The organism is Paucihalobacter ruber, assembly GCF_006494535.1.
GTDB lineage: Bacteria > Bacteroidota > Bacteroidia > Flavobacteriales > Flavobacteriaceae > Paucihalobacter > Paucihalobacter ruber.
The window spans coordinates 188,736-246,406 of sequence record NZ_VHIQ01000001.1; the positions used below are offsets into that span (position 1 = coordinate 188,736).

53 protein-coding genes and 5 tRNA genes (1 of these 58 only partly in view) are annotated in these 57,671 nt (G+C 35.9%); 11 read left to right on the forward strand and 47 right to left on the reverse strand.

What is annotated here, in order from left to right:
• The 4 genes from FJ651_RS15660 to FJ651_RS00910 all read left to right on the forward strand — a co-directional run.
• A partial coding sequence (locus tag FJ651_RS15660; RefSeq protein ID WP_216746053.1) for a gliding motility-associated C-terminal domain-containing protein occupies positions 1–1,305 on the forward strand: 1,305 nt, incomplete at its 5' end.
• Positions 1,305–2,240, forward strand: a complete 936-nt coding sequence (locus tag FJ651_RS00900; protein WP_140988515.1) for a PorP/SprF family type IX secretion system membrane protein — start codon at positions 1,305–1,307, stop codon at positions 2,238–2,240. The genes FJ651_RS15660 and FJ651_RS00900, both read left to right, overlap by 1 nt.
• An 11-nt stretch (positions 2,241–2,251) precedes the next feature.
• Positions 2,252–4,123 (forward strand): OmpA family protein, encoded by a 1,872-nt coding sequence (locus FJ651_RS00905; protein ID WP_140988516.1) that lies wholly within the window; start codon positions 2,252–2,254, stop codon positions 4,121–4,123.
• 149 nt (positions 4,124–4,272) lie between these two features.
• Positions 4,273–4,503, forward strand: coding sequence for a (4Fe-4S)-binding protein (locus FJ651_RS00910; RefSeq protein ID WP_140988517.1), 231 nt, complete (start codon positions 4,273–4,275; stop codon positions 4,501–4,503).
• A 43-nt stretch (positions 4,504–4,546) separates the two neighbouring features.
• On the opposite strand, the gene FJ651_RS00915 is transcribed toward FJ651_RS00910, so the two are convergent.
• From FJ651_RS00915 to FJ651_RS01045, 27 genes are all read right to left on the reverse strand, one after another.
• A complete protein-coding gene (locus FJ651_RS00915) occupies positions 4,547–4,864 on the reverse strand; it encodes a DUF3467 domain-containing protein (RefSeq protein ID WP_140988518.1) in 318 nt (105 codons plus the stop codon).
• Between the two features lie 72 nt (positions 4,865–4,936).
• Positions 4,937–9,238: a DNA-directed RNA polymerase subunit beta' gene (gene rpoC / locus FJ651_RS00920; protein ID WP_140988519.1), complete on the reverse strand. Its 4,302-nt coding sequence runs from the start codon at positions 9,236–9,238 to the stop codon at positions 4,937–4,939.
• A 55-nt stretch (positions 9,239–9,293) separates the two neighbouring features.
• Positions 9,294–13,106, reverse strand: coding sequence for a DNA-directed RNA polymerase subunit beta (gene rpoB / locus FJ651_RS00925; RefSeq protein WP_140988520.1), 3,813 nt, complete (start codon positions 13,104–13,106; stop codon positions 9,294–9,296).
• 123 nt (positions 13,107–13,229) lie between these two features.
• Complete coding sequence (gene rplL, locus FJ651_RS00930) at positions 13,230–13,604, reverse strand: 50S ribosomal protein L7/L12 (protein WP_140988521.1); 375 nt, start codon at positions 13,602–13,604, stop codon at positions 13,230–13,232.
• A 65-nt stretch (positions 13,605–13,669) separates the two neighbouring features.
• Positions 13,670–14,185 carry a 50S ribosomal protein L10 gene (gene rplJ, locus FJ651_RS00935; protein WP_140988522.1) on the reverse strand — a complete coding sequence of 172 codons (516 nt, stop codon included), beginning with the start codon at positions 14,183–14,185 and terminating at the stop codon, positions 13,670–13,672.
• A 19-nt stretch (positions 14,186–14,204) separates the two neighbouring features.
• The gene (rplA, locus tag FJ651_RS00940) at positions 14,205–14,894 is read right to left on the reverse strand and encodes a 50S ribosomal protein L1 (RefSeq protein ID WP_140988523.1); all 690 of its coding nucleotides are present in this window, start codon (positions 14,892–14,894) and stop codon (positions 14,205–14,207) included.
• Between the two features lie 12 nt (positions 14,895–14,906).
• Complete coding sequence (gene rplK, locus FJ651_RS00945; RefSeq protein WP_140988524.1) at positions 14,907–15,347, reverse strand: 50S ribosomal protein L11; 441 nt, start codon at positions 15,345–15,347, stop codon at positions 14,907–14,909.
• Positions 15,348–15,417: 70 nt separating this feature from the next.
• A complete protein-coding gene (gene nusG / locus FJ651_RS00950; RefSeq protein ID WP_140988525.1) occupies positions 15,418–15,975 on the reverse strand; it encodes a transcription termination/antitermination protein NusG in 558 nt (185 codons plus the stop codon).
• Positions 15,976–15,986: 11 nt separating this feature from the next.
• On the reverse strand, positions 15,987–16,181 hold the full coding sequence (gene secE / locus FJ651_RS00955; protein ID WP_140988526.1) for a preprotein translocase subunit SecE: 195 nt from the start codon (positions 16,179–16,181) through the stop codon (positions 15,987–15,989).
• Positions 16,182–16,282: 101 nt separating this feature from the next.
• Positions 16,283–16,355 (reverse strand) — tRNA-Trp (locus tag FJ651_RS00960).
• 130 nt (positions 16,356–16,485) lie between these two features.
• The gene (gene tuf / locus FJ651_RS00965; RefSeq protein WP_140988527.1) at positions 16,486–17,673 is read right to left on the reverse strand and encodes an elongation factor Tu; all 1,188 of its coding nucleotides are present in this window, start codon (positions 17,671–17,673) and stop codon (positions 16,486–16,488) included.
• A 184-nt stretch (positions 17,674–17,857) separates the two neighbouring features.
• A tRNA-Thr gene (locus FJ651_RS00970) sits at positions 17,858–17,929 on the reverse strand.
• A gap of 62 nt (positions 17,930–17,991) precedes the next feature.
• Positions 17,992–18,064: transfer RNA gene (locus FJ651_RS00975), tRNA-Gly, on the reverse strand.
• 121 nt (positions 18,065–18,185) lie between these two features.
• A tRNA-Tyr gene (locus FJ651_RS00980) sits at positions 18,186–18,271 on the reverse strand.
• Positions 18,272–18,346: 75 nt separating this feature from the next.
• Positions 18,347–18,420, reverse strand: a tRNA-Thr gene (locus FJ651_RS00985).
• Positions 18,421–18,521: 101 nt separating this feature from the next.
• Positions 18,522–18,824 carry a ribosome hibernation-promoting factor, HPF/YfiA family gene (gene hpf, locus FJ651_RS00990; RefSeq protein ID WP_140988528.1) on the reverse strand — a complete coding sequence of 101 codons (303 nt, stop codon included), beginning with the start codon at positions 18,822–18,824 and terminating at the stop codon, positions 18,522–18,524.
• Positions 18,825–18,851: 27 nt separating this feature from the next.
• Positions 18,852–19,739 carry a tyrosine-type recombinase/integrase gene (locus FJ651_RS00995; protein ID WP_140988529.1) on the reverse strand — a complete coding sequence of 296 codons (888 nt, stop codon included), beginning with the start codon at positions 19,737–19,739 and terminating at the stop codon, positions 18,852–18,854.
• Between the two features lie 120 nt (positions 19,740–19,859).
• Positions 19,860–20,054, reverse strand: coding sequence for a 30S ribosomal protein S21 (rpsU, locus tag FJ651_RS01000; protein WP_140988530.1), 195 nt, complete (start codon positions 20,052–20,054; stop codon positions 19,860–19,862).
• Between the two features lie 98 nt (positions 20,055–20,152).
• Positions 20,153–21,325, reverse strand: a complete 1,173-nt coding sequence (locus FJ651_RS01005) for an acyl-CoA dehydrogenase family protein (protein WP_140988531.1) — start codon at positions 21,323–21,325, stop codon at positions 20,153–20,155.
• A 12-nt stretch (positions 21,326–21,337) separates the two neighbouring features.
• On the reverse strand, positions 21,338–22,228 hold the full coding sequence (locus FJ651_RS01010; protein ID WP_140988532.1) for a ComEA family DNA-binding protein: 891 nt from the start codon (positions 22,226–22,228) through the stop codon (positions 21,338–21,340).
• A gap of 6 nt (positions 22,229–22,234) precedes the next feature.
• Positions 22,235–23,860, reverse strand: coding sequence for an alanine/glycine:cation symporter family protein (locus tag FJ651_RS01015; RefSeq protein WP_140988533.1), 1,626 nt, complete (start codon positions 23,858–23,860; stop codon positions 22,235–22,237).
• Between the two features lie 105 nt (positions 23,861–23,965).
• Positions 23,966–24,349, reverse strand: coding sequence for a CBS domain-containing protein (locus FJ651_RS01020; protein WP_140988534.1), 384 nt, complete (start codon positions 24,347–24,349; stop codon positions 23,966–23,968).
• A gap of 9 nt (positions 24,350–24,358) precedes the next feature.
• The gene (locus FJ651_RS01025) at positions 24,359–24,703 is read right to left on the reverse strand and encodes a P-II family nitrogen regulator (protein ID WP_140988535.1); all 345 of its coding nucleotides are present in this window, start codon (positions 24,701–24,703) and stop codon (positions 24,359–24,361) included.
• Complete coding sequence (locus FJ651_RS01030) at positions 24,700–25,476, reverse strand: DUF1538 domain-containing protein (RefSeq protein WP_140988536.1); 777 nt, start codon at positions 25,474–25,476, stop codon at positions 24,700–24,702. The genes FJ651_RS01025 and FJ651_RS01030 overlap by 4 nt, the downstream gene beginning before the upstream one ends.
• On the reverse strand, positions 25,473–26,210 hold the full coding sequence (locus tag FJ651_RS01035; RefSeq protein ID WP_140988537.1) for a DUF1538 domain-containing protein: 738 nt from the start codon (positions 26,208–26,210) through the stop codon (positions 25,473–25,475). Before FJ651_RS01035 ends, FJ651_RS01030 begins: the two co-directional genes overlap by 4 nt.
• 29 nt (positions 26,211–26,239) lie before the next feature.
• The gene (locus FJ651_RS01040; protein ID WP_140988538.1) at positions 26,240–26,467 is read right to left on the reverse strand and encodes a PspC domain-containing protein; all 228 of its coding nucleotides are present in this window, start codon (positions 26,465–26,467) and stop codon (positions 26,240–26,242) included.
• Between the two features lie 16 nt (positions 26,468–26,483).
• The gene (locus FJ651_RS01045; RefSeq protein WP_140988539.1) at positions 26,484–27,755 is read right to left on the reverse strand and encodes a DUF2851 family protein; all 1,272 of its coding nucleotides are present in this window, start codon (positions 27,753–27,755) and stop codon (positions 26,484–26,486) included.
• A gap of 240 nt (positions 27,756–27,995) precedes the next feature.
• Between FJ651_RS01045 and FJ651_RS01050 the strand changes: the two genes are divergently transcribed.
• Positions 27,996–29,756, forward strand: a complete 1,761-nt coding sequence (locus tag FJ651_RS01050; RefSeq protein ID WP_140988540.1) for a hypothetical protein — start codon at positions 27,996–27,998, stop codon at positions 29,754–29,756.
• Positions 29,757–29,793: 37 nt separating this feature from the next.
• Here the strand turns inward: FJ651_RS01050 and FJ651_RS01055 are convergent, their stop codons facing one another.
• Both FJ651_RS01055 and FJ651_RS01060 read right to left on the reverse strand, forming a co-directional pair.
• Positions 29,794–30,774, reverse strand: a complete 981-nt coding sequence (locus FJ651_RS01055; RefSeq protein ID WP_140988541.1) for a PLP-dependent cysteine synthase family protein — start codon at positions 30,772–30,774, stop codon at positions 29,794–29,796.
• 169 nt (positions 30,775–30,943) lie between these two features.
• Positions 30,944–32,176 carry an ABC transporter permease gene (locus tag FJ651_RS01060; RefSeq protein ID WP_140988542.1) on the reverse strand — a complete coding sequence of 411 codons (1,233 nt, stop codon included), beginning with the start codon at positions 32,174–32,176 and terminating at the stop codon, positions 30,944–30,946.
• Positions 32,177–32,210: 34 nt separating this feature from the next.
• On the opposite strand from FJ651_RS01060, the gene FJ651_RS01065 reads away from it, so the two are divergent.
• A complete protein-coding gene (locus tag FJ651_RS01065) occupies positions 32,211–33,461 on the forward strand; it encodes an exo-beta-N-acetylmuramidase NamZ family protein (RefSeq protein ID WP_140988543.1) in 1,251 nt (416 codons plus the stop codon).
• Here the strand turns inward: FJ651_RS01065 and FJ651_RS01070 are convergent.
• The 5 genes from FJ651_RS01070 to FJ651_RS01090 form a co-directional block, all read right to left on the reverse strand.
• On the reverse strand, positions 33,458–33,853 hold the full coding sequence (locus FJ651_RS01070) for a hypothetical protein (protein ID WP_140988544.1): 396 nt from the start codon (positions 33,851–33,853) through the stop codon (positions 33,458–33,460). The genes FJ651_RS01065 and FJ651_RS01070 overlap by 4 nt on opposite strands.
• Positions 33,854–34,019: 166 nt before the next feature.
• On the reverse strand, positions 34,020–34,847 hold the full coding sequence (locus FJ651_RS01075; RefSeq protein WP_140989015.1) for a glycerophosphodiester phosphodiesterase: 828 nt from the start codon (positions 34,845–34,847) through the stop codon (positions 34,020–34,022).
• A gap of 25 nt (positions 34,848–34,872) precedes the next feature.
• Positions 34,873–35,715 (reverse strand): sterol desaturase family protein, encoded by an 843-nt coding sequence (locus tag FJ651_RS01080; RefSeq protein ID WP_140988545.1) that lies wholly within the window; start codon positions 35,713–35,715, stop codon positions 34,873–34,875.
• 1 nt (position 35,716) lies between these two features.
• A complete protein-coding gene (locus tag FJ651_RS01085; RefSeq protein ID WP_140988546.1) occupies positions 35,717–36,550 on the reverse strand; it encodes a hypothetical protein in 834 nt (277 codons plus the stop codon).
• Between the two features lie 74 nt (positions 36,551–36,624).
• Positions 36,625–37,119 carry a YkgJ family cysteine cluster protein gene (locus FJ651_RS01090; protein WP_140988547.1) on the reverse strand — a complete coding sequence of 165 codons (495 nt, stop codon included), beginning with the start codon at positions 37,117–37,119 and terminating at the stop codon, positions 36,625–36,627.
• A 137-nt stretch (positions 37,120–37,256) separates the two neighbouring features.
• Here FJ651_RS01090 and FJ651_RS01095 point away from each other — a divergent pair, with 137 nt between their 5' ends.
• Positions 37,257–37,970, forward strand: a complete 714-nt coding sequence (locus FJ651_RS01095) for a class I SAM-dependent methyltransferase (RefSeq protein WP_140988548.1) — start codon at positions 37,257–37,259, stop codon at positions 37,968–37,970.
• Here FJ651_RS01095 and FJ651_RS01100 read toward each other — a convergent pair.
• Both FJ651_RS01100 and FJ651_RS01105 read right to left on the reverse strand, forming a co-directional pair.
• A complete protein-coding gene (locus FJ651_RS01100) occupies positions 37,967–39,694 on the reverse strand; it encodes a TonB-dependent receptor (RefSeq protein WP_140988549.1) in 1,728 nt (575 codons plus the stop codon). The genes FJ651_RS01095 and FJ651_RS01100 overlap by 4 nt on opposite strands.
• A 21-nt stretch (positions 39,695–39,715) precedes the next feature.
• The gene (locus FJ651_RS01105) at positions 39,716–42,736 is read right to left on the reverse strand and encodes a tetratricopeptide repeat protein (RefSeq protein WP_140988550.1); all 3,021 of its coding nucleotides are present in this window, start codon (positions 42,734–42,736) and stop codon (positions 39,716–39,718) included.
• A 207-nt stretch (positions 42,737–42,943) separates the two neighbouring features.
• On the opposite strand from FJ651_RS01105, the gene FJ651_RS01110 reads away from it, so the two are divergent.
• Positions 42,944–43,633, forward strand: coding sequence for a cell division ATP-binding protein FtsE (locus FJ651_RS01110; RefSeq protein WP_140988551.1), 690 nt, complete (start codon positions 42,944–42,946; stop codon positions 43,631–43,633).
• A 197-nt stretch (positions 43,634–43,830) separates the two neighbouring features.
• On the opposite strand, the gene FJ651_RS01115 is transcribed toward FJ651_RS01110, so the two are convergent.
• Positions 43,831–44,661 (reverse strand): 2OG-Fe(II) oxygenase, encoded by an 831-nt coding sequence (locus FJ651_RS01115; RefSeq protein WP_140988552.1) that lies wholly within the window; start codon positions 44,659–44,661, stop codon positions 43,831–43,833.
• Positions 44,662–44,838: 177 nt separating this feature from the next.
• On the opposite strand from FJ651_RS01115, the gene FJ651_RS01120 reads away from it, so the two are divergent.
• Together FJ651_RS01120 and FJ651_RS01125 are read left to right on the forward strand one after the other, a co-directional pair.
• Positions 44,839–45,723 carry a glycosyltransferase family 2 protein gene (locus FJ651_RS01120; RefSeq protein ID WP_216746054.1) on the forward strand — a complete coding sequence of 295 codons (885 nt, stop codon included), beginning with the start codon at positions 44,839–44,841 and terminating at the stop codon, positions 45,721–45,723.
• Between the two features lie 13 nt (positions 45,724–45,736).
• On the forward strand, positions 45,737–46,681 hold the full coding sequence (locus FJ651_RS01125; RefSeq protein WP_140988554.1) for a glycosyltransferase family 2 protein: 945 nt from the start codon (positions 45,737–45,739) through the stop codon (positions 46,679–46,681).
• Here FJ651_RS01125 and FJ651_RS01130 read toward each other — a convergent pair.
• A complete protein-coding gene (locus FJ651_RS01130) occupies positions 46,664–47,101 on the reverse strand; it encodes a sugar 3,4-ketoisomerase (RefSeq protein WP_140988555.1) in 438 nt (145 codons plus the stop codon). The two genes, FJ651_RS01125 and FJ651_RS01130, sit on opposite strands and share 18 nt — an antisense overlap.
• Positions 47,074–48,156 (reverse strand): glycosyltransferase, encoded by a 1,083-nt coding sequence (locus tag FJ651_RS01135; protein ID WP_140988556.1) that lies wholly within the window; start codon positions 48,154–48,156, stop codon positions 47,074–47,076. Before FJ651_RS01135 ends, FJ651_RS01130 begins: the two co-directional genes overlap by 28 nt.
• A gap of 47 nt (positions 48,157–48,203) precedes the next feature.
• Here FJ651_RS01135 and FJ651_RS01140 point away from each other — a divergent pair, with 47 nt between their 5' ends.
• The gene (locus FJ651_RS01140) at positions 48,204–49,340 is read left to right on the forward strand and encodes a glycosyltransferase (RefSeq protein WP_140988557.1); all 1,137 of its coding nucleotides are present in this window, start codon (positions 48,204–48,206) and stop codon (positions 49,338–49,340) included.
• Here the strand turns inward: FJ651_RS01140 and FJ651_RS01145 are convergent.
• The 8 genes from FJ651_RS01145 to typA form a co-directional block, all read right to left on the reverse strand.
• Positions 49,337–50,620: an O-antigen translocase gene (locus FJ651_RS01145; protein WP_140988558.1), complete on the reverse strand. Its 1,284-nt coding sequence runs from the start codon at positions 50,618–50,620 to the stop codon at positions 49,337–49,339. The two genes, FJ651_RS01140 and FJ651_RS01145, sit on opposite strands and share 4 nt — an antisense overlap.
• A 9-nt stretch (positions 50,621–50,629) precedes the next feature.
• Positions 50,630–51,937, reverse strand: coding sequence for an O-antigen translocase (locus FJ651_RS01150; protein ID WP_140988559.1), 1,308 nt, complete (start codon positions 51,935–51,937; stop codon positions 50,630–50,632).
• On the reverse strand, positions 51,938–53,044 hold the full coding sequence (locus FJ651_RS01155) for a DegT/DnrJ/EryC1/StrS family aminotransferase (protein WP_140988560.1): 1,107 nt from the start codon (positions 53,042–53,044) through the stop codon (positions 51,938–51,940).
• The gene (locus FJ651_RS01160; protein WP_246085282.1) at positions 53,041–53,883 is read right to left on the reverse strand and encodes a FemAB family protein; all 843 of its coding nucleotides are present in this window, start codon (positions 53,881–53,883) and stop codon (positions 53,041–53,043) included. Before FJ651_RS01160 ends, FJ651_RS01155 begins: the two co-directional genes overlap by 4 nt.
• A gap of 119 nt (positions 53,884–54,002) precedes the next feature.
• A complete protein-coding gene (locus tag FJ651_RS01165) occupies positions 54,003–54,911 on the reverse strand; it encodes a hypothetical protein (protein ID WP_140988562.1) in 909 nt (302 codons plus the stop codon).
• Positions 54,912–56,360: an MBOAT family O-acyltransferase gene (locus FJ651_RS01170; RefSeq protein WP_140988563.1), complete on the reverse strand. Its 1,449-nt coding sequence runs from the start codon at positions 56,358–56,360 to the stop codon at positions 54,912–54,914.
• A 70-nt stretch (positions 56,361–56,430) separates the two neighbouring features.
• Positions 56,431–56,661, reverse strand: a complete 231-nt coding sequence (locus FJ651_RS01175; RefSeq protein ID WP_140988564.1) for a uroporphyrinogen decarboxylase — start codon at positions 56,659–56,661, stop codon at positions 56,431–56,433.
• 1 nt (position 56,662) lies between these two features.
• A protein-coding gene (typA, locus tag FJ651_RS01180) for a translational GTPase TypA (protein WP_140988565.1) crosses the window boundary here: on the reverse strand, positions 56,663–57,671 show its 3' portion. The gene runs 791 nt beyond the window's last position; only the last 1,009 of its 1,800 coding nucleotides appear in the window; its start codon lies off the right edge, out of view — the gene reads right to left on this strand; its stop codon occupies positions 56,663–56,665.

Here is a 57,671-nt window from a genome sequence, read left to right on the forward strand (position 1 = left end):
ATTTGTGCTGATGATACTTCTACTGTAGATCTTTTTAATAGCCTTGGCGGAACACCCGATACCAATGGCACCTGGTCGCCTGCGCTGAGTAGCGGCACCGGAGTTTTTGACCCCAGTGTTGATCCCGAAGGTACTTATACCTATACGGTGGTTAGCCCAAACAGTGCTTGTGCTGATGCTACTGCAACCGTTACGGTTAGCTTTGAAGTTCCTCCATCGGCAGGTACAGATGCCGGTTTATCAATTTGTGCTGATGATACTTCTACTTTCGATCTTTTTAATAGCCTTGGCGGAACACCAGACACCAATGGTACCTGGTCGCCTGCGCTGAGTAGCGGTACCGGAGTTTTTGACCCCAGTGTTGATCCCGAAGGTACTTATACCTATACAGTAGCTGCATCTGACTGTGGACCCCAAGATTTTGCAGAAGTCACAGTGTCTTTTTTGCCTAATCCGGATATATCAAATTTAGTTATTCTTATAGATGATATCTGTGAAGGTGAAGATGTTACTGTTTCTATATCAGGCATGACAAATTTAGAAAACGGTAATTATTCCATTAGTTATGAAATCTTAGGAAGTAATAATTTTAACAATTCGGTAACAGAGACCGCTACAAATGGTGAAATCAACTTTGTATTAAACTCAGAGCTATTTCCTTCAACAGGTTTACATACCTTTAACATCTTGAGCTTTATTTCTGAAAATAATGGCTGCCCTTCAAGTTTTGATATTGAATTATCAGAAGTATTTGAAATCTTTGAGAGTACACTCCCGGAATTAAATATGGAAGGAAGTACTTTTTGTACAGATGAAACGCCTACAATTGAAGATTTAACCAATCGCCTAATTGATAGTAATGGAGTTGAATGGTTTGAATCTGAAATAGCTACTAATCCGTTACCAAGTAGCACTCTTTTGGTAAACGGAGTAACTTATTATGGATCTATAAAAAACCAAAATGGTTGCAGGAGTTTAAGAAGACTGGCTGTTACAGTAGTTTTAGACGACTGTATTGAAGAATTGATTATACCTGATGGTTTTTCACCTAATGGAGATTCTATAAATGACACCTTTCATATTGTCAATTTAGATATATTGTATCCTAATTTTAAATTAACTATTTATAATAGATACGGAAACAAGTTATATGAAGGAAATATTAATACACCAAGATGGGATGGTACAACTTCAAACAGTCGTATAGGTGGTGGTATTGTTCCCGTGGGAGTTTACTTTTATATTTTGGAGTTTAACGATGGCATAAGGGATGCCAAGCAAGGACGCGTTTATTTAAGTAGATAATGAAAATACATATTTATATATTATTTTGGTTTTTGACACTTCTAAAAGTAACATTATCTTTTGGGCAGCAAGATCCTCAATACACTCAATATATGTATAACATGAGTGTCATAAATCCAGCCTATGCCACAGATGACAATGAGATGCTGAATTTTGGGCTTCTGTATAGAACGCAGTGGGTTGGTGCAGTAGGCGCGCCAAGTACAGCAACTTTATTTGCTCATAGTAAATTTAGTGAAAATTTTGAAGGAGGCATATCGGTTGTGCACGATCAAATAGGCGATGTTGTCAAAGACACCAATATATTTCTTGACCTGGCTTATGTAATACAAGTAGGTGATAATACCAAATTATCTTTTGGGGTAAAAGGTGGATTTTCATTTTTCTCGACCAACTTTAACGGCTTTGTTTATTCAGATCCGCTTCCCGATCCGGCTTTTGCGGAGAATATTAGTCAAGTTTTTCCAAACATTGGTGCTGGATTATATTATTTTTCTGATAAATTTTATTTCGGCTTTTCTGCTCCAAATCTACTAGAATCTAAACATCTTGAAGATAATAGTGGCATAGTAACACAAGGCTCTGAGGCTATTCACTTTTTTACAACAGGTGGCTATGTGTTTGATTTGAATGACCGTCTTAAATTTAAGCCTGCATTTATGGCAAAAAGTGTTATTGGCGCGCCGTTAAGTGTTGATTTAACCGGAAATGTTCTTATCAACGAAGCTGTTGAAGTTGGAGTTGGATATAGACTAAACGATGGAATAAGCGGATTATTTAATTTTAAAATTTCGCCTACATTAAGAGTTGGATATGCATATGACTATACTATTTCTAATTTAGGTCGTTTTAATTCTGGCACTCATGAAATGATACTTCTTTTTGATTTATCAAAAACAGGTAAAGGTTACGACAAGTCACCAAGATTCTTTTAAACTAATTGAAGATGTATTATAAACTTATTTTATTTTTCTTAGTCTTCTCCATACAAAGTGGTTTTAGTCAGAATTCAAAATTAAATCAGGCTAACAAACTGTTTAATCAGCGCTCTTATATCAAAGCCGCAGAGTTGTTTGAAAAATTACCTGAAACCTATCAAACCTTAACAAAACGGGGAGATTGCTTCTATTATAACGGTTTAACAGAAAAAGCAGCGACCCTTTATTTAAAAGCAGCAAATAAATATCCCGATAGTTTATCAACTGAATATCAATTTAAATTAGCACAAAGCCTCTATGGCGTTAAAAAGATAAAACCAGCTGATTCTTTAATGGGATTGGTTAAAAACCAATCAATAAACACAATAAATTATAAAGAAAATCTAAATATTGGCGTCCCCTATCTTTATACCCTTACAATGATTAAATCGGGTAGCTTGCCCGGTGATTTTGGTACCAATTTTTATAGGAATGAAATCACCTTTGCATCCTCTCGTTCTGAATCCAATAAAACTTATTCTTGGAACGAAAAACCATATTTAAATATTTATAAAGCTAAAGTTGACGACGAATTGAATTTATTGGATATAACCGAATTTAGTAGTACTATAAATACCAAACAACACGAAAGCAGTGCCGTAATTTCATCAAATGGAGAGACAATCTATTTCTCCAGAACCAATAACAAACGGCACGATGTTAATGGTCAAAAAATTGCAACTGTTGGAATATTTACAGCAAAATTAGTAGATAATGAATGGACAAACGCAGAGATTTTACCTTTTTGTAGCAACCTTTATTCCACGCAACATCCTGCTTTAGATGAAGCTAATAACAGGCTCTATTTCTCAAGTGATATGCCAGGAGGTTATGGTTCTTTCGATATATACTATGTAGATATCACAGAAAACGGATTTGGTGAACCGGTAAATTTAGGAGCAACGATTAACACACCTTATCGTGAGCAATTTCCGTTTATAAGTAAAGAGGGGATATTATATTTTGCTTCAGAGGGGCATCAAGTGTTGGGCGGCTTAGATATCTTTTTTTGTGAAACTCTTGATAACGGTGATTGGTCAACACCTCTAAATTTAGGACCTAGTATTAATACTGAATTAGATGATTTTGCTTTTATTGTAAATTCAGACACCAATAAAGGGTATCTCTCATCTAATAGAAGCGGTAGTGACAAAATTTACGCTTTTACCAGAGAAGAAAATGACAGAAAGATTATTGTTGAAGGATTTGTACGAGACAAAAATTCCAAAGAACTATTACCGGGAACTATGATTACATTATTTGATGCATTGCGCAATCCCATCGATTCTGTGAAAGTAGGCAATGATGGCTCTTACATGTTTAAAACTAAACCGAAATCTAGCTACTATATTGAAGGATTCAAACCACTATATATACCCAATGAACAATCATTTAATACAGATGATACCGGCCGAATTGAATTAAACATAGAGCTTGAAATAGAGTCCTATGACGATGCCGAAGAAATTGTTGTGCAGCGTGAAGACGGTTACGTATACATAGAATTAGAAAATATTTATTTTGACTTGGACAAATGGGATATTAAACCGCAGGCAGCAAAGACTTTGGACGTATTAATAGACCTCATGTTAAAATATCCAAGGATGGAGGTTGAATTAGGCGCCCATACAGACAATAGGAGTACCGAAGAATATAATCTTAATCTTTCAGAAAACAGAGCTCAGTCTGCATTTAATTACATAGTTTCAAAAGGTATTAAGAAATCAAGATTGAGCGCTATTGGATATGGCGAAAGCCAATTACTAGTTAATTGCGGTGATGAATGTACCGAAGATGAACATGCCATCAATCGCAGATGCGAATTCATTATCACTAAATAGAATGTTTTTCCAATAATCCCGAATGGAATTATAACAACCATCAAAAAAGTGCTTTTTATCGATTTTTATTGTTTTTTATCGATATATATCTTACATTTCTAACTTAAAAAATAATTTTCATTGAGTTTCAACCCCAAATTGAACTAACCATGAATGCTAATCCAAACGAATTCAGTAATGAAGAAATTACTGTAACCTTTAATCCGAGAAAGTGTATCAACGCCGAAAAATGTGCTAAAGGGTTGCCTAGTGTTTTCAGGCAGGCCGTGATACCTTGGGTAAAATTAGATGCCGCTTCTTCCGAAGAAATTATTAATCAAGTTAGAAAATGTCCATCAGGGGCATTGCAGTGTTATAGAAAATCTCAGGAAGTTGCATAATAAAAAACCCTTAATCTTTTTCAGTTAAGGGTTTTTAGTGTTTTTAAGCCTGACCGGTTGGTCCAAAATTAAGCGGTATGGGTGGTTGTTCGTATTCTTTTATTTCACCATGCGCATTTTCAAACCTACTAATATTTTCACCTAATGCCTTCAATAATCTTTTGGCGTGCTGCGGTGTTAATATAATTCTAGACTTCACCTTACTTTTTGGTGTTCCGGGCATAATGGTTACAAAATCTATTACAAACTCAGATACCGAATGGTTAATAATTGCCAGATTTGAATAAATACCTTCTGCAACTTTCTCATCAAGTTCTATATTGATTTGTCCTGGTTTTGATTTATTATTGTCTTCTGCCATGATTGATAAGGGTATTAATAAGAAAACAGATTCCCGCTCCTGCCTGCCGGTAGGCCGGTTTGCGGGAATTTGTTAATTATAATTCATTTCTTCTTTAGCTCTCATCATTTGATTGAACTCTTCTTTTGAGCCAACAATAATGGTGTCATATCTTCTAACGCCTGTACCTGCAGGTATTTTGTGACCTACAATAACGTTTTCCTTCAAACCTTCTAAGTCGTCTATCTTACCACTAACTGCAGCTTCGTTTAGTACCTTGGTAGTCTCCTGGAAAGATGCCGCCGAAATAAACGACTTGGTTTGCAGCGAAGCTCTGGTAATACCTTGTAAAACAGGTGTAGCCGTTGCCGGTTGAGCATCACGGGCAGTCGCCAATTCTTTGTCCTCTCTTTTCAAGATAGAGTTTTCATCTCTAAGCTCTCTAAGGGTTAGAATTTGTCCTGGTTTTAAAGTGTCTGATCCTCCTGCATTTTCAATAACCTTCATTCCAAAAATCTTGTCATTTTCTTCAATGAAATCGGCTGTATGTACCAATTGATCTTCTAAGAACAAAGTATCACCTGAATCGATGATTTGTACCTTTCTCATCATTTGACGTACTACAACCTCGAAATGCTTGTCATTGATTTTCACACCTTGAAGTCGGTAAACTTCCTGTACTTCGTTAACAAGGTATTGCTGTACGGCAGATGGACCTTTAATAGCTAAAATATCGTCTGGTGTAATTGAACCATCAGATAAAGGTATTCCCGCTTTTACATAATCGTTTTCCTGAACTAAAATCTGGTTAGATAGTTTAACCAAGTATTTTCTTATGTCTCCGGTTTTAGATTCAATAACTATTTCGCGGTTACCTCTTTTTATTTTCCCGAAAGAAACCACACCATCAATCTCACTTACAACAGCAGGGTTTGATGGGTTACGCGCTTCGAATAATTCGGTAACACGAGGTAAACCACCTGTAATATCTCCTGCTTTAGCAGATTTACGCGGTATTTTAACCAATACTTTTCCTACACCAATTTTTTCACCATCGTCAACCATCAAGTGTGCACCTACAGGTAAGTTGTAAGAGCGTAAAACGTTGCCTTTGGCATCTTCAATATGTAGGGTTGGTATTAGCTTTTTATTTCTGGCTTCTGAAATAACCTTTTCCTGGAATCCGGTTTGCTCATCGATTTCAACTTGGAAAGTAGAACCTTGTTCAATATTTTCAAAGTGAACTTTACCTGAAAATTCTGAAATAATTACACCGTTATATGGATCCCACTGACAAATTACATCACCTTTTGATACTTTACTACCGTTTTTAATGTAAAGGAAAGAACCATATGGAATGTTATTGGTACTCAATGCAACCCCGGTATTTGGCTGAATTAACTTCATTTCTGAAGTTCTTGAAATTACAACATCAACATCATTACCGTTGGCATCTGTACCTTTTACAGTTTTAAGATCTTCAATTTCAGCAATTCCGTCAAACTTAACAACCAGTTTGTTTTCTTCAGAAATATTACCGGCAATTCCACCTACGTGGAAAGTTCTTAAAGTAAGCTGAGTTCCGGGTTCTCCAATAGATTGTGCTGCAATAACTCCAACGGCTTCACCTCTTTGTACCGTATTACCGGTAGCTAGGTTTCTGCCGTAACATTTCACGCAAATCCCTTTTTTAGATTCGCACGACAACGGTGAACGAACTTCAACCGATTCAATCGGTGCCTGCCCAATTCTTTTCGCAATCGCTTCATCTATTTCTTCACCGGCCGATACCAACAATTCGTCATTTAGCGGATTGTAAACATCGTTCAACGAAGTTCTACCAATAATTCTTTCTTCAAGAGATTCAACAATCTCTTCATTTTTCTTTAAGGCAGAAACTTCAACACCTCTAAGCGTTCCACAATCTTCTTCATAAACAATTACATCTTGAGAAACGTCAACCAATCGTCTAGTTAAGTAACCCGCATCGGCAGTTTTAAGAGCCGTATCGGCAAGACCTTTACGCGCACCGTGGGTAGAAATAAAGTATTCAAGAATTGATAAACCTTCTTTAAAGTTCGATAAAATCGGGTTTTCAATAATTTCTCCACCGCCGGCATTCGATTTTTTAGGCTTAGCCATCAAACCACGCATACCGGTTAACTGACGGATTTGCTCTTTAGAGCCTCGGGCTCCAGAGTCAAGCATCATATAAACCGAGTTGAATCCTTGTTGATCTTCTCTAATACGCTTCATTGAAAGTTCAGTCAGCTCAGCGTTTGTTGAAGTCCAAATATCAATAACCTGGTTATAACGTTCGTTATTTGTAATTAATCCCATGTTATAGTTAGCAACAATACCTTCTACCAATTGGTTGGCAGAATCAATCATAGATTGTTTTTCGGCCGGGATGATGATATCTCCTAAACTAAACGACAAGCCACCTTTGAAAGCAAAGTGATAACCCAAATCTTTAATTTCATCCAAGAAATGAGAGGTTACGGGCACACTTGTGGCGCTTAAAACTCTACCAATAATATCTCGCAAAGATTTTTTAGTTAAAACTTCATTGATGTATCCTGCTTTTTCGGGTACTTTTTCGTTAAACAACACTCTACCAACTGTGGTTTGAATGATTTGCTTTACAAGTTCTCCTTTTTCGTTAAAATCTACCGTACGAACCTTAATACCGGCATTTAAATCAACGCGTTTTTCATTATAAGCAATCACAACTTCCTCAGGTGAATAGAATAATAAACCTTCACCTTGAACCTTGTGCTCAGGAGTTGATTTGCGTTCTTTGGTCATATAGTAAAGACCTAAAACCATGTCTTGAGAAGGCACAGTAATAGGAGAACCATTGGCCGGGTTAAGAATATTGTGTGAAGCCAGCATTAACATTTGTGCCTCTAATATTGCTTCAGGGCCTAATGGTAAGTGTACAGCCATTTGGTCACCATCAAAATCGGCGTTAAATGCTGTAGTTACCAACGGATGCAACTGGATAGCTTTTCCTTCAATTAATTTAGGCTGAAAGGCCTGAATACCCAACCTGTGTAAGGTAGGAGCGCGGTTTAGCAATACAGGATGACCTTTAATTACATTTTCGAGAATATCCCAAACAACCGGTTCCTTTCTATCTATAATCTTCTTGGCAGATTTAACTGTTTTTACGATACCTCTTTCTATCAGTTTTCTGATGATAAAAGGCTTGTAAAGTTCAGCTGCCATATCTTTAGGCAATCCGCATTCAAACATTTTTAATTCCGGACCAACCACAATAACCGAACGCGCAGAATAATCAACACGTTTACCTAAAAGGTTTTGTCTAAAACGACCTTGTTTACCTTTTAATGAATCGGAAAGTGATTTTAGGGGTCTGTTAGAATCGGTTTTAACAGCAGAAGCTTTTCTTGTGTTATCGAACAACGAGTCAACAGATTCCTGAAGCATACGTTTTTCGTTTCTAAGAATTACCTCAGGTGCTTTAATTTCAACCAGTCTTTTAAGACGGTTGTTTCTAATAATAACACGTCTGTATAAATCGTTTAAATCTGATGTTGCAAATCTACCACCATCAAGCGGCACCAAGGGACGAAGTTCCGGCGGAATAACAGGAATTGCCTTCAAAATCATCCACTCAGGCTTGTTTTCTCTGTTGTTATTAGACTCTCTTAAAGCCTCTACTACCTGAAGTCTTTTAAGGGCTTCGGTTTTACGTTGCTTAGAAGTTTCGTTGTTGGCTTTATGTCTTAGCTCATAAGACAGTTCTTGTAAATCTATTCTAGCCAATAACTCAATCAAACATTCAGCACCCATTTTAGCAATAAACTTGTTAGGGTCTGTATCATCTAAGTATTGATTTTCCTTTGGAAGTGTTTCTAAAACGTTCAAGTATTCTTCCTCAGTTAAAAAGTCCATTTTCTGAAGTGGTTCACCTTCAGGAGACGTAGCATTACCAGGTTGAATTACTACATATCGCTCGTAGTAAATAATCATGTCCAGCTTTTTTGAAGGTAAACCTAAGAGGTATCCAATTTTATTAGGCAATGAGCGGAAATACCAAATGTGTGCAACGGGCACCACAAGGTTAATATGACCTACTCTTTCTCTACGTACTTTCTTCTCGGTAACTTCAACACCACATCTGTCACAAACGATACCTTTGTAACGAATACGCTTATATTTTCCGCAGGCACATTCATAGTCTTTTACAGGACCAAAAATGCGCTCACAGAACAAGCCATCTCTCTCCGGCTTATGAGTTCTGTAGTTAATTGTTTCAGGCTTTAAAACTTCTCCACGTGAAGCAGCCAAAATGGATTCAGGAGATGCTAAACCAATAGAGATTTTGTTGAATCTCTGAACGGTACTTTTATCTTGTTTTCTTGCCATTTTTATGGTATATGATTTTTTGTGCGGCTGCAAAACAACCACAAATTGCTTCTTATTATTCTTCTAATCTTATGTCTAATCCAAGACCTTTTAACTCGTGCATTAACACGTTAAACGATTCTGGTAATCCCGGCTCGGGCATTGGCTCACCTTTTACTATGGCTTCATAGGTTTTGGCTCTACCAATTACGTCGTCTGATTTTACGGTTAAGATTTCTCTTAAAGTGCTTGATGCGCCGTAGGCTTCTAAAGCCCAAACTTCCATCTCACCAAAACGCTGACCACCAAACTGAGCTTTACCACCAAGCGGTTGCTGGGTAATTAAAGAGTATGGTCCAATAGATCTGGCGTGCATTTTATCGTCAATCATATGACCAAGTTTAATCATGTAAATAACCCCAACAGTTGCTGCTTGATCAAATCTTTCACCGGTTCCACCGTCATATAGATAGGTATGACCAAATCTTGGTACGCCGGCCTCATCAGTTAATTCATTGATTTGATCTAGGGTTGCCCCGTCAAAAATTGGAGTAGCGTAAGTTCTACCTAATTTTTGTCCGGCCCAGCCAAGAACTGTTTCGTAAATCTGACCAATGTTCATACGAGATGGTACACCAAGCGGATTAAGTACAATATCAACAGGCGTTCCGTCTTCCAAGAACGGCATGTCTTCCTGACGAACGATTCTCGCAACAATACCTTTGTTACCATGGCGTCCGGCCATTTTATCACCTACCTTTAATTTACGTTTTTTAGCAATGTAAACCTTGGCTAGTTTAATAATTCCGGCAGGTAATTCATCACCAACTGAGATGGTAAATTTCTCACGACGTAACGATCCGTGTAAATCGTTTTCTTTGATTTTATAATTGTGAAGTAAATCTGCAATTAAATCGTTACTATGGTCATCTGTTGTCCATTTTCCACTGGTTAAATGCGAATAATCATCAACAGAATTTAACATTTTTAAAGTGTACTTTTTACCTTTAGGGATAATTTCTTCACCTAAATCGTTATAAATACCTTGAGCAGTTTTTCCATTTACGATGGCAAATAGCTTCTCAACGAGTACATTCTTTAAGTCATCAAATTTTTGATCATAAGCAGCCTCTAAGGTTTCGATATCTTCTTTGTCTTTTGCACGCTTACGCTTATCTTTAACGGCTCTTGAGAATAACTTCTTGTCAATTACTACACCATTAAGTGATGGAGAAGCTTTAAGAGATGCATCTTTTACATCACCTGCTTTATCACCAAAAATAGCGCGAAGTAACTTTTCTTCGGGTGTTGGATCGCTTTCGCCTTTAGGTGTAATTTTACCAATAAGGATATCACCCGGCTTAATTTCAGCACCAATTCTAATCATACCGTTTTCATCAAGGTCTTTAGTAGCCTCTTCTGAAACGTTAGGAATATCGTTAGTAAGTTCCTCGTTACCCAATTTAGTATCTCTAACTTCTAGAGAATACTCGTCTATATGAATAGAGGTAAAAATATCGTCTCTTACAACTTTTTCAGAAATCACAATCGCATCTTCAAAGTTGTATCCCTTCCATGGCATGAATGCCACTTTCATATTTCTACCAAGAGCTAATTCGCCATTTTTAGTAGCATAACCTTCACACAGTACCTGACCTTTTTCAACTCTATCGCCTTTAGTGACAATAGGCTTTAAGTTAATTGAAGTACCCTGGTTTGTTTTTCTAAACTTAACCAAAGGATAAGTTTTTATATTGCTATCAAAACTAACCAAAGCTTCATCATCTGTTCTGTCGTACTCGATTACGATTTTATCGGCATCAACATAGGTTACCTTACCGGCACCTTCTGCATTAATTAATACTCTGGAATCTTTAGCCACCTGTCTCTCAAGACCGGTACCTACAATAGGTGCTTGTGCTCTTAACAAAGGAACAGCCTGACGCATCATGTTTGAACCCATCAAGGCACGGTTAGCATCATCGTGTTCCAGGAATGGAATAAGAGATGCCGAAATAGATGCAACCTGGTTAGGGGCTACGTCGGTATATTGAACTTCGCTTGGTTCAATTACCGGGAAATCGCCTTCTTCACGTGCAATTACTTTGTCATTTTGAATTTTGCCGTCGGCATCAACTATGACGTTAGCCTGAGCAATTTTCATATCTTCTTCCTCTTCGGCACTCAAATAAACCGGTGTGTTTTTAATGTCAACAACACCGTTTTCTACTTTGCGATAAGGCGTTTCAAGGAATCCCATAGAATTCACCTTGGCAAAAACCGAAAGAGATGATATAAGTCCAATGTTTGGACCTTCAGGAGTTTCAATCGGGCATAAACGACCGTAATGCGTGTAGTGAACGTCTCGAACCTCAAAGCCGGCGCGCTCTCTTGAAAGTCCACCCGGGCCTAGAGCCGAAAGTCTTCTTTTGTGAGTAATCTCTGCCAGTGGATTGGTTTGATCCATAAACTGAGATAACTGGTTGGTACCAAAGAAAGAGTTGATAACCGATGACAGTGTTTTAGCATTAATCAAATCGATTGGTGTAAACACTTCGTTATCGCGAACATTCATGCGCTCTCTAATGGTACGAGCCATTCTTGCCAAACCAACACCAAATTGAGATGACAATTGCTCTCCTACGGTTCTAACACGACGGTTAGAAAGGTGATCGATATCATCAATCTCTGCTTTAGAATTGATAAGCTCGATTAAATATTTTATAATGGTAATGATATCTTCTTTGGTAAGCACTTGCTTATCCATACCAATATCAAGACCTAGTTTTTTATTCATTCTGTAACGACCCACTTCTCCCAAAGAGTAACGCTGATCACTAAAGAACAATTTGTCGATAATGCCTCTGGCTGTTTCCTCATCGGGTGGCTCGGCATTTCGCAACTGGCGATAGATGTGCTCTACAGCTTCTTTCTCTGAGTTAGTTGGATCTTTTTGAAGCGTATTGTGAATAATGGCATAATCGCCCTGTTGTTCGCTTTCTTTATGAAGTAAAATAGTTTTTACATCGGCGTCAAGAATTTCTTCGATATTGTCTTTATCGATAATGGTGTCACGATCTAAAACAATTTCGTTTCTTTCAATAGAAACCACTTCACCTGTATCTTCATCAACGAAGTCTTCGTGCCAGGTATTTAACACCCTTGCAGCTAATCTTCTGCCAATGTATTTTTTAAGTCCGGTTTTAGACACTTTAATTTCTTCAGCTAGGTCGAAAATTTCTAAAATATCCTTATCACGTTCAAAACCTATAGCTCTGAATAACGTAGTTACCGGTAATTTTTTCTTTCGGTCAATATAAGCGTACATAACGCTATTGATGTCTGTAGCAAATTCAATCCATGAACCTTTAAAAGGAATAATTCTAGCCGAGTAAAGTTTTGTGCCATTGGCATGAAAAGACTGGCTGAAGAACACACCCGGAGATCTGTGTAATTGCGAAACCACAACGCGTTCAGCACCATTGATAACAAAGGTACCACTAGGTGTCATGTAAGGAATGGTTCCTAAATAAACATCTTGAACAATGGTTTCAAAATCTTCATGCTCTGGATCTGTACAGTACAGTTTAAGTCGCGCTTTTAAAGGCACACTGTAAGTTAAACCTCTCTCAATACACTCTTCAATGCTGTATCTTGGTGGGTCTATGAAGTAATCTAAAAACTCCAGAACAAACTGGTTACGAGTGTCGGTAATTGGAAAATTTTCCATGAAGGTTTTATACAAACCTTCGTTACTTCTTTCTTCGGTTTTTGTTTCTAACTGGAAAAAATCCTGGAAGGATTTAATTTGGATATCCAAGAAATCGGGATATTCCGTTCTATTTACTATAGAAGAGAAATTGATTCTTTCAGCTGTATTTGCTAACATCTATGAACGAAATTTTGATTAAAAAATATTAGTTTTTTTGTGTTACACATTAATAACACAAAATGGTTTAGGTCTTAGAGAGCTTCTCTAGACCTAAACCGAAAATTGTTTGCTTGCGGTAGCTTACTTAAGCTCAACCTCAGCACCGGCTTCTTCTAAAGAAGTTTTAAGACCTTCGGCCTCATCTTTAGAAACGCCTTCTTTGATAGCACTAGGAGCACTATCAACTAATTCTTTAGCTTCTTTTAAGCCAAGACCTGTTAATTCTTTTACAAGTTTAACAACTGCTAATTTAGAAGCACCAGCTGATTTAAGCATTACTGTAAATTCAGATTGCTCTTCAACAACTTCAGCGGCAGCACCGCCACCGGCAGCAACAGCTACTGCAGCAGCAGCAGGCTCTATACCGTATTCTTCTTTTAATATTGTAGCTAACTCATTAACTTCTTTTACTGTAAGGTTAACTAATTGTTCTGCGAAATCTTTTAAATCTGCCATTTTCTATCGTTTTAAAAATGTTTTAATAAATTATAATTTGTTTTAAGTGCGTACTAATTTGTTCCTTATTTTTCTGATAAGGTTTTAAGAATTCCTGCCAATTTACCGCCACCAGACTTAAGTGCTGATACAACGTTTTTAGCCGGTGATTGTAATAATCCAACAATATCACCAATTAATTCTTCTCTAGATTTGATATTTACCAGAGATTCTAATTGATTATCGCCTAAGTAAACTGTCTCTTCAATATAAGCGCCTTTTAAAAGCGGTTTTTCTGATTTTTTGCGGAAAGCTTGGATAACTTTTGCCGGAGCGTTACCAGTCTCAGCATACATTACAGAGGTATTACCTTTAAGTACGGTTGGTAAATCACCAAAGTCCTTTTCAGATGCATCCATAGCTTTATGGAGCAAGGTGTTTTTAACCACCGCCAATTTCACATTTGCTTTAAAGCAAGCGCGACGTAAGTTAGAAGTATCTGCTGCATTCAATCCTGAAATATCGGCCAGATAAACCACAGGATTTTCCGCCAATTGAGCAGTTAACTCTCCAATAACGTGCGATTTTTCTTCTCTTGTCATAATAATAAAAGTTTAACTACTAATTAATTTTAGGATCTACAGCAATAGATGGGCTCATGGTGCTAGACATAAAAATGCTCTTAACATAAGAACCTTTTGCAGTTGAAGGTTTTAATTTGATTAATGTTGAAATTAATTCTTGCGCGTTATCTGCAAGTTTATCGGCGCTAAAAGATGCCTTTCCAATTGGAGCGTGCACAATACCGGTTTTGTCAACTTTAAAATCAATTTTACCTGCTTTTACTTCACTTACAGCTTTAGCAACGTCCATAGTTACAGTACCGGTTTTTGGGTTAGGCATTAAACCTCTAGGACCGAGTACACGACCTAAAGGACCTAATTTACCCATAATGCTAGGCATAGTAATGATGACGTCTACATCGGTCCAACCGTTCTTGATTTTATCAAGATACTCGTCTAACCCAACAAAATCTGCACCAGCTTCTTTAGCTTCTGCTTCTTTATCCGGAGTTACCAATGCTAAAACTTTCATGTCTTTTCCTGTACCATGAGGCAAAGAAACCACACCGCGAACCATTTGGTTAGCTTTACGTGGATCTACGCCTAATCTTACAGCGATATCTACAGAGGCATCAAATTTGGTATAAGTAACTTCTTTTACCAGGTTTGAAGCTTCCTGCAAAGAGTAAAGTTTGTTTTTCTCAACTTTAGCTCTTGCTTCTTTTTTCTTTTTTGTTAATCTTGCCATTTAATTAAGATTTTAATTTGGAGCTTCTCCGCCCTTAACGGTTATACCCATTGATCTTGCAGTACCTGCAACCATTTTCATGGCTGAGTCAAGCGTAAATGCATTTAAATCTACCATCTTGTCTTCTGCAATTGCTTTTACCTGATCCCAGGTAACTCTAGCTACTTTCTTTCGGTTTGGTTCTCCAGATCCCTTCTTAATTTTGGCCGCTTCCATTAATTGCACTGCAGCTGGTGGTGTTTTGATTACAAATTCAAAAGATTTGTCTTTGTAAACAGAAATAACCACAGGTAATACTTTACCTGGTTTATCTTGGGTTCTAGCATTAAACTGCTTACAGAACTCCATGATATTAACGCCGGCAGCACCTAAAGCGGGTCCAACCGGTGGCGAAGGATTCGCAGCACCTCCCCGGACTTGTAACTTAACTAATTTGCTTAGTTCTTTTGCCATTTTTCTAGTTTTAATTGCGATTTGCTATTTGGAAGCTATAACAAAAACGCTATTTTATGTGTAACAATTATTAAACTTTTTCTACTTGCATATAACTTAATTCTAGTGGTGTTTTTCTTCCGAATATTTTCACCATTACTTCAAGTTTACGCTTTTCTTCATTTATTTTTTCAATAGTACCATCGAAACCGTTGAAAGGACCATCTATTACTTTTACAGTGTCACCTTTCTTAAATGGTATAGCCATATTTGCATCTGCCTCCATGGCCAATTCATCAACCTTACCAAGCATTCTGTTAACTTCAGATTGTCTTAACGGCACAGGTTCTCCTCCTTTGGTTTCACCTAAAAAACCAATGACATTAGGTACAGATTTAATAATGTGCGGAATCTCACCACTTAAATTGGCTTGTATCATGATATAGCCTGGGAAATAAACCTTTTCTTTTTGAATTTTCTTACCGTTTCGTATTTGAACTACTTTTTCTGTAGGAACTATTGCCTGCTCTACATAATCTTGTAATCCTAAACGAGCAATTTCATTAAGAATATAATCTTTAATTTTATTCTCCTGGCCACTTACAGCCCTAACTACATACCATTTTTTATTTTCAATCACCTCAGCCATAAATTCAAGTTTTATTTAATCCAGCTAAAATAGGTTTCAATAAGATTGCTAAACACAGTATCGACACCCCAAATAGCCAAAGAAAAAATTATTGAGAACACAGCTACCATAATCATTAATTTTTGTCCTTCTGCCCATGTAGGCCAGGTAACATGATTTTTTAATTCACCAAATGATTCTCTAACGTATGTAACAACATTTGCCATTTTATTTCTTTTTTTTATTGGCTGACTTTAATAACTCTATTATCCTGGTCAACCTTCTTGCCAACCTTTGATTGAAAAGATTGACAAATTTTTATTTTTTGCACGGGTTGAGAGACTCGAACTCCCGACACCTGGTTTTGGAGACCAGTGCTCTACCAACTGAGCTAAACCCGTTTATTGAGGTTTCACTAACGGAATAAATTATAACCTGTAGGTTAAATTTGTGCCCGTTGGTTATTCCACCTTATAATACAAATCAAGGCATTCGCCATTGGCGAATACCTTAATTTGAAGTTATGTTTGATTAGTCTAAAATCTCAGTAACCTGACCTGCACCTACAGTTCTACCGCCTTCACGGATAGCAAAACGTAAACCTACGTTAAGTGCGATAGGCTGGATAAGATCAACTGTAATAGTTAAGTTATCACCAGGCATTACCATTTCAACACCATCAGGTAAAATAATGTTACCTGTTACGTCGGTTGTTCTAACATAGAACTGTGGACGATAGTTATTGTGGAATGGCGTGTGACGACCACCTTCTTCTTTTTTAAGGATATAAACCTCTGCTTTAAATTTAGCATGTGGCTTAATTGAACCAGGCTTGCAAATAACCATACCTCTAGAGATTTGAGATTTCTCAATACCTCTTAAAAGGATACCTACGTTATCACCTGCTTCACCTCTATCAAGGATTTTACGGAACATCTCAACACCAGTAATGGTTGAGGTTAATTTTTCAGCTCCCATACCAATGATCTCAACAGGATCACCTGTGTTAGCAACACCAGTTTCAATTCTACCAGTTGCTACCGTACCACGACCTGTGATAGAAAATACGTCTTCAACAGGCATTAGGAATGGTTTTTCAACATCACGAGGTGGTAATTCAATCCAATTATCAACAGCATCCATTAATTCTAATACTGTTTTAGACCATTTATCATCTCCTTGAAGAGCACCTAAAGCAGAACCAGCAATTACAGGGCTGTTATCTCCATCGTAATCGTAGAAGCTTAATAAATCACGAATTTCCATTTCAACCAGTTCTAATAACTCTTCGTCATCAACTAAGTCAACTTTATTCATGAAAACTACCATACGTGGAATACCAACCTGACGACCTAAAAGGATGTGCTCACGAGTTTGTGGCATTGGACCATCAGTAGCAGCAACCACAAGGATAGCGCCATCCATCTGAGCAGCACCAGTAACCATGTTTTTTACGTAATCCGCGTGACCTGGACAGTCAACGTGTGCATAGTGTCTGCTAGCTGTAGAGTATTCTACGTGCGATGTATTAATAGTAATACCTCTTTCCTTTTCTTCAGGAGCGTTATCAATTTGATCAAAAGATTTTACCTCTGATAAACCTGCTTCAGCTAAAACGCGAGTAATAGCGGCAGTTAAAGTTGTTTTACCGTGATCAACGTGTCCAATAGTACCTATGTTAAGGTGCGGTTTGGAACGATCGAAAGTTGCCTTTGCCATGTTTAAATTATTTTAAATCTTATTAAATATTAGTGTTCAAATTTTACAATTTTGAGCCTATGACGGGTCCCGATAGCTATCGGGATGAACCCCTGCCTGCCGGCTAGCAGGCGTGACCTTAGTCACTCGTTTAATTCACAATTTCAAGTTAATTTGGGAGACCATCCCAAACTTACTATTATTGAGCCAATGACGGGATTTGAACCCGTGACCTCTTCCTTACCAAGGAAACGCTCTACCCCTGAGCTACACCGGCGTAAAGTATTTAACTCCTCTTCTTGATCTGGGAAGAGATTCCTGTCTGCACAGGAATTTTAGAGCGGAAGACGAGGCTCGAACTCGCGACAACCAGCTTGGAAGGCTGGAGCTCTACCAACTGAGCTACTTCCGCATTCATCCCTACGAAAGTGGGGATCTAAATTCTATAATTTTAATGACCGATTCAGACTTATCATCAATTCCTTTTAGAATTTCAAATTATAAGTTTGAGACTCCCGCTTTCGCGAGAGCTTTGGTGGGGAGAGCAGGATTCGAACCTGCGAAGGTAGAAACCAACAGATTTACAGTCTGTCCTCGTTGGCCGCTTGAGTATCTCCCCAATAAAATGCTTTGGATTGTTTGTTGTTTGATTATTTCTAATCTAATAACAATCAATAACTTCGCTATTTCAAAGAGCCGATGGAGGGACTCGAACCCACGACCTGCTGATTACAAATCAGCTGCTCTAGCCAGCTGAGCTACATCGGCATTTTGCTACCATTTTGGCACCAAAAAAAGCCCGTTATTTCTAACGGACTGCAAATGTAGCGTTTTATTTCTTTATACAAAATATTTTTATAAAATTTTTCTTAGATATGATTTCTTAGTTTTTGTTTGCGTTTTTTAAGCTGTCTTTCTAATGAGGCAGCTGCGGTATCGGCACCTTCTTCAAAAGATTTACACTGTTTTTTGACAACAAAAGTATCTCCGGGAACTTCAACTCTCGCTTCGAATATTTTATTTTCTTTATCGCTGGTGTTTTCAACTTTTAGATAAACATCTGCCTGAATTACCTTATCATAAAATAATTCTAACTTATCCATTCGTTTTTGAATAAAATCTATGAGCTTTTTGTCGGCTGTAAAGTTGACAGATTGAGTGTTTACTTTCATAAGAATAGGTTTTTAATTAAACTAAAATTATTTGTTGCGTGGATGCGCAGCTTGATATATTTTTTTTAACTCGGCTATACTGCTATGGGTATAAACCTGTGTTGCCGCCAAGCTAGTGTGTCCTAACAATTCTTTCACTGCATTTAAATTGGCTCCTTCGTTGAGCATGTGCGTTGCGAAGGAATGTCTCAACATATGTGGGCTTTTTTTGACTTTTGACGTTACCAAAGAAAAACACTTTTTAACGGTATTGTAGACCTGACTTTCTGAAAATTGATGCCCTTTTAAAGACAAGAAAAGGAATTGATTATTGACAGCATCTGTAATTTGACTTCGGTAAACCAGATATGTTTTTAAATTTTCTTTAACCGAAGCTATTAATGGAATATAGCGTTCTTTATTCCGCTTACCTAAAACTTTTAATATATCAGACTCCAAATCGACGTCAGACAGTTTTAAGTTAATAAGCTCTGAACGTCTCATACCGGTGGCATAAAGCAATTCAATTATTAAACGATCTCTTAGCCCTTCAAAACTATTTTCAAAGGCTATTTCATTGAGAGCTGTTTCAACTTCTTTTTGAGAGAATGGAATTTGAACTTTTTTTTCTGTTTTAAGTGCTTTATGAGAGGACAATGGGTTTGTTGAAACTTGTTCAATCTTCATTAAATATTTGAAATAGGTATTTAATGAAGAGATTTTTCGGTTGATTGATCGATTAGATAAACCCGTATTAACCATTAAAACAATCCAACTTCTAATTTGACTGTAGTTAACTTCGGAAACTTTGGTATGGTATTGTTCTGCATTTAAAAAATCTGAAAAGCTTTCCAAATCTTTTAAATAGGCAGTAACGGTATGTTTTGCATATTTCTTTTCGAGAAGTAGGTAATCTTTAAATTCAGCAAAAAACATACGTTGGTTTTGAAGCGAATTTAAAGGTAATAAAATTTTGTTGAAATTTTAAATAGTAATAAGTTTTTTGATAAGACTTTAACGCATAAAAAAACCCTGAATAACTTTCAGGGTTTAAAACTAAATATCTTGTTGCGTTTTGAGTCTTTGTATGTACTGTGCTCTTTGAACTTGAGATCTTCTCTCAACAGAAGGCTTGGTAAATTGCTTTCTTACTTGCAACTGACGCTTAACGCCTGTTTTATCAAACTTACGCTTATAACGCTTTAGCGCTCTATCTATATTTTCTCCTTCTTTAATTGGTATAATTAACATAATAGCTTAACCTCCCTTCTTTTAAAATTTGTGGCTGCAAATATATAAAGTATTTATTTATGTGCAACACTTTTTTTAAGTAAAAATCAACTCCTAATTCAATTATTAACTACAGGTCTATAACTCTTTTTATCAATTATTATTTTAGCGATAATCTCTCTTAAAATCTCTGAGGTTCCACCACCAATAGGTCCTAATCTACTGTCTCTCAATAATCTTGCCAACGGATATTCTTCCATATAACCATAACCACCTAAAAATTGCAAGCATTGATAAATCACCTCATCAGCCATTTTGGTTGATTGCAACTTAGACATAGTAGCTTCTTTGACTACATATTCACCTTTATTAAATCGGTAAGCAGTAATGTAATTGAATTGTTTACAGATTTCCATTTCTGTATAGCAATCGGCTAATTTGTGTCTTAGTGCTTGAAATTTATCAATGGTTTTACCAAAAGCGGTACGTTCAGACATATATTGCGTGGCATATTCTAAGGCAAATTCAGCTCTGGCATGGGCGTTAATACCCATTATTAAACGCTCTGAAGCGAAATGCTGCATGATATAGTTAAAGCCTTTATTTTCTTCACCCATTAAATGTGATACGGGAATCTCAACATTATCAAAAGCAATTTCTCCAGTATCGCTAGCGCGCCAACCCAATTTATCGAGTTTGGTTGCTGAGACACCCGGAGTTACTCTATCAATTAAAAATATACTGATACCTCTGTTCCCTTCGGAAGGATTCGTTTTGGCAGCAACAACTAAATAATCGCTGTAAACACCGTTGGTAATAAATGTTTTTGAACCGTTTATGATGTATTTGTCGCCTTTCTTTTCAGCCGTAGTTCTCATACCTGCTACGTCGCTACCGCCAAAAGGTTCGGTGATACACAAGCAGCCTATCATGTCTCCTGTAATACTGGCCGACAAATATTTTTGTTTGATAGCTTCGCTGCCTTCAGCATTAAGATGCGTCATTGCCAAATAAGCGTGAGCCCACATGGCCGCCGCAAAACCTCCCGAATTAATTTTTTGTAATTCTTCCAGAAAAATAACGGTATAGAAAAAATCAAGGTTTAATCCGCCATAAGCCTCTGGGTAATTAATGCCAAAGAAACCCATTTCGCCCATTTTTTTCCAAATAAAACGTTCTATGGTACCCGATTTTTCCCATTTTTCAATATGGGGCACCACTTCTTTTTGCAAAAAATCTTTTAAACTCTCTCTGAAAAGTTCATGCTCTTCAGTGAAATACAGGCTGTTCATAACAAGTTTTTTTTAGAGCGTCAAATATAATTTAATTATCTCTAATTTATGGATAGGGAAATCTTTAACTTTTGTTAATTCGTCAAGAGATTGGAATCCATCCCGGAGGGTTCTGGTCTCGATAATATTGTATGCTACCTCATAGTCTATATATTTAATGGTAACTAGTTCTTCAACCTTGGCGCTATTTAAATTTATTTTATTGATTTGCGCCGGTGTTTTAACCGTAAAGTGGTTGGTGATTTTCTCAGCAAGTTCGGTTGTAATACCATAGACTTCGGTTAGCTGAATATCTGCAATAAAACCATCGGGCTGTATGTCTCTGTATTCAATTATTCTCTGAGATAGTTTCTCACCAATACCATAAACACGCTGTAACTGGGCGGCTGTTGCTTTATTGAGATCAATTTTTTGTTCGGTTGGTTTAGGGTCATCTGAAAACTTCTTACTGTAATCATTATTAAGTTGACCTTGATGTCTATATGAATTACTCACCCATTCAGGAAACTTGAAAAAAGGAGAAATAATATCTAATAACGAATCTGATATTAGAGTAACGTTTTGAAATTCTTTTGCCGAGTTTACCCATTTATCATTAGCACGAAATTGTAGTAATCTGTCGATTTCTGCAGTTGTCATTCCAAGCGTATAACCTTTATAATCGGTAATGAAGTTAGGATTAAACGGATATATTGTTGGCTGACTTTCATTTATTTTAACCTGTTTGAGCGAATCTATTTGTGCATCGTACTTAGCAACAAGGCTTGGGTTAATTTCAACCTTACGTACATTATTATTGGTATTTAAAATCAATAACTGCAAAGAAACAATAATTAGAATAAGCAAAAAAATCCCACTTCGTTGTTTTCTGGAAAACACAAAATGGGATTTAAAATTGTTCATTACTTTTTACATTTCGTCTTTAAAATCAATAGCACCATCCTCAATGGCATCTCGTTTTCTATTAATGGCACTCATGTAGCGTTTTAATTCCTTTCTCACCACAGGCGTTAAAAGAATTACACCTATAATATTAGGCACTACCATCGCAAAAATCATGGCATCAGAAAAATCAATGACTGCACCAAGACTAATAGAAGAACCAACTACTACAAAGAATAAAAATAATAATTTATACACTAAATCGGTAGTTTTTCCTTTTCCAAATAGGTATTTCCAGCCTTGCATACCGTAATAAGACCATGAAATCATAGTTGAAAAAGCAAATAAGATCACCGCAATGGTTAAGATAATTGAGAAATTTGGAATAACTTCGTTAAATGCAGTGGCCGTAAGCTCTACACCTTCCTTAATTTCAACGCCGTATTCCATAAACTGACCATCAAAATTGGTAATAATAATCACCAAAGCTGTCATGGTACAAATAACAACAGTATCAACAAACGGTTCTAGCAACGCAACAATACCTTCGCTTGCCGGATATTTTGTTCTTACGGCCGAATGCGCAATAGCAGCTGAGCCAACACCGGCTTCATTTGAAAAAGCACCTCTTCTAATACCTTGAATCATGACGCCTACTAAACCACCTGCAATACCTAATCCGGAAAATGCGCCTTCAAAGATTAAACTAAACGCCGCACCTATTTTAGTATAATTTGCTGCTAAAATGATAAGAGCCGCTAACACGTAAATACCGGCCATAAATGGCACAACTTTTTCGGTTACTTTGGCAATTCTTTTGATTCCACCAATGATAACTATGGCAACCAAAAAAGCCATTACAATACCAAAATACATTCCGGCATTATCCACGCTTTGCAAATCGAACAACTGAATAAATTGGGCAGCCGCCTGGTTAGCCTGAAACATGTTACCACCACCAAACGAACCTCCAATTACAAAAATAGCAAATAAAACAGCGAGTACTTTTCCTAAGCCGGCCACTTTTTTCTCTTTTAATCCTTTGCTTAAGTAATACATGGGTCCACCGTAAACCGTGCCATCTTCACCTACATCGCGATATTTAACCCCTAAGGTGCATTCCGCAAATTTTGATGCCATTCCTAAAATACCTGCAACAATCATCCAAAAAGTTGCACCTGGTCCACCAATTGAAAGTGCTACCGCAACACCGGCTATATTACCCAAACCAACGGTTGCAGAAAGCGCTGCCGTTAAAGCCTGAAAATGTGACACTTCTCCATCGGCACTTTCGTCTCTTAAAGTTTGAAGAATATCGGCTTTCTCATCATGGATATCATCCCCATAAAGCTTATCAACACCGTGTTTTTCAATATCTTCATATTTACCTTTAACTACCCATAAGGCTGTTTTAAAACCTGTGATATTGATAAATTTAAAATACACAGTGAAAAAAAGCGCACCGCCTATAAGCACAATTAGAACCCAAGGAATTCTATACTGTTCTGAAAAAGGAATTTCATAAAATATAGCTTCAACAAACCAACCTGTATAATCTTTGAAAATTTGGTCTATTTTTTCGGAAGTTGTTTGTTGTGAAAAATTTAAAATAGGAAGCATTAATGCGAAAGCACTCAGAAGAAATCTCTTCATAAACAGTTATCTTTAGTTAGTAATTGGATTTGGGGGTCAAGTTGCTAAAAAAAATTGGATTTGTAAAAGAATTGGTCTTAAAAAGTCAATTCTGTATATAATAAATTATAAAGAAAACAATATGTCACGCAAATGAACAATTCCAATATAATTTCCATTTTCTTCAACAGGTGCCACATTAATTTTTGCTTTTGCCAGCAATCTGGGCACATATCTAGCATTTAAAGTAGCCGGAACAGAGATAACAGGTTTAGACATGATTTCGTAAACGCTTACCTCGTCGAGACTTAAATCAGGTAAAATTACGCCTCTAACTATATCTGCAACAACTAAAATACCGTTGGCATCTTGTTCATTGCGCTTTTTAATAATTAAAGTATCTACGCCGTGTTGCTTCATTTTATCAATGGCTTCTCTGGCACTGGCGAGTCCATCAATGTAGTAAAGACTCTTAGAAGCAATTTCTTTTGCACTTTTATAATCGCTCATATTAAAATATTATAATTGTTCTTCTCTAAGTTTGTTTTTTATGGCTTCGATTTGTCTATCGAGACCAGCCACTTTGTCAATACTCAATACCATGGCAATACCATTGCCGGGTTCTTCAATTTTACACTCTTCATTAAAACCATCCATTATGGGTTTAACGATGTGTTCTTCAACCAAGAATAAAATTACATCGGTTTTATCGGCTACAGAAATACCAAATAACTTGGTTTCTTCAATTCCGGTGCCTCGACCCGAAAGTATAACATCTCCGGTTGCGCCTTTTGCTTTGGCGGTTTCTATAATATCGTTGGTGATATTCGGATTCACCATTGTAACTATTAATTTAAATCTCATGCTGATTTATTTTTTTTAAATTTAATCATTATTTCTATAATCTGGGCATAACCCAAAACTGTAATCATTGGAAAAAGACTTGCAAAAGCAATAAGTCCAAAACCATCAATAGCAGGATTTCTTCCAGGAATTACCGCAGACAATCCCAAACCCAAGGCTGCAACAATAGGTACAGTAACCGTTGATGTAGTTACACCACCACTGTCATAAGCTAGTGCTATAATGTCTTTTGGTGCAAAAATTGTTTGAATGATCACTACTATATATCCGACGAGAATGTAAAGGTACAATGGTGTACCCGATACAATTCTATAGGTACCAACAGCCAAAGCCACGCCAACACCAAAGGCCACTGACAACCTTAAGTCTCTTTTATTGATAACACCACCCGAAACTTCGTTTGCCTTAATAGCCACAGCAATTAAGGAAGGTTCAGCGATGGTTGTTGAAAAACCAATTAAAAAAGCAAAAATGTATATCCAATAATAATTTAACCAAGCGTATTCACCAACAAATTTTTGACTTATAAAATCCGGAGCCGATAATTGGGTGGCCATAATTTCACCAACCGGGAATAACGCCTGCTCCAAACCCATTAAAAAAAGTGCTAAACCAATAATTACAAACAACACCCCCAGTAAAACTTTTTTAAGATTAGGAATAGATTTTTTAAAAACAACTATTTGAAAAAATGCAATTAATACAACAATGGGTGTTACATCAATTAACGTGTCTAAAAAAGTTGATAGCAATGTTTGTAAAAAATTACTCATGAAGCAAAAATTATCATTCCGTATCCCATTACAAAAATCATTGGCAGTAGAGAGGCAAAAGCGATAAGCCCAAAACCATCGGTTAGCGGACTTCTACCCTGAATAACAGTTGCCAATCCAACGCCAAGAGCTGTTACCAAAGGTACAGTAATGGTAGAAGTCGTTACGCCTCCGGCATCATAAGCTATACCGATAATTTCTTTAGGTGCGAAAACTGTCATGACCATCACCACCACATATCCTCCAATAATAAGGTAATAAATTGGCCATCCTTTAATAATTCTTAAAACGCCAATTAAAATGGCCAAGCCTACAGAAACCGCAACTGAAATACGTAATCCAAGCGCATATGATGTAAGTTCTTCAGGAGGTAATAATTCAAATTGTACTGCAACTTCTGCGGCTTCTTTTGCGACGGCGATGAGTGCAGGCTCTGCTATGGTAGTTGAGAAACCCAGTAAAAATGAAAAGGATAATAACCAGAAAACACTTCCTTTTTTGGCTAAATCATAAGATAAATTTTCACCAATGGGAAATAAACCAATTTCTAAGCCCTCAACAAAAAACATCAATCCAAAAACTACCAAAACCAAACCGACCAAAACATTCGTTAAATTTGGAAATGGTTGTTGCAATACCGCTAACTGAAAAAACATCACTACTGCTATAATTGGAACCAAATCAAAAAACGATGTTTTTATTTTTTGAAATGATTTGAGCAGTATTTTTTTCATAGAAAATGTTACAAGTTAAAATAGATTGTTTACAGATCAAAAACAGAAGAACGCTTGGTGTAAACCAAATCCTTAATTCGCATCCAGAACGCTAAAAACAAATAAAGGGCAAAGCCAAAACCCAAGGTCACAAATGTAAGATACATAAAGGTAGTGCGAACCACCTTGGCGCGAATGCCCATTCTATCAGCAATACGCTGACAAACATAGTAACCTCGTTTTTGAAAATAGCGCAATAAATTATAAAAAATGCTCATGCTGCAATTTAGCAAATTAATTTGTGATTAAGGCACAGCCAATAGCGCAATGCAAACATTTTTTTGAATCGCAATAGTTGTTTTTTAGTTGAAGAAAAGCTTGAGAATCCATGGCATTTTTAACCACAGGTTTAAGGGAATTAAATTTTTTAATGATACTGTTATCTTCAGGTTTGATAGCATTGGCCAATTCAAAAATTTCTTCGGTTTCTAAAACTCCCTTTTGATGATTGTAGCAATATTTAAGCGGAATAATAGTGTTGATAAGCAATAAATCTATAAACGATTTGGTAAGCCTTTTCTCTGAAGTTGTAGAACTAGTTTGAAAGGTGTAATGAGTTTTCCAATATTCTGAAACGCCTACTTGAAAAAGCTCATAAAAATTGGTTAATCTATTTGTGGCAATTACATTTGAAAATAAGTTATAATGCTCACTGTATAATTGTGCTAATTGCACCAACCGAATAGTAGGAAAATTTGAGGGTCTCAATCTAAAAAACTGCACCTGTGCTGCAGCAGTATTCTGCAAGGAAAACTTTTGAGACAGATATTTATAAGTATTTTTTAATTGTATAAAGTAAGCGTCTTCGATAGTAGCGTCTAACAATCCGGCTTGCCCCAAAAATAAGGCTTCTAACTCTAAGGGATTTGACTGAAGTTTTCTAACGATTGAAAAATCGATGGATTTGGCTACACTCTCAAAAGCATCGGCGTTTACTTTTAATCCGAAATTTCTAAACAACATTCTAAACAGTACTTCTTCCCAATGCTGCCTGGTTTGATTGAGTAAGACATCTATTTGTTGCGATTTACGCTCGAGACGCTCGATGTAAAGTCTTTCTTTCCAATTGTCAAGAATAAAATCATCAACTTCTGCAAAATTGTTTTCACAGGGAATCCATCGTTTTTTAGCTGAAAATAATTGATGATAATTTTTTAAAAGTTGACTAGGGACAAAGTTTTTTAGTTCCAGCGTTGGAACCACACTTTTATTTTTTCTGAAAATATCTGCATCGTGAGCCCAAACTACATGTAAAATAACATTGTCGTAAGCCTTGTCTGTTTCGTGATGGTGCGCGTACCAATCAGAAGATTTTAAATGTATTTCAACATTACCGGCCCAAAGCTGTTCACCTATTTTAATTTTTGCATTAAAAAAATCAGGGCCTGAATTGTGATTATGCTGCCCAACATCAAAAATCTGTAACGGCTTACCGTCAATAGTTTTGACATTAAGCACGTCAAATTTTTTGAACTTCCAGAGAAAATGAATAAAATCTTCTTGCATTTATCTAAATTAGTAAAAAAAATAAAATACTCAAAATAAATGTTTTAGATATAAAATTCGCAATATTTTAAGTATTTAATTGAATTGTATGTTTTTTGTAGTGGTGGTTTTTAGAGAATCAATATTTAAATAGTTTAAATTAGGCCGATAATTTCTTGTATATCATTCGATTTTTTTTGATCAAAAACACCCCGATGTTTTTTGATATTCCAGATAATATTCATTTAACTTTTGAAAAACATGATTAATAGCAAATCTTTTACCTTAGGGTTAACCCTTTTGTTTTTTATAACCTCATTAAATGCTCAAGTAGGCATTGGCACTACTGATCCTCAAGGGGCTTTAGATATAACCTCTACAACAGATGGTTTGTTAATCCCGAGAGTAGCACTTGTAAACCTCGCGACAGTTACTGTAGTTACACCTACAGAATCTGAACTTGTATATAACACCGCCACTGTTAACGATGTAACTCCCGGTTATTATTACTTAAGTACTGCAACCGGTCCTTGGGTGAGAATTGGAGGCGCTACCGGATGGTTAACCACCGGAAATGCAGACATTGTTAATGGCACTAATTTTATGGGCACAACAAATAATGTTGATGTAGCTTTTAGAAGAAACAACTTGGCTTCTGGGAGATTAGCTGAAATAAGCACTTCTTTTGGTTTAGGCGCACTCAATAGTACCGTAGCTGGTGAGAATGTGGCTTTTGGCAATAATGCTTTGCGTTTAAATACTGGAATTCAAAATGTCGCTTTAGGTTATAATACCTTAGCTTCAAATGTTGACGGGCGTGAGAATGTAGCAATTGGGTTTCAAACCTTGCAATCCATTAATTTTAGTTTAAGGAATATAGGTATTGGTCACAATGCTATGAGGTTAATTAATCACGCCGGAGCTTCTGAGAATGTTGCAATAGGTTGGCAATCTATGCAGGATAGTCCTACAAATGTTCCAGTAGGTTTTAATGTTTTTGTTGGTGCGCATGCGGGAAGAAGATACACAAGCATTAAATCAGTAGGTATCGGAAACAGAGCTTTAGGTAGTATGAATGGTGGTCCTAGCAATGGAATAGAAAACACTGCCGTAGGCAACGAATCTTTGGCGTTCAATACAACAGGAAATTTTAATACTGCTGTAGGTTCAGAATCATTGCGACTTGCTACAACTGGTTTTGAAAATACTGTAGTAGGATACCACTCCGGACGTAATATAGAAAATGGCGCTAGAAATGTTATAATAGGTTTTGAGGCTGGTAAAGGCATGAGTCAAGCAGGTAGTAACAATGTAATAATTGGCCAAAAAGCTGGTATCAGTGCCGGTACCGGAAATATCATGTTAGGCTATGAAGCTGGTTTCGCTGATAATGGAAGTAATAAACTATATATTCATAATGCAAACGCCAGTGCCGATGCTTCACTTATTTATGGGGAATTCAATAACAACATATTAAGAACCAACGGTCAACTCCAAATCGGTAATCCAGCCGGAACTGGATACGCTTTCCCAACCAGCGACGGTACTGTCGGACAATACCTGCAAACCAATGGCAATGGGGCGGTTTCATGGGCCAACCAAAGCGATTCTAAATCTGTTATGAGAGCAAATATAACTAATAACCAAGGACTTGATACATTAGGCTGGCAAAAAATATTATTTAATAAGGTACTTTTTGATACCAACACAGAGTTTAATACAACCAGTAGCAGATTTGTGGCGAGCAACGCCGGTTACTACCAAATAAATGCCGGATTTCACACAAACGGCCAATCAAATACACAATTTTACGCCATTGGGGTCTATGTAAATGGAAATTTATATCAAGAAACTTCTAGTAATCATCACAATAATGGTTTTGTTTCAAGAAATATAAATTGTATTGTAAGTTTAGTTGCAACTGACTATGTGGAAATTTTTGTTCGAAATTCGCAAGCGGGCGATGTGCAGATTGACAGTTTTACCGGTAAAACCTTTTTTGAAGTTCAACAAATTAGATAAATAAATCAAGTTTTATGGTAATTCTGTTGTAAAAAAACTACTCAATATACCCCATCTTCCGCATCCAGTCGTCGTTAAACATTTTGCCTACGTAGCGACTGCCGTGATCGTGAAATAAAACCACTACCACATCATCCGGTTTGAAATGTTCTTTCAATTGCAACACACCTTTAATGGCTGCACCGGCCGAATTACCTAAAAACATGCCTTCTTCTTTAGCCAGGCGTTGCGTATAAACGGCCGCATCTTTATCGGTGACTTTGGTAAAGCCGTCAATCAAACTAAAATTAACATTGGCAGGTAATATGTCTTCGCCAATACCTTCGGTGACGTATGGATAAATTTCGTTGTGATCAAAAATACCGGTTTCATGGTATTTTTTAAAAACACTGCCGTAAGTATCAACACCCCAAATTTTTACATTGGGGTTTTTCATTTTTAAATAGCTGGCAACGCCTGATATGGTACCGCCGGTGCCAACACCTACAACAAAATGAGTGACTTTACCATCGGTTTGATTCCATATTTCTGGTCCGGTAGTTTTAAAATGCGCTTTGCAGTTACTAGGATTATCATATTGGTTCACATACCAAGCGTTTGGCGTTTCTTCGGCCAAACGTCTGGAAACTGAATAATAACTTCTGGGGTCTGTAGGTTCTACGTTGGTGGGGCATACAACCACCTCAGCACCTACGGCCTTTAATATGTCTATTTTTTCTTTCGATTGTTTATCGGCCATTACAAAAATACACTTATAGCCTTTTACGATGGCTGCCAGTGCCAGACCCATACCGGTATTTCCTGAGGTACCTTCAATTATAATTCCGCCGGGTTTGAGCCTACCATCTGCCTCGGCATCTTCTATCATTTGCAATGCCATACGGTCTTTTACAGAATTACCGGGATTAAACGTTTCGTACTTGGCAAGCACCAAACAAGGTAGTTCTTCTGTAAGCCTATTTAATTTAATCAATGGCGTATTACCAATGGTTTCTAAGATATTTTTTGCGTATTCCATGATTGCGATTTGCGCTGCAAAATTAAGTTAATTGCACAAAGTATAAAGTTATTAACTGTTTTTTTGCGTTAGCGATTGCAGCGGTACCCTTTTATGGCCAAAAAGCCATAAAAGGTTTAGCGGAAAGCGCGGCGCTACCCAAGCCAACTTGGGTAGGGCAACGCCCTAATTATTGAAATCTAATAGCTTTTACGGCTGATATTTTACTGATAATTGCAGATGGAATTAAGAGCATGAGCAAACAAATTACAAAGGTACCAATGTTGAGCACCACAATGTAATTGAGATTTATGTAAACAGGTGCTTCGGTAACGTAGTAGATGCTTGGGTCTAACGGAAACAACTTAAATTGTTGTTGTGCGAATAAGAGCGCTAAGCCAATGAGATTTCCCCAAAATAGACCAATACCAATGAGATAGGCTGCATTAAAAAGGAATATTTTCTGAATATTTTTGTTGCTACTTCCAAGGGCTTTTAAAATTCCTATCATTTGGGTTCGCTCTAAAATGAGGACCAGCAAGGCAGTAATCATATTAATACCTGCTACTAAAATCATAATACCTATAATGCCGTAAGTGTTACTGTCGAAAATCTTGATCCATTCAAAGATTGTGGCGTACTTAGTAGTGACCTTTGTGGCATTTAGCAATGACGGTGTATTTTGATATATTTGAATAGCAGTTTCATCGAGATTTTTAAAATCTTTTACAAACACTTCAAAATGACCTATTTCATTGTCAGCCCATTTGTTAAGCCTCTGTAGATGTTTGATATGACCAATAATAAAAGTTTGGTCTAACTCTTGAAAACCGGAGTTAAATATGCCTATAATATCGTATTTGATGATACGGGGCGCTTTGTTAACGTCTTCGCCAAAAACAGCCTGAAACGAATCTCCTACCTTAAACTGCAATCGATCGGCCAGATATTGCGAAATTAAAATATCATTGCTGTAATCATCTCCGTATTGTGGAATACTGCCCGCTACTAAAAAGTCTTTAAGGTAGTTCCAGTTGTAATCGCTGCTAACTCCTTTGACAATAACGCCTTCAAAATCGATTGGAGTTCTTATAACTGTGAATTTATGAACAACAGCCTGAATGTGCTCTACCTCAGATACCTGACTAAATTTCGGATAAAAATCATGTTTTTTAGAAATAGGTCTAAGAGATTCATTTGAGGCATTATTGTCGTAATTAGCAATGATGATATGGCCGTTAAAGGCCACCACTTTTTCTCTAATTTTTTGCTGAAGTCCTAATCCCGTTGAAATAGCAATAAGCATTACCACCACTCCAATAGCTATTGCGGTGATACCAATTTTTATTATTGGTGCCGATACACTACTTTTATACGACTTTGTACCGATAATGCGTTTAGCTATAAAAAGTTCGAGGTTCAAATGTTATTGGGTTATTTAGTTATTTAGATATTAGATGAAAAGTTTAGAGATCAAAAATAGAATTTTATTACTGAATATTGCATTTTATAGCTGCTGCTTTATTGCATGCCTGGGAAATAAGTCTGTTGAAATAAATGATGATACTGCAATTGTATCAAAAGAAGTCCATTCTGAGCCTATTAAGGTTGGTGCCAATCAAACCGAAAAATATCTGCCTTTATTAAAGAATAAACGAATCGCGGTTGTGGCCAATCAGACATCGGTGATATTTAAAAATGAACAACAAAGCCAATACACCCATTTGGTGGATTCATTATTAAGTTTAGGTGTAAATATCATAAAAGTTTTTGCGCCAGAACACGGTTTTCGCGGCACGGCCGACGCCGGTGAACTGATTAAAGACGGCAGAGATTCCAAAACCGGATTGCCAATTATTTCGCTTTACGGAAATAATAAAAAACCCACAAAGCAACAACTTGAAAATTTAGACCTTGTTATTTTTGACATACAAGATGTTGGGGCTAGATTCTACACTTACATTTCCACTTTACACTATGTCATGGAAGCAGGCGCAGAAAATAATATTGAAATTTTGGTTTTAGACAGACCTAATCCTAACGGCCATTACACAGACGGACCAGTTTTAGAACCGGAGCATCAAAGTTTTGTAGGTATGCATCCGGTACCGGTGGTACACGGAATGACCATAGGAGAATATGCACAAATGATTAACGGTGAAGGCTGGCTTAATAACAAGACACAAGCTAAATTAAGTGTTATACCGGTTGCAAATTACAAGAAAGTTTTAGCTTATAGTCTACCTATAAAGCCGTCGCCTAATTTACCAAACGATACTGCTATTAATCTATACCCGAGTTTGTGTTTTTTTGAAGGCACCAACGTTAATGCCGGTCGTGGAACTTCAAAACAATTTCAAGTGTTTGGTAGTCCGTTTTTAGATAAAGCTGTTTTTGAATTTAACTATATTCCTCAACCCAACGAAGGTGCTAAAAGTCCAAAGCACATGGGCGTAATTTGCCATGGTATGGATTTAAGTGAAAGTGAAACCTTAGATTATTTAGATTTGAGCTACCTGATTATGGCCTATAAAAACACTAATGATCAATCTAAATTTTTCAATGATTTCTTTACAAAATTAGCCGGCAATACCAGCTTACAAAAACAGATTGAAACTGGCATGAATTCTGAAGAAATAAAAAAGACCTGGCAACAAGGATTAAATGATTTTATTAAAATGCGCCAACCTTACATACTGTATGATTAATCATTATCGTTTGAGGCAACTTTTGTGATGGCCGTTTCTAATTCTGCACTAAAATCTTTTAGAACTTTTACCACAAATACAATGCGCAAAGGTGATTGCACCACTACCACCACATGTTTGCCTTTACTCAATTTATTAAGTGGCAACTTATATTCGGTATCGCCGATGTAAAAATCTACCTCACGAGCGTAATCTTCGTGATTGATGGTATAGAGGTAATTAATTTTTTTATCGCTTTTTAAAATAAGTGTATCGCGGGTTTGATTCAAATCGTGATAAACACTTTTTGCCGTGACGTTTACGTTTTTTTCGATAATAGCAGAAGGTTCCTGCGCTTTCGCCTTTGATGCTCCAGAAAGCAACATAGCTGTTAAAAGTAATTTTGTTTTCAATTGCCTAGCATAAGTGTTAAACTTAATGCTGAATTAATAGCGCGTTGTAAAATATCCCGACTACTAACATAATTCAAGAAACAGGTAATTTCAGAATTAATTCCACCAACAACAAAAAAAACGGCATGAAATGCGCAAGAGCATCAGAAATAATTTAAAAAACTTATTATTCCGAAAGTAAGGCTAATAATTTATCGGGGTAGTCGGTGATGATGGCATCAACACCAAAATCAATCATTTGTTGCATGTCTTCAACCTTGTTTACCGTCCACGGAATGACTTGAAAACCTTCAGACTGCAATTCTCTTACCAAACTTTGATTTAAAAGTTGGAAATACGGACTAATTATTTCGGGTGTAAAACTTAGTGCAGAAGATTTTTCAATAATACTTTCATTGCCATCAACTAAAACTGCTACAGGCATTGTTGGTGCCTGACGCTTCACTTCCTCTAAAATCCTTAAGTCAAAGCTCTGTAGATTTGTTCTTTCAAAAACATTGTTCTTATTAATTTGCTCTAAAACCAAACGGACAAATTCAGCCGGTTTCGGAGTAAAAATGCCATCGTAATCGGGCTGCGCCTTAATTTCGATATTGTACTTAATCTTTTGATTTTTTGATTCAATTGCCTTAAAAACCTGCTCTAGAGATGGTTTGTAGGCTGTTTGTAATTTTTGATCTGGGAAATTTGGGTGCCATTTACTACCACAATCAAACTGTTTAATTTCGTTAAATGTTAACCGGTAAATATTGAATTGTTTTGATTGAGACTCTAAAATTTCACTACCGTCTGGCCTTAAACAAATTAATGGATTCATATATGGCTCATGAGACACCACTACAATCCCATCTTTACTCACTGCCAAATCTAACTCTAAGGTATGAACACCTAAATCAACCGCATGTATAAAACCTTCTAAACTATTTTCAGGTAAGAGTCCGCGACAACCTCTGTGACCTTGAACCTCTATAGTAGACTTTGATTGGCAACTCATAAACAGTGCTAGGATGATAAAGGATTTAATTCTCAGCATCAGACGAAAGTGTTGGTCGATCGTATTTTTGAAACGGCTGTTTGAGTAATTCAACAATATTGGTGTTTTTTTGTTCATCGGGAAAAACGTCAACACCGTAAACCAATTTTTCGCGATCTAAGTACCTATAAGTACCTAACATCCTATCCCAAATACTAAAAATATTACCGTAATTAGAATCTGTGTATGGTAAACGATAATGGTGATGAATCTTATGCATATCGGGAGAAATAAAGAAGTAACTAATGGCTCTGTCAATATGCTTAGGCAATTTAATATTGGCATGCGTAAGCTGGGTAAATACCACCGACATAGATTGATAAATCATAACGATAGCAATAGGTGTTCCTACCACAAAAACGCCAAATAAAGTAAACACAAAACGAATGACACTTTCCACCGGATGATGTCTGTTACCTGTAGTAGTATCTACCTTATGATCTGTATGATGAACTAAATGAACCATCCATAATGGTTTTACTTTATGCTCAACATAATGCGCTAGGTAGGCACCAAAAAAATCTAATAATAAGACACCTAAAAACACATACAGCCACAGAGGCATTTGGGGCAACCAGTTAATAATACCAAACTCATTGGCCTTAACCCAATCTGCGGACAGCAATAACAAAAAAGCCAATCCAAAATTAATAACAATGGTTGTAAAGGTGAAAAAGAAGTTTGGTATGGCGTGTTGCCATTTTTTATAATTAAACTTAAATAAAGGTAAGGCACCTTCTAACATCCAAAACAATGTGATTCCGCCAACCAATAGTAAACTTCGGTGCAATGACGGAATGGATTCAAAATAATTTAAAATAGCTTCCATTTTATCTTAAACTAGCTTTAATAATAGTGTCTGCTTTGTTCAAATTTATTGATGAAACCTGTGATTTCCAAACAGCAGCCTGTTCATTGTCCCTTCTAATTTTATGGGCCGTGTAATTTAAAAATGCCTGAAACGTCTTATTGCTTTCGTAAATGGTGCCTTTATCCATTTTCTTCAAAATTCTAATAACACGTGGCGCTTTACCCTCAAGTAAATCGGCTTGTAGTTGAAGCATTTCTAATCTTTGCGCAAATTCATCTTGTTTATTAATAGATTCCATAGGCAATAAGTCTTCGGCTTCCTTCATATAAATTTTAGCTAAATTAATAATATTCGGTCTAACTTTGGCCTTATTGGACGCCGCAAAATCTAAATATTTTGAAGCCAAAAAATAAGCTGTGAGAAAGTTTTTGTTATCCTTATAGTTTCTGAGTTCCTGAGCTAAAAACTCTGTATTAAAGGCATAATCTTGTATGATTTGGGATAAGTTAAATTCGTCATCATAAGGCATTGTAACATTAACAATATTGCCGTGAATATCCATAACTTTTAATGACGCATCACTTAATTTGTCTATGTAGCTTTGCGGACGCTTGTTTTTTATTTTATCGTATAAATCATCGTAGACGTATTCAGAAACCACCACAGGAATAAAGTACTCCCAAATGGCCTTGTTGAGTTCTAGTTCCTCGAACAAATTGTTTAGCACTATCTTTTGATTGTTATTATTTACAACAACTACGGGATAGTTATTAAACGTTTCTTCTTCCCAAATCATCAGTACCATTTTGTTTTGAACCAAAGCCAGATTTTGGGCAACTTTAAGATTACTCATCCATTCTTGTGCGTTTGATATCAAGGATGTAAACAAAAAGCAGACGAAAACATATCGATGTAATATTGATAAAATCATATTTGAATGCGTTTTTTCATTTGTTCAACAATATTAAATGCCGCCGGACAAATGGCAACATTTTTCAAGGTAAGATTACTAATTTGCTGAAATTTCTTTCTATCGGTGTGTGGAAATTCTCTGCAGGCTTTAGGTCTAACTTCATAAATACTGCAATAGTTATCAGCACCTAAAAAAGTGCAGGGCACCGATTGCAATACGTAATCGTTATCTTCGTCTATACGTAAATAATTGTCAATAAAACTGCTGGGTTTCATTTTAAAAAACTTCGAAATGCGCTCAATATCCTTATCGATAAAAAGCGGTCCGGTGGTTTTACAGCAGTTGGCGCAGTTTAAGCAATTGGTTTTGCTAAACTCTTCCTCATGCAATTCCTGCATAAGGTAATCCAAATTTTTAGGAGCTTTTCTTTTAAGCTTGGCAAAAAAGGTATTGTTCTCCTTATGCTTATCTTTAGATAGTTCGGGCAGTTGTTTAATGTATTCTTGCATAATGTAAAAATAACGATTTACGAAATATAAATTATAAACCAGACACGCCAGAATTAATTTAAATGTTAAAAATTGACTAATCAAAAACCATGCAATTTAATTTTAATACAGATATTTGTTCCATTAGTTTAAAAAACATGAAGGATCTTTTTGGAAAAGCGCTGTTAGATTACCAAACCGGTAATTTTACAGTAAATCTTATAACAGCTACCAATATTTCAGATGAAGATGAATTGCCGCTATCCTATTTGTTTAGAAATTTTGAAGAAATGCCTAAGCTCGAGCAAAAGGCATTAGAGCTTTCAAAAGGAAAAATTCTGGATGTTGGTTGTGGCGCAGGCAACCATAGTTTGTATTTACAAAACAAAGGACTTCAGGTTTGCGCCATTGATATATCGCCCGGTGCTGTTGAAGTTTGCAAAATGCGTGGTGTGAAAAGGGTTGCATTAAAATCTGTTTTAAATGAAACCGAAACGTTCGACACTATCTTACTATTAATGAATGGCACCGGAATTTTTCAGGAGTTAAAGCAAACTCAAACATATTTAAAGCATTTAAATTCTTTGCTTAATGACAACGGTCAAATCCTCGTTGATTCATCAGATATTAAATATATGTACGAAGACGATGACGGCGGATTTTGGATGGACTTAAACGCCGAATATTACGGTGAACTTGACTACTTTTTAAGTTATAAAGGTGAAACAGAAAAGACCATGAAATGGCTGTATTTAGATTTTGAAACCCTTTCGCAGGAATGTAAAAAAGCAGGACTATTCTGCGAAAAGATAGTAGACGGTGAACATTTTGATTATCTGGCGCGATTAATTCCTGCGAAAGCAGGAATTTAAAAGTCGAACTGATACGTTGCTCCCGCCAATACCTGAATGCCCTGAACCGGGAAATTAGCCCAGTTTTGATAGTTGTTATTCAGCATATTGTTCACTTTTCCAAAAACTGATAATTGCGAATTTATTTTATAACCAACATGAACATTGGTATCAAAAAAACTTCCTAAGGTAACTGACTGTGGTTCCACAGGAAGTAAGGTTCCCAGCACTTCCAGCTCGTCTTTGCGCTCTCCAACAAAAAACAAACTAGCACCGGCAAACCAATTCTCGTCTATTTGTGCGTTGATAATAGCAGAGGCTTTTAAATCGGGTAGGTTCCATGCCTCAGCTTGGGTAGTAAGGTTGTAATTAAAATATTCGCCTTGCAAAATCATACTAATATTACGGTTAAAGTCAAAGGTGAGTTCGCCTAAAAGACTAATGGTTTTAACATCGTCATAAACAATACCAAACGAATTACCGTTTTGATAAGAAGTTGTTGCGCCCGTAAGAAAGGGATTAGATTTAAACAAGGGCTTAAATTTTTCATCCTTATAACTACCACCAAGGTTGTAACTAATGGCACTGCTTAACTTTCCTTTCATACCCAAAGAAAAATTATAAGTTTGATCTGTTGGAACGATGTTAAGCGTTGGTGAAACAAACGGATTTTGGGTAGCGAAATCGGCATAGGTGTTTTGAATTAAATCACCTGTAATATCGGCATAAGCGATAACAATATCACTAACCACATTATAAGTAGCATTGATATTTGGATAAATAAACAACTTACTTTTATTAGCTTCTGTATCGTTTAAATAAACCAAATTAGCGCCAATACTCACTTTTAAATCGTCTTGTTCTAATTGGTAGGCCGACTTTAATCCGATGTTAAAATTGCCGTAATCTAAACTTCCACTACCAAAGTAATTGTTATCAAAATTTCCGCCTAAAAAATCAATTTTAAGTGTTGAATTAATAGCATCGTAACCAACAGGCACATCAAAGTTTGTCGAGGCAACAAAACGATTTTCAGAGGAATTTTCATCGTCTGTAAACCTGTTAAATGCAACCTTGGCATTGTTAATAATGGCATCGTTAAAATTTAATTCACCGTCAATTCCAACATTGTTAAAAACGTGTTTAGGATTAATTTGCGCAATGTCGTCATTGGTTAATAAACCCTCGGGTAAACCATACCAATTAAAGGTATTACGCTTAAAAAATCCTTCAATTTTCCAATCGAAATCTCTTTCCATTCTTTGGAAATAGGCCGACAAACCAGATCTTGAAAAATTATCATCCAGCAACACTTCATCTATACCACCTTGAGATGAATGATGCGTTAAATGTCCACCTACATACTCATTATTATTAAGTTGATGATTAATAAAAACTTCGCCTAAAATGCTAGTGTAACTACCAACACCCAGTGAAGCGTAATTATCGTAAAGTTTTTCAGCTTTTTTACGGTCCACTTCCGCTGCTCTGCCCTTGGCGGGTGTAAAAGTTGATGCTACCGGAATTGAAAAAATATTATATCTAACCTCTTGCTTTTTTAGGTTACCATCTTGGTCTAAAACAGGTACGGCCTTTAACTTAAACGCATCTGAAATGGTTGGCTGATATGGCCTTACAACATTAACAGATTGCGGATCGATGGTGTCTTTAGTGCGTTCCTGAGCTATAACATTCAAATGAGAGAGAACACAAAGAATCAATATGATGATGAGTTGCTTTTGCATATTTACAATCTTAAAGTAGGTTTAATCGTTATTGGTTTCTACCGAAGCATTGGTTTTGGCAGCTGCTTCTTTTATTGAATTTAAGGTTTCTTGAGCCTCTGTCGTAACATCTTCAAACTGCGTGAAATTTTTAAGAACACTTTCTAAAATATAAGTAGCCTGGAAGTTATCGTTAAGCGCACTGTAGTTTTTTGCCATGACAAGTAAACCTTTAGCACTAAAATATTTATAGCTGGAATAATCTTTAGCAAGCCTTTGAATCAGCGTATTTGAAGCTTCAAATTGCCCATCTAAATTTTTAAAATAGGCATTGTGGTAAAGTGTTTCGGCCATCAGCGCTCCCGAGGCCGTTTTCTCCAACTGGGCATAGGCTTGTCTCGCCTTTTCAGTTTTACCCAGCTCAAGCGATGTTCGCGCTACAATGATTTGGGCATCGTTTTTTATTTTGCTATCTGTTGTTGTGCTTAATACAGACTCGGCGTAGTTTAACGCTTCATTAAATTTTTTGATTTGATAATAGGCATTCATTAAATTTGACTGCGCAAACACTTTATTTTGAGCATAACTGGCCGAGTTTTCCAAACGTTTTAACACAAGGATAGCATCGTTCCAGTTGCCGGTATTTAAGTAAATTTCAGATAATTTTACCATGGCTTGTTCTGAATATTCGTTAGCACTTTGCTCCAATACATAGCTGTAATGCGGCTGTGCATTTTCAAATAAATTATCGGCGTAATATAATTGTGCCAAATAAAAATGCGCCTTTAAACTGTGAAGACCATTTGGAAACGAATTGATATATCCATTAAATTGTTTGATGGCCGACTTTGCATTACCGTCTAAATATTGTTTTTCGGCTGCGAGATAGGTTGTATTGTCTAACTCAGCATCTGACACCTCGATAAAATCTAGTGTTTTCACCCACTGTGCATACTGGTCAACTTGACCAATATCAATATAGATAAGTCTGGCAGTAGCAACGGCTTGATTGGCTTCTTCAGTATTGGGATAATCTCCCGCTACTTTTTTAAATTTCGCCAAAGCCTTGCCGGTATTGTTATTATTGTAATAAACCAAACCCTGTCTAAGCAAGGATCGCGGGATAAACACACTGTTTTTGTACTCTGAATTTAGTTGATCGTATAGTTTTAAAGCGTCGTTGGTTTGATTGGTTTTTACCAAAGTATTGGCCAATTCAAACATGGCGTCATCTCTTAATCCGGAATTTGGATAAGTGCTTATAAAACTTTTAAGTCCGGAAATCTTTTCATTTGTCTTACCCGAAAAACCCTGACTCATGGCTATTTGAAATGCCGCGTAGTCCTTTTCGATACTGCCAATTTTATTAGCTTTTTCGTAAGCGTTAATGGCTTGTGGGTAATTGGTAGCCATAAAATAGCTGTCTCCTAATCTCAAATAGGCATCGTTTAATTGCGAAGTATTCTTGGCATTTTTAGTTACAAAATCATCAAAATAGTTGGCAGCCTGATTATAATTTTTCAGTTTAAAATACACATAAGCCAGACTGTAATTTAGATCTTCATATTCAGGTGTCGCCTTTGCTTCGGCATGTTGTTGAAATTGCTTTAGGCTTATTAAAGACTCTTGAAAATTATTTAAATGAAATTCGGTTTCTGCCTTCCAAAACAAGGTGCGGGCTAAAATATTTTGATTTGCGGGCTCAGACACCGATTTATTAAACATACCGAGTGCTTCGGTATATTTGTTGTCGTTATAAAGTTCAAGTCCTAAATAAAAGGCCACTTTTTGCAGGGCTTCCCTATTTTTCGTTCCTCGTTTAGACTCAAGCAGACTTAATGCTTCTCTGTAATTTTTTGAAGTGATGTAAGAATCTATGAGCAAGGTTTCTATTTCATCTTTATAACCCGTATTAGGGTAAGCTTCTAAATAGCCATTTAATACTTGAGGGACAGATTGATACGGGTTTCCGATTTCGTAACTTAACTTAGCGTAATTAAGCCAAGAATCTTCCTTTATTTTAGCGTCAAAGGACATTTCGGAAGCATTCTTAAAAGCGTTCAATGCTTCTGTTTTTTTATCGAGTTTAATATAGCTTTCACCCAAATGATAGTAGGCATTTTGAGAAACAGCGTCTCTTCCGTCTACAATTTTATTAAATTCAGAAATAGCATTTTCAAAGTCGTTTTGCTTGTAATAGGTGTAGCCCAGTTGGTAAAAATCGGTATTGTTCCATTTACCCTTTTTACCTTTATAAGCCTTTAGGTATGGCAAGGCCTCATTGTATTGTTCTAAATTGAAGTAGCTTTCACCAATTATTTTTGAGAGTTCTGAAACTTCTTCAGCATTACCTTTGGGCAATTGTTGTTTGGCCAAATTAATGGCTTCCTGAAACTTTCCCAATTTAAAATTTAAATCGGCTTGATAATACGACAGTTTCTCCTTGTATTTCTCGTTATCGCTTACCTGCTCAAAATAAGTATTGGCCGTATTGTAATCATCACCCTGATACGCCATAAAACCAATATAATACTTGGCTTGTGCACCATAGGTTTTTGAGGTGGTAACGCGTTGCAGGTAGCGTTCGGCGTCTTTCTTGTTTCCAATACTAAAGTTGGTGTAGCCGTAGTTGAAATTAAAATTTTCTTTATCGCTAAAATTGAGATTGGCCTCAACAACCTTGTCATACCATTTTTTGGCGTAGGCGTATTTCTTTGTATCGAAATAATAGTTGCCAATATCTAAAAAAGCCGTATTTCTCTTGGTAGATGTTGGATATTGCTCAACAAAATTCATTACCAGTTGTTCTGCATTAGATTGGTTGAGCCTTACCGCGCAATTGGCTATGTAATAAGCGCTTTCGGCTAATAAAACCTGTGTTTTGGCTTCAGCTTGTACCTTTTGAAACATATGCTGAGCCGACAGAAATTGTTTGGCATTGTAAAGAGATAAACCCTTTTGATAATTTGAAAAATCATTGTCGAATACAGCGGTTTGTTGTGCTGTAAGACAATTAAAGACCAATAATACCGTTATGAAAACGAGAGATTTGAGATAACTCATAAGTTGAAAATATCTTAATGTGATGTAGTTTTGATTGATGTTTCAAAAGTAGTTTTAATTAGTACTATAACGCAAAATAAAGCCGATAATTATAAACGAAGTTATTAAAAGTACAACCTTAATTAATCGAGGCTTTCAACAATAACTAAAGTTTGATAATTGCCTGAATAATGATACTTTTACAAACCAACAAAATAATCTGTTAACATGCCCGAACCCGTATTGCAACTCTCAGATGCCACCATTTACCAAGGCGATAGTATGGTACTACAACATATTAACTTTGAAATGAATAAAGGTGATTTTGTCTATTTAATAGGAAAAACCGGAAGTGGCAAGAGTAGTTTTATGAAAACACTCTACGGCGATTTATTACTTAAAGAAGGAAACGGGCATATAGTTGGATATGACTTAGCAACTTTAAAAGAAAAAGATATTCCGTTTTTAAGACGAAAATTAGGGATAGTTTTTCAAGATTTTAAGTTATTACCCGATAGAACCGTAAACAGTAACTTAGAATTTGTTTTAAAAGCCACCGGCTGGAAAGATAAGGCCGCTATTGGTCAGCGCATTGAAACCGTTTTAAACAAGGTAGGCATGAAAACACAAGGGTTTAAATTTCCTCATGAATTATCGGGCGGAGAACAACAGCGCATTGCTATTGCGAGAGCACTTTTAAATGATCCCGAACTTATTTTAGCCGACGAGCCAACCGGAAATCTCGATCCGCAAACCAGCATAGAAGTTATGGAAGTGCTGCAAGAGATCAATAAAAACGGTAACACCATTTTAATGGCCACACATGATTATGCCTTACTGTTAAAATACCCCAGCAAAACCGTGAAGTGCGATGATAACAGGGTTTTTGAAGTAGTGCAGAGAACTCAGGCTAAATAAATTGAATGTTATCTGTACTTATTCCCAAATATCGTATTAACGTAATACAACCTTTTCAGCTATATAACTATTACAATTAACGTTTATATTTACAATAAAATTTTAAACTTAGCCTCTTTTTGGTAAGAAGAAAACCTTTTAGAATCTTGTCTCACAATTTAAGGTTTAACTTATTCTATAATTTAATAACCAGTGAGTTATTCAATGGTTTTTTCATAAATATGCGGATTTTTTCGAATTCCTTTTTTAAATACTTTTCTCACTAGCATTCTCAAATTCGCATCGATATCCAAAATCACATTGGTAAAGGTATCCTCAGGCCTGCCTCTAAACTTGGTAACATGAAATCTGTCTGTTTCTCTTAATGAAGATTTGCTAAAATAATAATTTGAAATACAACATCTACTTACATCTTTTAAAACTTTATTTACTGAATGCCATGACTTATCGTGTGTTGCCATTACCACCAATCTATTGAATTTACTTTCAATCACAGTGGGAGACTGTTTGGGTCCGTCCGGCCAAAGCTCCAGGTTACCACCGTTATCCAATTCCCAATCTGGAGCCACATAATATAACAAGTTTAAAACCCGCCAACGGCTTCTTTCAGAATCGTGCGAATTATCGAGATGTGGATGTAAAAAATTGTTCTTAATCATTAAAGACAAGCCACCGGCGTACAACGACTCGTCTGCATATAAATCTTTTATCTCGCAAATTTCGCCAATTAATTTAACAATTCTTTCATCTTGAAAAGCATATATCACTTGTTCTAACAGCTCATGATGTTTATCCATTTGAGCAGAAACGTATTTATACTCCCGCAGGCTTTTAAGGCAACGCATTTCATCAGGCTTAGGAAAAACTTTATAGCATTCGAGTGCCATTTCTTCAGGCAAAAGATCGTCTAGATAAAAGTATCCTATAGTTTTCTTTGATGTATTAAACTGAGTAGTTAAATAGGTTTTATTTGCGACTATTTGATTATAAATTATATCAGAAACAATACTTTTAGTGCTTACAGCCATGATTTAATTATTCACGTTTGGAACAAAATAAATGTTTTTTATTTGTCTATCTACATAGAACATCAAAAAAAATGATCGTTCATAATAAATAATGTAAATTTGGTTATGAAACTTTTCATAATTAGAACAGTTGTTTAAAACCTATCGTTTTAATTAAAAAAATAAAATGTAATTACGTTGCTATCAATACTTATTCCTGTATATAATTTTGATATCGAATCACTTGTAACTAAACTAACATTACAATTACAAGATATTTCTTATGATTATGAAATCATCATTTTAGACGACGCATCAACAGATACTTCTATCAAAATAAAAAATGAGCGGTTAGGTGTACTTAAAAACTGTCGATACGTCACAAACAACACCAATCTTGGCAGAACTTCATCAAGACAAAAATTAGCAAATCTGGCCCAGTATCAATATTTATTATTTTTAGATGCAGACGTCTTGCCAAAATACGACGATTTTATTGCAAGATTTAGCATTAATAGCCAATTGGCCGATATGATATTTGGAGGTGTTGAATATTTAGATAAATCATACTCTAAAGACAACTCCTTACGATGGAAATATGGCAAAAACAGAGAACAAAAAAACCAGATTATAAGACAGAAGTCTCCATATTTATCAATTATTTCAATGTGTTTCTTAATAAAGAAAAATGTGTTTTTGAACGTGAATACTTATCATGAAAATCTTTATGGTTTGGATGTATTTTTTAGTTACCAATTAGAAAAATTAGACGTAACAATAGTTCATATAGATAATCCAATTTTTCATACCGGGTTGGAAGAGAACACCAAATTTTTAGCTAAATCTAAAGAAGCTATGGAAACTCTTCATAATTTGGTTAGTTTGAAAAAAATTCCCGACAACTATAGACCAATTCAAAAAGCGAGCAACGTATTAATGAAATATAAACTTTCTCTTATTTACATAAGGGCTATGGAGACATTTGAAAAGATGGTTTTAAAAAATCTAAATAGCCAAAATCCTTCGTTATTTTTATTTGATTTATACCGTTTATATCACTATCATAAATGTTTTAATAAATAGAAACCTTTAGACTATGCCTAAATTTTCGATTGTTATACCGCTATACAATAAAGAAAAAGAGATTTCTAAAACTTTAAACAGTGTTTTAAATCAATTGTTTACAGATTTTGAAGTTGTTATTGTAGACGATGGCTCAACAGACAACAGCTTGGCCAGGGTAAAAGAATTAAAAGATGAACGACTTAGAATACATGAAAAGCATAATGAAGGTGTAGCTAAAACCCGAAATATAGGAATTGATTTAGCATCAGGAAAATACGTTGCTTTTTTAGATGCCGATGATTATTGGGAACCGAATCATTTATCGGTAATAAATGATCTTATCAATGAATTCCCGGGTTTTCACTGGTTTGCCACCTCATATTTTAAACAATACAGCAAGCGCGTTAACGTCAAAATGTTCTCCCCTATTTTTAATACAGAGTTTGAACGCGGCCCTATTGATGAATTTTTCAAATATAGCGTTGTTGATTCTTTAGCATGGACATCGGCAGTAGTTTTTGAAAAGCACTTTTTAACTGAACTTGGCATGTTTAATTCACAAGGAATTCACGGTACAGGTGAAGACACTGATTTATGGATTAGAGCCGCACTAAAATCGCCACTGATATTTTCTAAAACATTTACTGCCTACCATGTGATGCACGCAGATAACCGACTTTCTAACACTAAAACGCATTTAAGAAAATTTATCAATTTTGATAATTACGAAGCTTATTGCCGAGATTACCCAGGACTTAAAAAGTATTTAGACCTTAACAGGTTCGCCATTGCAATACATTATAAATTGTTAGGTGATTTAGACAATTATGAAAATCAGATTAAAAATATAAATCCAAACAGCCTCAATAAAAAACAAAAGCTGCTTCTCAAATTATCGCAAAACATGTTGAGGAAGCTTCTAATTATTAAGCAGAAACTTCAAAATAATGGCATATATTTAACTGCGTTTAAATAATTTAAACTCCTCAAATTCTCTTATATAATCTGACTCTTCATAAACGTCAGACACCAAAGCCAAACAAACAGAACCAGAAGAAAAATTTTCCAATTCTCTCCAAATACCATTAGGGATGATTAGACCCTTATTGGGTTTATTTAGATGAATAATTTTTTTATCTTTTCCGTCGTGCAGCACCACATCAAAACTTCCGCTCACCGCAATTAAGCACTGCTTTAATTTTTTATGCGCATGTCCACCGCGCGAAGCATCACTAGGCACATCATACAAATAATAGACTCGTTTAACTTCAAAGGGTAAAGTGTTTTTTTCTACAACCGACAAATTGCCACGGCCTTCAGGGTCTGAAATCTTCGGAATATCAATCAATTCAACAGTTTGAAGTGTGCTTAAATTTGGTTCAAGAGTTGCTGCCATTGCTGTGCTATAGGATCTTTTGTGAATAGAACAATGCTATTTTGAGCATTGGTTTTACATAACTTATATAATTCAGGCTCAAAGATAAAACGATTAAATGCATTTGCAAGTGCATCGGGATTATCATTTTCAACTAAAAGACCATTAAATTCATTAATTATAATTTCGTTAGGACCACTGTGGCAATCAACTGAAATCACGGGTGTTCCAACCGAAAGTGACTCGATTAATACTCTGGGAAAACCTTCGTAATTGCTGGTTAAAACTAAATATTTGGCATTTCTCATCACATTTTCCACAGATAAAGTGAAATCAAATAGCTTTACTACTTTCGACAAATCTAATGTGTTTATTTTTTGTTTCAACCAACTCTTATCGGGTCCGTCACCGTAAATTCTTAGTTCAATGTTCTTTTCAGGTAAAACTGACTTTGAATAAGCTTCTAGTAACAGTAAAAAATCTTTTGCGTGATTGTCTATTCTTCCTGTAAATACAATATAATTTTCCGGAACAAAATTGGGTGCAATGACATCCGTCTCTACCACATTATAAATGCTCATTGCTTTGTTAGTATTAAATTGAAGATTTATTTTTTCACTTATAGCCTTCGAAACTCCAACTATTTTACTGCTTTTTTCGATCATTCGTTTAGTTAGCCATTTACTTTTAGGAAAATAATTATCAACGAAAGCACTTCTTACTACATATACTACTTTAAATCCCGAATAAATATACAACAGATACATTAACTCTTTAAAAAAACTACTCCTGGTTCGATTGTCAATAACAACATCTATTTCATTTTCAACTAAATAATTTCGTAATGTTCTTAGGTGTAAAAACCGTTTTAGAACTTTATCTTCAGTGCTTTTAAATGCTCCTAAATTAAATAGTTTACCGGCATACGCATATAATACATCATTTGTAATAGTTACGAGGTGCACCTCGCAGTTTAGACCATCTAATATCTTTGTAAGTATGGCAGTAGATTTCTCGGCACCGCCACGGGCAAGTGAGATACTTATTACTGCCACTTTTAGATGAGACAGTTTCATTTTTATGTTATTTTTGAACAATTAATGTGCGTAAATATACACCATTTATGAAGATTTTATTGGTAGGTGAATACAGCCGATTGCATAATTCCTTAAAGGAAGGATTGATGGTTCTTGGACACGAAGTTACCTTAATCTCTGCAGGTGATTATTTTAAAGACTATCCGTCTGACATTAAATTAAAACGACATTTCGAAAAAGGCCTTTTAAAAAAATTGAAGGTTGGCGTTTTTAAGTTATCTAAAATTGACATGGGCTCCTTATCGTTGAAACAACAATTTTTTAAACACTCTGAGGAATTAAAAGGTTATGAGGTGGTGCAGCTTATCAATCAAAATCCCATAGGCATTCAAGCCAATCATGAACAGCAAATTATTAATTTTCTAAAAACCCATAACAGTAAATTATTTTTACTCGCGTGCGGAACCGACTATATAAGTGTAAAATATGCCTTTGAAAAAAAACTAAAACATTCGCTTTTTAGTCCCTATTTCGATGGTAAAATCACGAAAAAAGCCTATCAACGCATTTTTAATAAAATTTCAAAACAAGGTGAAACACATTTTGAATTTGTTAGAACACAATGCGATGGGATTATTGCCAGCGATTTAGATTATCATATTCCTTATAAAGGAGAACCCAAATATTTAGGCATGGTTGCCAATCCAGTAAATATTGAAAAGATTGAGTATACCCCTTTGGTAATTGGCGAAAAAATCGTGATTTTTCATGGCATCAACAAGACCAACTATTTTAAAAAAGGCAATGATATTTTTGAAACTGCTTTGGCCGTAATTGAGCAAAAATTTGGTGATAAGGTTGAAATTGTTACAGTTGAAAATTTACCTTATAACCAATATATCAAAGCCCTTGATGATTCTCATATTTTGCTAGACCAAATTTATGCTTACGATCAAGGTTATAACGCCTTAGAAGCCATGGCAAAAGGCAAAGTAGTGTTTACCGGTGCCGAACAAGAGTTTTTAGAATACTATGGCTTAAATGAAGATGAAGTTTGTATTAATGCCTTACCAGATGCCGAAAAAATTGCTGAAAAATTAGAGTGGCTTATTTCAAATCCGGATCAAATCATAAAAATCTCACATAACGCAAGAGCATTTGTAGAACGTGAACATCATTATATAAAATGTGCAGAAGGCTATCTAAAGGTTTGGGGATTTTAAAATTTGTTCTTCCTTAAAAAGTATAAATATACAGGTATCAAAACAATCACAAAATAGAAAACATACCTAAAAAAATGTGCCATCACAACGCCTTCGGTACTAAAGTGTTTGATTAGTATAATAGATAAAAGGTAAAAACTGGCCAGGGATAGAATTTCGGTAATTACAAAACTTTTAACCATGCGCTTTGCCAAAAATTGATGCGCGATCACCAAAGAACACAAACGCACAAAATCGCCCATTAATTGCCATTTAAACAGTGGTGACATACCGGTAAACTCGGGATAAATTAATTGAATAATAAAATCTCTAAACACATAAATCAACAACATTCCTGCACCAAACAGCGGCAAAATACTTTTATAAATATGCCAAACTTCTTTTGTAAAATCTACCTTGGTTTGTATGGCAGCAAATCGAGGAATAACATATAGTGTAAACAAACCTGTAGAAAACACCATGTAATTTTTTGAAATGAAATTAATGGCCGTCCAATAACCGGCTTCATCAACATTAATTTTATCCTTAATCACAGTTCTTATGTCGAGCTCAACATAATTTAGCAAGACAGTAGACACAAAAGACATAATGGTAAAAGCCAATAAACTATTTTTAAAAGACCAGTCTATTTTTAAATTTTTAAACTGAATGTACTCTTTTAAAACACCACCAAAAATTGCAAGCAGCGTTAAAAGTTGTATCACCGGTGCTAAAGCAATGGCAACCAAAACACCATCTAAATCAAACCTAAATAAAAATATCACTAATAAAAGTGCCGATAAAACGTAGGCGATAAACTCAATAAGCGCATATTTCTTGTATGCCGACAATCCGTTAACCACAGCATTAAAAATGCGCTGCATGGCAAATACCGGAGTTAACACAGCTAATAATTTAAACACATACGAAAGTGAGGCATCGTCCAATAGCTTTTCGGCAAAATAATTAGCTCCAACAAATAAAATTAACCCGGATACTAAAGAGCCAATGCCAGCAAACAAAAAAGAAGTTGAAAATAATTTTTGAAGTGTTTGTTCATCCTTTTTATACTGCGCTACATATTTTAAAACGCCACTAAAAATGCCTAGTGTAGTGAAACTGGTAAGCATTGCTGTAATATTCCTTAACTGACCAATTTTGGCAATCCCGGCTTCTTTAACAGTAAGCGCCAATACATGTTGAATAGCCATTGAAATGATCAACCTAAAAACAATAACAACAGAGTTTAAAGAGGTGATCTTTAAAACCAGGTTGTTTTTTATAAAAGAAGGTAACTTCACAATGATTATTTACAGTTTCTCATCTTCGTCTGTTAAAACTCCAAAAATAGGACTGCTAAAAATAAGAAGAATGATGCCATATTGCATCAGGTAAGCAACAAAATGTCCCATCACTGCTCCTTTCAAACCAAAATTATCGATAAGTGTAATTGAAGACACATATAAATTCACAAACAAAAACACTTCAATAATTATAAAATGCCAAAACATTTTTTTCGCTAAAAAGTGAAAAGCAATTACGGTTGATAACACCTTTACCAAGTCTCCCAGCAACTGCCATAAAAATAAGTCTTCAACAGGTTGAAATGACGAAGAGAATACCAGCCGCACTATATATGGCTTCAATAAATAAATCAATGCCAATCCCATCATCACATATGGTAAAAAGGTTTGATAAAAGTTTTTTACTTCGGCTTTAAATGCAGCTTTTGTGTCTAATTTTCTAAATTTAGGGATGATATACAAGGCCATTATAGAATTAACGAACATAAGATAATAATCTGATATCCTGTTCATCGCCTCCCAATATCCGGCAGCTTGCAAACCTAATTTTGAAGTGATGTAGTTTCTAATTGCAATGTAGGTAATGGGCAATGCTACAGTAGTAACCAAGGCCACCATTACATACGGCGATAATTTTCTTACAATATTTAGATTAATGCGGCTAATCTTAATATCGGTTGCTAAACTCCGTTGGTTACTAAAACCAACTAATGTGATTAAAAAGCCCAAAGATGGCGTTAAAACAACGGCAATTAAGGCGCCATCAACATTGTTTCTATATATGAGCAATAAGGTAATCAGCAAGCCAACAACCTGACCTAAAATATTAATTACCAACATCATTCTGTATTTAGAAAAACCATTCATAATGGCATAACTAAACATATTAAGCGCATAAAATGGCAAGGCAATGGCTAATATTTTTATAACATAAGCGTAGTTATAATACTTAGGAAACAACATGCCGTTAATCCAGTTGGCTTGGTAGTAACAAATTAATGCCAGCAGCATGGTAATAAAAAAACCGATATAATAGGCTGTCGAAATGGTATTGCTAAGTTTTAAAACGTCGTGTTTAACTTTGCTGACTTCGGTTACAAAACCGCTGTAAATACCGCCGATACTAAGCGATTGTAAGGCCTTGAGAAAATTTCGCATATTGCCGATGAGTGCAAAACCTTCCGGACCAATAAAAATGGCTATCATTTTAGAAACAGCTATTCCGGAGATAATTTTGAGAACAATAACTACCGTATTAAGCCTTGTTGCTTCGGGGAGAACCTGATTACTGATGTAGGTTAATATTCTTTTCAATTAGTAGTTATTTAAAACTTCTACCACTCTTTGTACCTCGTGTGGCTCCAAGATTGGGGACATTGGAATGCTCACTATGGTACTGTGAATTTGCTCTGTTCTTGGCAAATGTAAGTTTTTATATCTTGAAAATGCCAATTGCTTATAAATTGGTATTGGATAATGTATCATGTAACCAATGTGATGAGCCTCTAAAAACTTTAAAAATTGTTCTCTGTTTGCCACTTGTATCACAAATACATAAAACACGTGTGCGTTAAAATCTCCTACCTTAGGCAGTATTATTTTTTCATTTGAAATACCACTGAGATATTGTTCAGCTATACCTCGCCTGGCCTTATTATCGGTATCTAGATGTGGTAATTTTACATTTAGAAATGCCGCCTGAATTTCGTCTAATCTGCTGTTGTAACCATTGATTTCATGAACATATTTTTGATGGCTTCCGTAGTTTCTTAGTTTTTGAATGCACCGAAACAAGTCCTCATCGTTGGTGGTTACAGCGCCGGCATCGCCGAGCGCTCCTAAATTTTTAGTGGGATAAAAACTAAAGGCCGCAGCAGCACCTAAATTTCCTGCTTTTTTATTCAATTGCCTATTTATGGCTCCATGTGCCTGAGCCGCATCCTCAATAAGCAACAAGTTGTGTTGCTGGGCTAACTGTTGAATTGGTTTTATATCAACCAACTCGCCATACAAATGCACCACAATAATGGCTTTAACCCTATTGTTGATTTTTTCTTTTATAGTTTGGACATCTACATTAAAACCATCAGCTTTGGGCTCGGCAAAAACCGGTTCTAAATCGCAATTAACCACCGCTTGTGCTGTGGCAATGAAGGTGACAGAAGGAATGATCACCGCATCGCCCGGTTGCAACTTACCAAGTTGTATATAAGCCTTTAAAATTAAGGTTAAGGCGTCTAAACCGTTGGCCGTTCCCAAGCAAAATTTGGTACCGCAGTAGTTGGCAAAATCATGTTCAAAAGCGAGCACTTCCTGACCTAAAATGTATTGCGAATTATCGAGTAAAGCATCCAGTTTTTGATGAAACAAGTCTTTGTAGGGTGCGTTTATTTTTTTTAGATCTAAAAAAGGAATTGTCATAGATTTAAACTTAAAAAATCCTGAAGATAGAGTGAACAGCCCAATTCTTCCTTTTGTTTTAGTAATCCGGGATTATAACCCAACTCATTTTGTTCTGTAACCGTGCCCATCGAAAAATAGCGTTTACCTTCGTTTTTGTATTGATGGATTAAATGTATAAACAAATATTCGATAGCACGATATTTTTCGCCCTTTAAACTTGTGGCACCATACTGCGATTTCACCACTTTTCCGGTGTCAAAAATGGTGATTCCTGCCAGTAATTCTTCCTCTTTATAGAGGTTGAACTGCTTGATTTGTTTGGGAAATTTACTTTGCAAATATTGTATTTCTTCTAAAGCATGTACCGGCTTTACCTGATGTTTCTCCTGTAGCCGAGGCACGAGAATTTGATTCCAAAAACCTGAGAAATCTGATGTCTCTCTTATTTCAAAACCTACTATTGAATTTCTGTTATAATGCTTTAATTTGGTTTTATGAATGTTAAGTGGTTGTGCATAATCTACAGCCAAAACCATATCGCTTCTGTAAACAGAAGCCTGATGTTTTATGAGCTGATGCTTTAATTTAAGCAGCATGTTGTTTCCATAAAATTGTGGTACGGTTTTAATAATTGCATGAAGGTACCCTTTACTTTTTAGAAAAGCCATCAGTTGAGTTATTAAAATACCTATAGCTTCTGCGCGAAATTTATTATCGAGAATAATGCTTCCATAGGTTAGCCCTTGATGAGAGTACCACTTGTTTTCTGTATGGTTTGCCGGACAAACCGCTACAAGATTATCGTCCTCAAAAATCAAAACCGAAGCATCTGTAAATCGGTCGCTATGGTATTCCATAAAATCGCGATGAAACAAAAAAGTGGCATTATCACACTTTTGAATAAAATTATTCCAAAGTGAATAAAAATCTGAATGATATGTCTCAAAGCGAAAGTTCACAAATCAAAAATAGTACATTATTTATGGATGATGTCATTTATCATTTTCGAAAATAGCAGGGCACCACGTTCGTTGAGATGGTCGGCATCAAAGAAGTGTTCTCTATCAAAACGCCAATATTCTAAAAAATTGTAATAAGAAACATGATCGTATTGATTTGCCAACTCTAAACCCGTATTGACGGTTGCTTCTAATTGCTGATAATTGAGATTTAAGTAATACGATTCAAATGCCGGCGGCGTTACCATAATGACATCCACCTTGTTTTGTAAGCACAAATCAGCTATTTCCTTTAAGGTTTTAAAATTGTCATCAAATAGGTTTTTTGATGTGGCCGTATGTTTTTTGGCAACCAATGCACCAGTTTTATATAAATCTTTTGCCTGAGACGAATGCGCATCCATACCCCAACCAAAGGGATTACAGGTTACCGAAGCTTCACTTTTTAGGTAGTATTTGTAAATGCGTTTAAGATTTTCTTTAAAACTAATGCTTAATATTTCTGAATGGTGTTTCCAGTAATACTCTAAGGGAATATTGGTATACAAAGCGTAATCTTTATAGCGCCAATGTTCATTGGTTTCAGATAAGGTTTCGAACATAGAATCGTATGACAGCCTGATGACAACAGTGTTCAACTGTGTCATTTTTGGTAAGTAATGTTTGAGAATGGCCAAATCTATATCAAAAGACTGCGATACATGACTCATATTAAAGCTTTGCTGATCCATCCACTCAGGATTTAAACCGTAGTAGGTATGGGAGTTTCCTAAAATGAGGGTTTCAATAGCTTCGGAATGCTTTTCAATATAGTTAGACTTAACTTTATAGTTGTTGGGAATGGATTGCAAGAATATTTCCATGGCTATCAGCAAAACCAACAAAGGCATTAAAAATAGTAATATGTATCTTAAAAATCCTTTCATCTAAAACTGAAAATAAATAAACTCCTGTTCACTCCCAAAGAAATAAAAAATACTCAAAATAAGAAGGTAATAAAATGTCCATCTCAAGGGTCGTTTCCAATTAGTGGCCAATTTTTCTAAGGCGAAGTTATGTTCTCTGGCTATCCATTCAGTTGCCAGCATAAATCCAACCAACAAAAAAGTAGTAAAGGCCATCATATTATTGACGAAGTTAGGAATTTGCCAGATACTTTCAGACCAAATGGCATCGAGATAGTTAAAGGCATGACTTAGGGTTTCGGCTCTAAAAAATATCCAGGCCAATGTAGTTAATATGAAGGTAAAAAGTATGGATAACAGTTCCTTTAAGTTAGGAAGTAACCTGTTTACCGCCACTGTATCTGTGTAGGTTCGGGTGGTATTAAAAAACAACAAGGGTACATAACAAAGCGCGTGAATGAGCCCCCAAATAATAAAAGTCCAGTTAGCACCATGCCACAAAGCACTGATTAAAAACACTGCAAAAATATTGCGAACCACCATCGCTTTTGTACCTTTTGAACCACCTAAAGGAATGTAAACATAATCTCTAAACCATGTAGATAGCGATATGTGCCATCTGCGCCAAAACTCGGCTATATTTCTTGAAAAATACGGAAAGGCGAAGTTCTTCATCAAATCAAAACCAAAAAGTCTGGCTGTACCAATAGCAATATCTGAATACCCTGAAAAATCCCCATAAATTTGAATAGCGAAGAAAAATGCACCAAATACTAATGTTAAGGGGTTGTAAGCCTCCGGATTTGAAAAACAATCATTAACAATTAAAGCGCACTGGTCGGCAATGACAATTTTTTTAAACAAACCCCATAAAATTTGTCGCAACCCGTCTATCGCTTTTTGTTTATTGAAAACCCGAATGGTTTTAAATTGTGGCAAGAGGTTTTTAGCACGTTCTATCGGGCCTGCTACCAACTGCGGAAAAAAGCTTACAAAACCGGCAAAGGCCATAAAATTATTGGTTGGCTTTAGTTTTTTGTGATAAATATCTAAGGTATAACTTAAGGTTTGAAAGGTGTAGAAGCTGATACCAACCGGCAGAATAATTTCTAAACCTCTTAACTCAAGTGGCTTTCCTAAAAAGCTAAACACCTGGTTAACATTATCAATAAAAAAATTAAAGTATTTAAAAAACCCCAGTAAACCGAGGTTAACTACCAAACTTAAAGACAGCAGTATTTTTCTTTTAAAGGACTTTTCAGCTTTAAATAAAAGATTGCCAATTATAAAATCAACAATTGTACTAAAGGCAATGAGCATTAAAAAGCGCCAGTCCCACCAACCGTAAAACACATAACTGCTCAACAGCAGAAATGTATTTTGATATTTGAGATGATAATTTTTTAGAAGCCAGTAAATGCCAAAAACCAATGGCAAAAACACGGCAAAATCTAAAGAATTAAACAGCATGCAGTTGATTTAGTTTAACAATTGCCCTTTAAGAAACAACACAGACAATTTAAACGTAAATATACACTTTCTAGGATTTGTGCTTAGACAAATAATACATATTGATAGCAAATATAGCCGCATTTGTAATTACAATTGGCCAGGAGGTGCTGAGCATAAAACCATAAATTACAAATAAAACGGCTCCGGCCGAATTGACCATTCGCAGTTTACGCATGTCTTTCATGGTAAATGACAGCAACAATACAAAAGAAGCCAAATAGCCAACCCATTCGGTAATATTAACTCCTAAAAACTCCAAATTAAACCGTTTTAAAGCGTTTTCTATCTACTTCTTTTAAGTATATTTTACGGAGACGAATGTGGTTTGGCGTTACCTCAACGTACTCATCTTTTTGAATATATTCTAGAGCTTCTTCCAAAGAGAACTTAACGGCAGGTACAATCTTGGCTTTATCGTCGGCACCTGACGAACGCACGTTACTCAATTTTTTGGTTTTGGTAACGTTAACGGTCATATCGTCTCCACGAGAGTTTTCGCCAATAATCTGTCCTTCGTAAATATCTTCTCCCGGATCGATAAAAAACTTACCGCGTTCTTGTAATTTGTCGATTGAGTAAGGAATGGCCTGACCATTTTCCATAGACACCAAACTACCGTTTTGACGCTCGGGTATACCACCTTTTAAAGGTTGATACTCTTTAAATCTGTGTGACAAAATGGCTTCACCGGCAGTAGCAGTTAATAACTGATTTCTCAAACCAATGATACCTCTTGAAGGAACGATGAATTTGATAATCATTCGCTCTCCTTTGGTCTCCATACTGTACATTTCGCCTTTACGTATGGTTACCATTTCAACCGCTTTACCTGATAAATTTTCAGGTAAATCGATGGTCATTTCTTCAACAGGTTCACATTTAACACCGTCAATTTCTTTGATGATTACCTGCGGCTGACCAATTTGAAGCTCATAACCTTCACGACGCATGGTTTCAATTAATACAGATAAATGCAGTACACCACGACCAAACACCATAAATTTATCGGCGCTATCGGTTTCTTGCATGCGCAAAGCCAGGTTTTTTTCTAATTCTTTGGTTAAACGCTCTTTGATATGTCTTGATGTTACAAATTTTCCGTCTTTACCAAAAAATGGAGAGTCGTTAATGGTAAACAACATGCTCATAGTAGGCTCGTCGATGGCTATGGTTTTTAAACCTTCGGGGTTTTCGAAATCGGCAATGGTATCACCAATTTCAAAACCTTCCAATCCAACCAAGGCGCAAATATCACCTGCTTGAACTTCG

Bases quoted from the DNA above. Each gene is read 5' to 3' on its own strand.
- FJ651_RS00900 (WP_140988515.1), top strand. From the start codon at position 1,305: ATGAAAATACATATTTATATATTATTTTGGTTTTTGACACTTCTAAAA.
- FJ651_RS00905 (WP_140988516.1), top strand. From the start codon at position 2,252: ATGTATTATAAACTTATTTTATTTTTCTTAGTCTTCTCCATACAAAGT.
- FJ651_RS00910 (WP_140988517.1), top strand. From the start codon at position 4,273: ATGAATGCTAATCCAAACGAATTCAGTAATGAAGAAATTACTGTAACC.
- FJ651_RS00915 (WP_140988518.1), bottom strand. From the start codon at position 4,864: ATGGCAGAAGACAATAATAAATCAAAACCAGGACAAATCAATATAGAA.
- rpoC (WP_140988519.1), bottom strand. From the start codon at position 9,238: ATGGCAAGAAAACAAGATAAAAGTACCGTTCAGAGATTCAACAAAATC.
- rpoB (WP_140988520.1), bottom strand. From the start codon at position 13,106: ATGTTAGCAAATACAGCTGAAAGAATCAATTTCTCTTCTATAGTAAAT.
- rplL (WP_140988521.1), bottom strand. From the start codon at position 13,604: ATGGCAGATTTAAAAGATTTCGCAGAACAATTAGTTAACCTTACAGTA.
- rplJ (WP_140988522.1), bottom strand. From the start codon at position 14,185: ATGACAAGAGAAGAAAAATCGCACGTTATTGGAGAGTTAACTGCTCAA.
- rplA (WP_140988523.1), bottom strand. From the start codon at position 14,894: ATGGCAAGATTAACAAAAAAGAAAAAAGAAGCAAGAGCTAAAGTTGAG.
- rplK (WP_140988524.1), bottom strand. From the start codon at position 15,347: ATGGCAAAAGAACTAAGCAAATTAGTTAAGTTACAAGTCCGGGGAGGT.
- nusG (WP_140988525.1), bottom strand. From the start codon at position 15,975: ATGGCTGAGGTGATTGAAAATAAAAAATGGTATGTAGTTAGGGCTGTA.
- secE (WP_140988526.1), bottom strand. From the start codon at position 16,181: ATGGCAAATGTTGTTACATACGTTAGAGAATCATTTGGTGAATTAAAA.
- tuf (WP_140988527.1), bottom strand. From the start codon at position 17,673: ATGGCAAAGGCAACTTTCGATCGTTCCAAACCGCACCTTAACATAGGT.
- hpf (WP_140988528.1), bottom strand. From the start codon at position 18,824: ATGAAAGTAAACACTCAATCTGTCAACTTTACAGCCGACAAAAAGCTC.
- FJ651_RS00995 (WP_140988529.1), bottom strand. From the start codon at position 19,739: ATGTTTTTTGCTGAATTTAAAGATTACCTACTTCTCGAAAAGAAATAT.
- rpsU (WP_140988530.1), bottom strand. From the start codon at position 20,054: ATGTTAATTATACCAATTAAAGAAGGAGAAAATATAGATAGAGCGCTA.
- FJ651_RS01005 (WP_140988531.1), bottom strand. From the start codon at position 21,325: ATGAACAGCCTGTATTTCACTGAAGAGCATGAACTTTTCAGAGAGAGT.
- FJ651_RS01010 (WP_140988532.1), bottom strand. From the start codon at position 22,228: ATGAACAATTTTAAATCCCATTTTGTGTTTTCCAGAAAACAACGAAGT.
- FJ651_RS01015 (WP_140988533.1), bottom strand. From the start codon at position 23,860: ATGAAGAGATTTCTTCTGAGTGCTTTCGCATTAATGCTTCCTATTTTA.
- FJ651_RS01020 (WP_140988534.1), bottom strand. From the start codon at position 24,349: ATGAGCGATTATAAAAGTGCAAAAGAAATTGCTTCTAAGAGTCTTTAC.
- FJ651_RS01025 (WP_140988535.1), bottom strand. From the start codon at position 24,703: ATGAGATTTAAATTAATAGTTACAATGGTGAATCCGAATATCACCAAC.
- FJ651_RS01030 (WP_140988536.1), bottom strand. From the start codon at position 25,476: ATGAGTAATTTTTTACAAACATTGCTATCAACTTTTTTAGACACGTTA.
- FJ651_RS01035 (WP_140988537.1), bottom strand. From the start codon at position 26,210: ATGAAAAAAATACTGCTCAAATCATTTCAAAAAATAAAAACATCGTTT.
- FJ651_RS01040 (WP_140988538.1), bottom strand. From the start codon at position 26,467: ATGAGCATTTTTTATAATTTATTGCGCTATTTTCAAAAACGAGGTTAC.
- FJ651_RS01045 (WP_140988539.1), bottom strand. From the start codon at position 27,755: ATGCAAGAAGATTTTATTCATTTTCTCTGGAAGTTCAAAAAATTTGAC.
- FJ651_RS01050 (WP_140988540.1), top strand. From the start codon at position 27,996: ATGATTAATAGCAAATCTTTTACCTTAGGGTTAACCCTTTTGTTTTTT.
- FJ651_RS01055 (WP_140988541.1), bottom strand. From the start codon at position 30,774: ATGGAATACGCAAAAAATATCTTAGAAACCATTGGTAATACGCCATTG.
- FJ651_RS01065 (WP_140988543.1), top strand. From the start codon at position 32,211: ATGAAAAGTTTAGAGATCAAAAATAGAATTTTATTACTGAATATTGCA.
- FJ651_RS01075 (WP_140989015.1), bottom strand. From the start codon at position 34,847: ATGAGTTGCCAATCAAAGTCTACTATAGAGGTTCAAGGTCACAGAGGT.
- FJ651_RS01080 (WP_140988545.1), bottom strand. From the start codon at position 35,715: ATGGAAGCTATTTTAAATTATTTTGAATCCATTCCGTCATTGCACCGA.
- FJ651_RS01085 (WP_140988546.1), bottom strand. From the start codon at position 36,550: ATGAGTAATCTTAAAGTTGCCCAAAATCTGGCTTTGGTTCAAAACAAA.
- FJ651_RS01090 (WP_140988547.1), bottom strand. From the start codon at position 37,119: ATGCAAGAATACATTAAACAACTGCCCGAACTATCTAAAGATAAGCAT.
- FJ651_RS01095 (WP_140988548.1), top strand. From the start codon at position 37,257: ATGAAGGATCTTTTTGGAAAAGCGCTGTTAGATTACCAAACCGGTAAT.
- FJ651_RS01100 (WP_140988549.1), bottom strand. From the start codon at position 39,694: ATGCAAAAGCAACTCATCATCATATTGATTCTTTGTGTTCTCTCTCAT.
- FJ651_RS01105 (WP_140988550.1), bottom strand. From the start codon at position 42,736: ATGAGTTATCTCAAATCTCTCGTTTTCATAACGGTATTATTGGTCTTT.
- FJ651_RS01110 (WP_140988551.1), top strand. From the start codon at position 42,944: ATGCCCGAACCCGTATTGCAACTCTCAGATGCCACCATTTACCAAGGC.
- FJ651_RS01115 (WP_140988552.1), bottom strand. From the start codon at position 44,661: ATGGCTGTAAGCACTAAAAGTATTGTTTCTGATATAATTTATAATCAA.
- FJ651_RS01125 (WP_140988554.1), top strand. From the start codon at position 45,737: ATGCCTAAATTTTCGATTGTTATACCGCTATACAATAAAGAAAAAGAG.
- FJ651_RS01130 (WP_140988555.1), bottom strand. From the start codon at position 47,101: ATGGCAGCAACTCTTGAACCAAATTTAAGCACACTTCAAACTGTTGAA.
- FJ651_RS01135 (WP_140988556.1), bottom strand. From the start codon at position 48,156: ATGAAACTGTCTCATCTAAAAGTGGCAGTAATAAGTATCTCACTTGCC.
- FJ651_RS01140 (WP_140988557.1), top strand. From the start codon at position 48,204: ATGAAGATTTTATTGGTAGGTGAATACAGCCGATTGCATAATTCCTTA.
- FJ651_RS01155 (WP_140988560.1), bottom strand. From the start codon at position 53,044: ATGACAATTCCTTTTTTAGATCTAAAAAAAATAAACGCACCCTACAAA.
- FJ651_RS01160 (WP_246085282.1), bottom strand. From the start codon at position 53,883: ATGGAATACCATAGCGACCGATTTACAGATGCTTCGGTTTTGATTTTT.
- FJ651_RS01165 (WP_140988562.1), bottom strand. From the start codon at position 54,911: ATGAAAGGATTTTTAAGATACATATTACTATTTTTAATGCCTTTGTTG.
- FJ651_RS01170 (WP_140988563.1), bottom strand. From the start codon at position 56,360: ATGCTGTTTAATTCTTTAGATTTTGCCGTGTTTTTGCCATTGGTTTTT.